Origin of the sequence: Terriglobus albidus, assembly GCF_008000815.1 — a bacterium.
Taxonomy (GTDB): Bacteria; Acidobacteriota; Terriglobia; order Terriglobales; family Acidobacteriaceae; genus Terriglobus; species Terriglobus albidus_A.
The window spans coordinates 403,432-460,457 of record NZ_CP042806.1; the positions used below are offsets into that span (position 1 = coordinate 403,432).

General features: G+C 59.3%; 53 protein-coding genes and 1 tRNA gene (2 of these 54 only partly in view). 22 read left to right on the top strand and 32 right to left on the bottom strand.

Annotated elements, in window-relative coordinates; translation table 11 throughout:
• On the top strand, positions 1-1,119 hold the 3' portion of the coding sequence (locus FTW19_RS01610) for an asparagine synthetase B family protein (protein WP_147645955.1). The gene continues 816 nt to the left of window position 1, outside the view; only the last 1,119 of its 1,935 coding nucleotides appear in the window; its start codon lies off the left edge, out of view; the stop codon is at positions 1,117-1,119.
• 640 nt (positions 1,120-1,759) lie between these two features.
• Here FTW19_RS01610 and FTW19_RS01615 read toward each other — a convergent pair.
• A tRNA-Phe gene (locus tag FTW19_RS01615) sits at positions 1,760-1,834 on the bottom strand.
• A 97-nt stretch (positions 1,835-1,931) separates the two neighbouring features.
• Between FTW19_RS01615 and FTW19_RS01620 the strand changes: the two genes are divergently transcribed.
• From FTW19_RS01620 to glgP, 3 genes are all read left to right on the top strand, one after another.
• On the top strand, positions 1,932-3,461 hold the full coding sequence (locus FTW19_RS01620; RefSeq protein WP_147645956.1) for an adenosine deaminase family protein: 1,530 nt from the start codon (positions 1,932-1,934) through the stop codon (positions 3,459-3,461).
• Positions 3,458-3,769 (top strand): hypothetical protein, encoded by a 312-nt coding sequence (locus FTW19_RS01625; protein ID WP_147645957.1) that lies wholly within the window; start codon positions 3,458-3,460, stop codon positions 3,767-3,769. The genes FTW19_RS01620 and FTW19_RS01625 overlap by 4 nt, the downstream gene beginning before the upstream one ends.
• Positions 3,770-4,020: 251 nt before the next feature.
• Positions 4,021-5,796 (top strand): alpha-glucan family phosphorylase, encoded by a 1,776-nt coding sequence (glgP, locus tag FTW19_RS01630; RefSeq protein ID WP_147645959.1) that lies wholly within the window; start codon positions 4,021-4,023, stop codon positions 5,794-5,796.
• A gap of 183 nt (positions 5,797-5,979) precedes the next feature.
• On the opposite strand, the gene FTW19_RS01635 is transcribed toward glgP, so the two are convergent.
• From FTW19_RS01635 to FTW19_RS01650, 4 genes are all read right to left on the bottom strand, one after another.
• The gene (locus FTW19_RS01635) at positions 5,980-6,993 is read right to left on the bottom strand and encodes a HEAT repeat domain-containing protein (RefSeq protein ID WP_147645961.1); all 1,014 of its coding nucleotides are present in this window, start codon (positions 6,991-6,993) and stop codon (positions 5,980-5,982) included.
• 147 nt (positions 6,994-7,140) lie between these two features.
• Entirely contained in the window at positions 7,141-8,160 is a 1,020-nt protein-coding gene (locus FTW19_RS01640; protein ID WP_147645962.1) for a HEAT repeat domain-containing protein, read from the bottom strand.
• 50 nt (positions 8,161-8,210) lie between these two features.
• Positions 8,211-9,008: a hypothetical protein gene (locus FTW19_RS01645; protein WP_147645964.1), complete on the bottom strand. Its 798-nt coding sequence runs from the start codon at positions 9,006-9,008 to the stop codon at positions 8,211-8,213.
• Entirely contained in the window at positions 9,005-9,583 is a 579-nt protein-coding gene (locus FTW19_RS01650) for an RNA polymerase sigma factor (RefSeq protein WP_147645966.1), read from the bottom strand. Before FTW19_RS01650 ends, FTW19_RS01645 begins: the two co-directional genes overlap by 4 nt.
• An 83-nt stretch (positions 9,584-9,666) precedes the next feature.
• Here FTW19_RS01650 and FTW19_RS01655 point away from each other — a divergent pair, with 83 nt between their 5' ends.
• From FTW19_RS01655 to FTW19_RS01665, 3 genes are all read left to right on the top strand, one after another.
• The gene (locus tag FTW19_RS01655) at positions 9,667-10,515 is read left to right on the top strand and encodes a DUF4262 domain-containing protein (RefSeq protein ID WP_147645967.1); all 849 of its coding nucleotides are present in this window, start codon (positions 9,667-9,669) and stop codon (positions 10,513-10,515) included.
• 77 nt (positions 10,516-10,592) lie between these two features.
• Positions 10,593-11,339 carry a DUF3142 domain-containing protein gene (locus FTW19_RS01660; RefSeq protein ID WP_187143202.1) on the top strand — a complete coding sequence of 249 codons (747 nt, stop codon included), beginning with the start codon at positions 10,593-10,595 and terminating at the stop codon, positions 11,337-11,339.
• 2 nt (positions 11,340-11,341) lie between these two features.
• On the top strand, positions 11,342-13,624 hold the full coding sequence (locus FTW19_RS01665) for a hypothetical protein (RefSeq protein WP_147645969.1): 2,283 nt from the start codon (positions 11,342-11,344) through the stop codon (positions 13,622-13,624).
• A gap of 3 nt (positions 13,625-13,627) precedes the next feature.
• On the opposite strand, the gene FTW19_RS01670 is transcribed toward FTW19_RS01665, so the two are convergent.
• Both FTW19_RS01670 and iscX read right to left on the bottom strand, forming a co-directional pair.
• Positions 13,628-14,482: a prephenate dehydrogenase gene (locus tag FTW19_RS01670; RefSeq protein WP_147645971.1), complete on the bottom strand. Its 855-nt coding sequence runs from the start codon at positions 14,480-14,482 to the stop codon at positions 13,628-13,630.
• Positions 14,483-14,698, bottom strand: coding sequence for a Fe-S cluster assembly protein IscX (iscX, locus tag FTW19_RS01675; RefSeq protein WP_147645973.1), 216 nt, complete (start codon positions 14,696-14,698; stop codon positions 14,483-14,485).
• A 200-nt stretch (positions 14,699-14,898) separates the two neighbouring features.
• Here iscX and FTW19_RS01680 point away from each other — a divergent pair, with 200 nt between their 5' ends.
• From FTW19_RS01680 to FTW19_RS01695, 4 genes are all read left to right on the top strand, one after another.
• Positions 14,899-15,402: a MerR family transcriptional regulator gene (locus FTW19_RS01680; RefSeq protein ID WP_222705520.1), complete on the top strand. Its 504-nt coding sequence runs from the start codon at positions 14,899-14,901 to the stop codon at positions 15,400-15,402.
• A gap of 6 nt (positions 15,403-15,408) precedes the next feature.
• Positions 15,409-15,876: a hypothetical protein gene (locus tag FTW19_RS01685; RefSeq protein WP_147645974.1), complete on the top strand. Its 468-nt coding sequence runs from the start codon at positions 15,409-15,411 to the stop codon at positions 15,874-15,876.
• Positions 15,877-15,986: 110 nt separating this feature from the next.
• Positions 15,987-17,567: a murein biosynthesis integral membrane protein MurJ gene (murJ, locus tag FTW19_RS01690; RefSeq protein WP_187143203.1), complete on the top strand. Its 1,581-nt coding sequence runs from the start codon at positions 15,987-15,989 to the stop codon at positions 17,565-17,567.
• A gap of 211 nt (positions 17,568-17,778) precedes the next feature.
• Positions 17,779-19,374: an EAL domain-containing protein gene (locus FTW19_RS01695; RefSeq protein ID WP_147645978.1), complete on the top strand. Its 1,596-nt coding sequence runs from the start codon at positions 17,779-17,781 to the stop codon at positions 19,372-19,374.
• A gap of 40 nt (positions 19,375-19,414) precedes the next feature.
• Here FTW19_RS01695 and FTW19_RS01700 read toward each other — a convergent pair whose 3' ends face one another.
• From FTW19_RS01700 to trpB, 9 genes are all read right to left on the bottom strand, one after another.
• Entirely contained in the window at positions 19,415-21,001 is a 1,587-nt protein-coding gene (locus tag FTW19_RS01700; RefSeq protein WP_147645979.1) for a PQQ-binding-like beta-propeller repeat protein, read from the bottom strand.
• 24 nt (positions 21,002-21,025) lie between these two features.
• Positions 21,026-22,636 (bottom strand): PQQ-binding-like beta-propeller repeat protein, encoded by a 1,611-nt coding sequence (locus FTW19_RS01705; protein WP_147645980.1) that lies wholly within the window; start codon positions 22,634-22,636, stop codon positions 21,026-21,028.
• A gap of 322 nt (positions 22,637-22,958) precedes the next feature.
• Complete coding sequence (locus FTW19_RS01710; protein WP_147645981.1) at positions 22,959-23,534, bottom strand: Spy/CpxP family protein refolding chaperone; 576 nt, start codon at positions 23,532-23,534, stop codon at positions 22,959-22,961.
• 29 nt (positions 23,535-23,563) lie between these two features.
• A complete protein-coding gene (locus FTW19_RS01715; protein WP_147645982.1) occupies positions 23,564-24,040 on the bottom strand; it encodes a hypothetical protein in 477 nt (158 codons plus the stop codon).
• Positions 24,037-24,642, bottom strand: coding sequence for an RNA polymerase sigma factor (locus FTW19_RS01720; RefSeq protein WP_147645984.1), 606 nt, complete (start codon positions 24,640-24,642; stop codon positions 24,037-24,039). Before FTW19_RS01720 ends, FTW19_RS01715 begins: the two co-directional genes overlap by 4 nt.
• A gap of 272 nt (positions 24,643-24,914) precedes the next feature.
• A complete protein-coding gene (gene aroF, locus FTW19_RS01725) occupies positions 24,915-25,931 on the bottom strand; it encodes a 3-deoxy-7-phosphoheptulonate synthase (protein WP_147645986.1) in 1,017 nt (338 codons plus the stop codon).
• A 24-nt stretch (positions 25,932-25,955) separates the two neighbouring features.
• Positions 25,956-26,219, bottom strand: a complete 264-nt coding sequence (pheA, locus tag FTW19_RS01730; RefSeq protein ID WP_147645988.1) for a chorismate mutase — start codon at positions 26,217-26,219, stop codon at positions 25,956-25,958.
• Between the two features lie 37 nt (positions 26,220-26,256).
• On the bottom strand, positions 26,257-27,018 hold the full coding sequence (gene trpA, locus FTW19_RS01735; RefSeq protein ID WP_147645990.1) for a tryptophan synthase subunit alpha: 762 nt from the start codon (positions 27,016-27,018) through the stop codon (positions 26,257-26,259).
• A complete protein-coding gene (trpB, locus tag FTW19_RS01740) occupies positions 27,018-28,238 on the bottom strand; it encodes a tryptophan synthase subunit beta (protein ID WP_147645991.1) in 1,221 nt (406 codons plus the stop codon). The genes trpA and trpB overlap by 1 nt, the downstream gene beginning before the upstream one ends.
• 330 nt (positions 28,239-28,568) lie before the next feature.
• On the opposite strand from trpB, the gene FTW19_RS01745 reads away from it, so the two are divergent.
• Together FTW19_RS01745 and FTW19_RS25665 are read left to right on the top strand one after the other, a co-directional pair.
• Positions 28,569-28,937: a hypothetical protein gene (locus FTW19_RS01745; protein WP_187143204.1), complete on the top strand. Its 369-nt coding sequence runs from the start codon at positions 28,569-28,571 to the stop codon at positions 28,935-28,937.
• A gap of 140 nt (positions 28,938-29,077) precedes the next feature.
• Complete coding sequence (locus tag FTW19_RS25665; protein ID WP_187143205.1) at positions 29,078-29,233, top strand: hypothetical protein; 156 nt, start codon at positions 29,078-29,080, stop codon at positions 29,231-29,233.
• Positions 29,234-29,389: 156 nt separating this feature from the next.
• Here FTW19_RS25665 and FTW19_RS01750 read toward each other — a convergent pair whose 3' ends face one another.
• Positions 29,390-30,976, bottom strand: coding sequence for a DHA2 family efflux MFS transporter permease subunit (locus FTW19_RS01750; RefSeq protein ID WP_147645992.1), 1,587 nt, complete (start codon positions 30,974-30,976; stop codon positions 29,390-29,392).
• A 41-nt stretch (positions 30,977-31,017) separates the two neighbouring features.
• Between FTW19_RS01750 and FTW19_RS01755 the strand changes: the two genes are divergently transcribed.
• The 3 genes from FTW19_RS01755 (at position 31,018) to FTW19_RS01765 (ending at position 33,409) form a co-directional block, all read left to right on the top strand.
• A complete protein-coding gene (locus FTW19_RS01755) occupies positions 31,018-31,476 on the top strand; it encodes a MarR family winged helix-turn-helix transcriptional regulator (RefSeq protein WP_147645994.1) in 459 nt (152 codons plus the stop codon).
• A gap of 230 nt (positions 31,477-31,706) precedes the next feature.
• Entirely contained in the window at positions 31,707-32,942 is a 1,236-nt protein-coding gene (locus FTW19_RS01760) for a threonine ammonia-lyase (protein ID WP_147645996.1), read from the top strand.
• Positions 32,943-33,139: 197 nt separating this feature from the next.
• On the top strand, positions 33,140-33,409 hold the full coding sequence (locus FTW19_RS01765) for a hypothetical protein (RefSeq protein ID WP_147645998.1): 270 nt from the start codon (positions 33,140-33,142) through the stop codon (positions 33,407-33,409).
• Between the two features lie 68 nt (positions 33,410-33,477).
• Here the strand turns inward: FTW19_RS01765 and FTW19_RS01770 are convergent, their stop codons facing one another.
• The 4 genes from FTW19_RS01770 to FTW19_RS01785 form a co-directional block, all read right to left on the bottom strand.
• Positions 33,478-34,065 (bottom strand): YceI family protein, encoded by a 588-nt coding sequence (locus FTW19_RS01770; RefSeq protein WP_147646000.1) that lies wholly within the window; start codon positions 34,063-34,065, stop codon positions 33,478-33,480.
• 105 nt (positions 34,066-34,170) lie between these two features.
• Positions 34,171-34,878 carry a pirin family protein gene (locus FTW19_RS26230; protein WP_147646002.1) on the bottom strand — a complete coding sequence of 236 codons (708 nt, stop codon included), beginning with the start codon at positions 34,876-34,878 and terminating at the stop codon, positions 34,171-34,173.
• On the bottom strand, positions 34,875-35,348 hold the full coding sequence (locus FTW19_RS01780) for a MarR family winged helix-turn-helix transcriptional regulator (protein ID WP_147646004.1): 474 nt from the start codon (positions 35,346-35,348) through the stop codon (positions 34,875-34,877). Before FTW19_RS01780 ends, FTW19_RS26230 begins: the two co-directional genes overlap by 4 nt.
• 193 nt (positions 35,349-35,541) lie before the next feature.
• Positions 35,542-38,688, bottom strand: coding sequence for a diguanylate cyclase (locus tag FTW19_RS01785; protein WP_187143206.1), 3,147 nt, complete (start codon positions 38,686-38,688; stop codon positions 35,542-35,544).
• 82 nt (positions 38,689-38,770) lie between these two features.
• Here FTW19_RS01785 and FTW19_RS01790 point away from each other — a divergent pair, with 82 nt between their 5' ends.
• Positions 38,771-39,376: a YceH family protein gene (locus tag FTW19_RS01790; protein ID WP_147646007.1), complete on the top strand. Its 606-nt coding sequence runs from the start codon at positions 38,771-38,773 to the stop codon at positions 39,374-39,376.
• A gap of 88 nt (positions 39,377-39,464) precedes the next feature.
• On the opposite strand, the gene FTW19_RS01795 is transcribed toward FTW19_RS01790, so the two are convergent.
• Entirely contained in the window at positions 39,465-40,364 is a 900-nt protein-coding gene (locus tag FTW19_RS01795) for a LysR substrate-binding domain-containing protein (RefSeq protein WP_147646008.1), read from the bottom strand.
• Between the two features lie 85 nt (positions 40,365-40,449).
• Between FTW19_RS01795 and FTW19_RS01800 the strand changes: the two genes are divergently transcribed.
• Complete coding sequence (locus tag FTW19_RS01800; RefSeq protein WP_147646010.1) at positions 40,450-40,965, top strand: GNAT family N-acetyltransferase; 516 nt, start codon at positions 40,450-40,452, stop codon at positions 40,963-40,965.
• Positions 40,966-41,419: 454 nt separating this feature from the next.
• On the opposite strand, the gene FTW19_RS01805 is transcribed toward FTW19_RS01800, so the two are convergent.
• The 4 genes from FTW19_RS01805 to FTW19_RS01820 all read right to left on the bottom strand — a co-directional run bounded on the left by FTW19_RS01805 (position 41,420) and on the right by FTW19_RS01820 (position 46,560).
• Positions 41,420-42,187, bottom strand: coding sequence for a hypothetical protein (locus tag FTW19_RS01805; RefSeq protein ID WP_147646012.1), 768 nt, complete (start codon positions 42,185-42,187; stop codon positions 41,420-41,422).
• A gap of 123 nt (positions 42,188-42,310) precedes the next feature.
• Entirely contained in the window at positions 42,311-44,557 is a 2,247-nt protein-coding gene (locus FTW19_RS01810) for a M56 family metallopeptidase (protein ID WP_147646013.1), read from the bottom strand.
• 28 nt (positions 44,558-44,585) lie between these two features.
• On the bottom strand, positions 44,586-44,969 hold the full coding sequence (locus FTW19_RS01815; protein WP_147646015.1) for a BlaI/MecI/CopY family transcriptional regulator: 384 nt from the start codon (positions 44,967-44,969) through the stop codon (positions 44,586-44,588).
• Positions 44,970-45,366: 397 nt separating this feature from the next.
• Positions 45,367-46,560, bottom strand: a complete 1,194-nt coding sequence (locus FTW19_RS01820; RefSeq protein WP_147646017.1) for a class I SAM-dependent rRNA methyltransferase — start codon at positions 46,558-46,560, stop codon at positions 45,367-45,369.
• A 41-nt stretch (positions 46,561-46,601) separates the two neighbouring features.
• On the opposite strand from FTW19_RS01820, the gene FTW19_RS01825 reads away from it, so the two are divergent.
• Complete coding sequence (locus FTW19_RS01825) at positions 46,602-48,284, top strand: NAD-dependent malic enzyme (RefSeq protein WP_147646018.1); 1,683 nt, start codon at positions 46,602-46,604, stop codon at positions 48,282-48,284.
• Between the two features lie 14 nt (positions 48,285-48,298).
• A complete protein-coding gene (locus FTW19_RS01830; RefSeq protein ID WP_348641862.1) occupies positions 48,299-49,444 on the top strand; it encodes an NAD(P)/FAD-dependent oxidoreductase in 1,146 nt (381 codons plus the stop codon).
• A 178-nt stretch (positions 49,445-49,622) separates the two neighbouring features.
• On the opposite strand, the gene FTW19_RS01835 is transcribed toward FTW19_RS01830, so the two are convergent.
• The 5 genes from FTW19_RS01835 to FTW19_RS01855 all read right to left on the bottom strand — a co-directional run bounded on the left by FTW19_RS01835 (position 49,623) and on the right by FTW19_RS01855 (position 54,213).
• Complete coding sequence (locus FTW19_RS01835; protein ID WP_147646020.1) at positions 49,623-50,360, bottom strand: hypothetical protein; 738 nt, start codon at positions 50,358-50,360, stop codon at positions 49,623-49,625.
• The gene (locus FTW19_RS01840) at positions 50,357-51,283 is read right to left on the bottom strand and encodes a hypothetical protein (protein WP_147646021.1); all 927 of its coding nucleotides are present in this window, start codon (positions 51,281-51,283) and stop codon (positions 50,357-50,359) included. Before FTW19_RS01840 ends, FTW19_RS01835 begins: the two co-directional genes overlap by 4 nt.
• Before the next feature lie 29 nt (positions 51,284-51,312).
• Entirely contained in the window at positions 51,313-51,834 is a 522-nt protein-coding gene (locus FTW19_RS01845) for a hypothetical protein (protein WP_147646023.1), read from the bottom strand.
• Between the two features lie 91 nt (positions 51,835-51,925).
• Positions 51,926-52,651, bottom strand: a complete 726-nt coding sequence (locus FTW19_RS01850; RefSeq protein ID WP_147646024.1) for a hypothetical protein — start codon at positions 52,649-52,651, stop codon at positions 51,926-51,928.
• A 2-nt stretch (positions 52,652-52,653) separates the two neighbouring features.
• Complete coding sequence (locus tag FTW19_RS01855; protein ID WP_147646026.1) at positions 52,654-54,213, bottom strand: type VI secretion system Vgr family protein; 1,560 nt, start codon at positions 54,211-54,213, stop codon at positions 52,654-52,656.
• Between the two features lie 252 nt (positions 54,214-54,465).
• Between FTW19_RS01855 and FTW19_RS01860 the strand changes: the two genes are divergently transcribed.
• Together FTW19_RS01860 and FTW19_RS01865 are read left to right on the top strand one after the other, a co-directional pair.
• The gene (locus FTW19_RS01860; RefSeq protein ID WP_147646027.1) at positions 54,466-55,614 is read left to right on the top strand and encodes an acyltransferase family protein; all 1,149 of its coding nucleotides are present in this window, start codon (positions 54,466-54,468) and stop codon (positions 55,612-55,614) included.
• 43 nt (positions 55,615-55,657) lie between these two features.
• Positions 55,658-56,377 carry a M15 family metallopeptidase gene (locus tag FTW19_RS01865; RefSeq protein ID WP_147646029.1) on the top strand — a complete coding sequence of 240 codons (720 nt, stop codon included), beginning with the start codon at positions 55,658-55,660 and terminating at the stop codon, positions 56,375-56,377.
• Positions 56,378-56,562: 185 nt separating this feature from the next.
• On the opposite strand, the gene FTW19_RS01870 is transcribed toward FTW19_RS01865, so the two are convergent.
• A protein-coding gene (locus tag FTW19_RS01870; RefSeq protein ID WP_147646031.1) for an ABC transporter permease crosses the window boundary here: on the bottom strand, positions 56,563-57,026 show its final stretch. Its footprint extends 2,161 nt past the window's final position; 464 of the gene's 2,625 nt are visible here — the last part of the coding sequence; the start codon falls outside the window, past its right edge; the stop codon is at positions 56,563-56,565.

Here is a 57,026-nt window from a genome sequence, read left to right on the forward strand (position 1 = left end):
TCCGTAGCCGCCACCGCCGCTCAGTTGCAGGCACAACGCGGAGCCAGCGTCGTTGCGTATACGTCTATCCCTCAGCGGCACTGTTCCGTAGAACCCCATAACCGCTTCTCCGACGAAAGCGAGCACGCAGCAGCGACGGCAGCACTGTACCCAAACCTTCAGCACGTTCTGATAACAAGTGAAGGCCGATCCCCCTGGCATTCGTTGGACAGTCATTTTTTGCTGTATCAACAGCCCATGCTGAATCTCTGCAACAGCGCCTGGATTGCTGCGATTCATAACGATATTGCGCAGAGGAATATCAAAGTTCTCCTCACTGGAAGTATGGGAAACTTCACGATCAGCTACAGGGGACTTGAGATGCTGCCGGCGTTGATAGCAAGCGGGCAATGGTCCGAACTTTGGCAGTTGACGCGGGCGCTCCACCGGCGTGGTATGTCGAGGAAGTTTCTGTTGGCGAGTTCCTTCGCTCCCTGGATTCCCAAGGCTCTGCTCATGGCTGCAAAGCGAAGTCCTCCACCCCCTAATCTCTTGCATCCTGACCACAACGAAAAGCGGCGGCGGTTGCCGCCTGCATCTCCGTTCACCTTTACCGCAGACCATGTCCGTTGGAGAATGTTCCTCTTGCAGCGAACCGACCTGGCTGCAATTCGCAAAGGAACGCTGGCCGCCTGGGGAGTAGACGAACGTGATCCCACAACGGATCGCCGGCTGCTGGAATTTTGCATGAGCATTCCTGCGGCTGAATGGATGCGAGACGGTTTGCCGTCTGCGGTGCTTCGGAATGGACTCGCCGATCGTTTACCGGAAAAAGTTCGCTACGAAACACGGAAAGGCATACAGGCGACAGACTGGCACATCGAAGCGGCCAAGGCTTTGCCTCAACTGCAGGAAGAAATGCGGAAGCTGGAGAAGTCCCCATCCGTAAACGGCATGATCGATATCCCGCGCCTGCGCTCCATGATGGAGGACTGGCCGAAGGATAACGACTTCGAGAAGATTAGTAGCTACCGATACACATTTCTTCGGGCGCTTTCAGTCGGTAGATTTCTCCGTGATGCGGAGAGCTGCAAGACCGCGATCAACGTGATTGCGAGCCAGGAGCCTGCGATTCCATAAAACGGGATACGTCGCTACACTCCTAAGAGCACGGCCGAAGTATCTGTATTTTCAACGGGATGGTGGCCAGGGACGGGATCGAACCGCCGACGGCTGGGCCTTGTTCATGGCCGCGTGCAAACATACGGCGCTACGCGCCTGAGAGCGCGGCCGAAACTACTGTGTTTTCATCGGGATGGTGGCCAGGGACGGGATCGAACCGCCGACGGCTGGGCCTTGTTCATGGCCGCGTGCAAACATACGGCGCTACGCGCCTGAGAGCGCGGCCGAAATTACTGTGTTTTCATCGGGATGGTGGCCAGGGACGGGATCGAACCGCCGACGGCTGGGCCTTGTTCATGGCCGCGTGCAAACATACGGCGCTACGCGCCTGAGAGCGCGGCCGAAACTACTGTGTTTTCATCGGGATGGTGGCCAGGGACGGGATCGAACCGCCGACGGCTGGGCCTTGTTCATGGCCGCGTGCAAACATACGGCGCTACGCGCCTGGGAGCGCGGCCGAAACTACTGTGTTTTCATCGGGATGGTGGCCAGGGACGGGATCGAACCGCCGACGGCTGGGCCTTGTTCATGGCCGCGTGCAAACATACAGCGCTACGCGCCTGAGAGCGCGGCCGAAACTACTGTGTTTTCATCGGGATGGTGGCCAGGGACGGGATCGAACCGCCGACGCCGGCCTTTTCAGGGCCGCGCTCTACCACTGAGCTACCTGGCCCTTCGTGGAGTGTCCTTAGTATAGCAATCCAAAGGCGGATGGGACAAACCACGGTGCGGTATGCTGGGCCTGTTTCCACGAAAGGATTTTCCCTCTGATGAGATGCACACGAGTACTCGCGGCCCTCGCATGCCTTGCGATCACCGCCGCCGCGCAGACCGCGACCCAGACCCCTGGTGAATTGAAGGCAGGCCGCGCCCTGGCCTCTGCCGTGAAACAAGGTCCCCTCTCTGCCCACGCCTTCCTGGCCAAAATGCCCAAGGGCAGCGACCTGCATGTCCACCTCGTCGGCGCCGTCTATGCCGAGACCTTTATCAAGAACGCCGTCGAAGATCACCTCTGCATCGACCTGAAGACCAAGGCCCTAGCCAAGAACCCCGGCACCTGCTCCGATGGCCAGGTTCCTGCCGAGACCGCACTCAAAGACCAGACGCTCTACGACAACCTGGTCAATGCCTTCTCCATGCGCTCGTTCGTACCTTCCGCCGGCTATAGCGGCCACGACCAGTTCTTCGCTACCTTCGGCCGCTTCGGAGGTCTCGACCGCAAACACGTTGGTGAATGGCTGGACGAGGTCGCCTCCCGCGCGGCCTCGCAGAACGAGCAATATCTCGAGATCATGCATACGCCCGACTTCAGCACCAGCGCTGCCCTGGGCTACAAGCTCGGCTGGAGCGACGACCTCGAAGACCTGCGCCAGAAGCTGCTCGACGGCGCCGTGCGCGACAACGTCAAGCGCGACATCGCGGAGATCGACAGCATCGAGGCGCGCCGCAACGAGATCGAACACTGCGGCACACCTTCCGCCACGCCCGCCTGCGGCATGACGGTGCGCTTCATCTTCCAGGTGCTGCGCGCCTTCCCTCCACAGCAGGTCTACGCGCAGACCTTGCTCGGCTTTGAGCTCGCGTCCGCAGACCGCCGTGTCGTCGGCATCAACTTCGTGCAGCCCGAAGACTCCTACATGTCGATGAGCGAGTACGACCGGCAGATGAAGTTCCTGCGGTTCCTCAAGACGAAGTACCCCAAAGTCCACCTCTCGCTGCACGCCGGAGAGCTTGCCCCCGGCATCGTCCCGCCCGACGGCCTGAAGTTCCATATCCGCGAAGCCGTCGAGGTCGCCGGAGCCGAACGCATCGGCCACGGTGTCGACGTGATGTACGAGACCGATCCCCACGCCTTGCTGAAGGAGATGGCCGCAAAGCACGTGATGGTCGAGATCAATCTCACCAGCAACGACGGCATTCTCGGCATCACCGGCAACCATCATCCCCTGGCCAACTACCGCGCAGCCAAGGTTCCGGTCTCGCTTTCGACAGACGATGAAGGCGTGTCGCGTAGCGATCTCACCACCGAGTACACACGCGCCGCCATGGAGCAGAGCCTCACCTACGCTGACCTGAAGAACATGGCGCGCACCGGGATCGAACACATATTCCTGCCCGGCGATGACCTATGGTCCGCCCCCGATGCCTGGGGCAAGCCGGTTGCCGTCTGCGCCGCACAGCCGTTGGGTGCCGACAAACCAACCGCAAAGTGCGCAGAGTTCCTGAAGTCCAGTGAGAAGGCTACGCAGCAGTGGGAGCTGGAACGTCGCTTCCGCGCCTTCGAGGCAGGTGTGCAATGAAGTTCACACTCATCGCAATCGGCGAGATGCTGCTGCTCTTCGCAGCGGCACTCGTCGGCTTCGTGATGCATCCCTTCAACGTGGAGAAGGTTCTCCACACCGAAAACGGTGTCGTGCGTGCGATGGTCTATGACTGGATCATCGCCGCCGCCATTGCCTGGTTCGTTCTTTTGGTCATCGAGTTCGGCATCCGCCGGAACCGCGACGCCTGGCTCCGGCCGACCCTTTGCTTTGTCGCCGTGGTCACACTCGGCCTGATCTCCCATCTTGGCCTAAAATCCACGGAAGTCAGCCTCTACCGCTTCTAAGCTCTGCCCTGTAAAAGACATAGCGGCAAATAAGTGCTTCTCCGGCTGTCAACCCGGCCCGGATTTCCTCGTCACACACCAAAGTAATGTGCCTTTTTTCCGCAGGAATGGCACGAAATATGCATTGCTTTCCTTGGTTCGGTGCGGTGAAGTTGTTATGTAAGGGGTCCGAACAATTCACGGGCCAAAAGCAGGACGGCACGAAGAGCCTGCAGATTCTGGGACCCCCGAAGTGCGAGGTTTTATCTGGCATGACTCTGCAGGATGTTGCCGCTGAAGCGTTGAGAAATAGTCGTGTTGCCTACTTTTCCATGGAGATCGCCCTGGAAGTAGGGTTGCCCACTTACTCGGGCGGTTTGGGTGTTCTGGCGGGGGATACGTTACGTTCCGCCGCGGACATGGGCGTTCCAATGGTTGCGGTGACCCTGGCTCACCGCAAGGGTTACTTCCGTCAGATGCTCGATAGCAGCGGACGGCAGACCGAGGCTCCGATGCCGTGGTCGCCTGAAGGTCGTCTGCCCTCAGCCGGCGCGATTGCCGCCATCACCGTCCAGAACCGTGAGCTTCTGGTTCGCGCGTGGCGTTACGACATCGTTGGTGTAACCGGACATGTGATTCCGGTACTGCTGCTCGATACCGACGTCGAGCCGAATGACTCGTGGGACCGCACCTTTACCGACACCCTTTACGGTGGAGACCACTACTATCGCCTCTGCCAGGAAGCTGTACTCGGCCTGGGTGGCATCGCTCTGCTGCACGCTCTCGGCGTTCAGCCAGAGGTCTTCCATATGAACGAGGGCCACGCGGCCCTGTTGACGACTGCTCTGCTGGAAGCGCGGCTGAACGGGCGTCCGTTGAATACGGCTACCGATGAAGATGTTGAGGCCATCAAGCAGCAGTGCGTCTTTACGACACACACGCCCGTACCCGCGGGTCACGACCGCTTTGGCTACGACCAGATGCTCGCCATCCTTGGTCAGGAGCGCACCGGCATCTACAACCGTTTCGGTGGCATCCACGACGGGTTGCTGAACATGACGTACGTTGCTCTTCGCTTCTCCCGTTACGTAAACGGTGTCGCAATGCAGCACGGTAAGGTCTCACAGCAGATGTTTCCGGATACGCCGATCCACTACATCACCAACGGCGTACATGCGGGCACCTGGGTCTCGCCGGCCATGGCTGACCTCTTCGACCGCAAGCTGGATGGTTGGCGCGCGGACAACTACGCGCTGCGCGGTATCTACGGAGTCGAGCCACAGGAGATCGCAGCCGCGCACGCCTTAAACAAGCAGCGGCTGATCGAGACCGTCAAAGAACGCACGGGTGTCATCCTGCGTGAAGATGTGTTGACCCTGGGTTTTGCCCGCCGTGCCGCCACCTACAAGCGCGCGACCCTTCTCTTCGAAGACACGCAGCGTCTGCTCCATATCGCGGAGGCAATCGGCGGCCTGCAGGTCGTCTACGCCGGCAAAGCACACCCCGCGGATGCTCCCGGCAAAGCGCTGATTCACGAAGTCATCAGCGCGGCCCAAGGCCTGAAGCAGAGCCCCATCCACGTCGTCTATCTCGAAAACTACGACATGAACCTGGGCGCACTGCTTACCGCAGGCGTGGACATCTGGCTGAATACACCGCGGCGTCCCTACGAGGCCAGCGGCACCAGCGGCATGAAGGCCACGCTGAACGGCGTACCCAATCTCAGCATTCTGGACGGATGGTGGATCGAGGGCTGCGCCGAAGGCTCGACCGGATGGGCGATCGAAGACGGCGTAAACGATGAAGAAGAAGCGGTCTCGCTCTACGAAAAGCTGGAGAAGGCTGTAGGTCCCGCCTATCTCGACAAGCAGAAGTGGGCAAAGATCATGCAGCACGCCATCGGCATCAACGGCGCGTTCTTCAACACGCAGCGTATGGTCGACCAGTACATCTGCCGGTCTTACCGCCTCGATCGCTCTACCCTGCAACCAACCGCTCTTGTTGCTCCGGTCGGCGAAGATACGCTGGTAATCCCGACCTCGGTCTAAAGCATTTTCCCTGTTGCTGGGTAGCCCGGCAACGCACACAGCGGCGTTTTCATTGGGGAAAACGCCCATAGATGCGGAAGCCCTACTCTACACCTACAGGGAAGATGCTCTAAGCGAAGAAGACGAAAAAGAGCCTGCAGCGGGATGCGAAACCGCTGCAGGCTGCGAGTGTTTCGAGGGTCCTCAGTTACTCCTGAGGAGCTTGGTCAGGTAGTCCAGCGCCTTTGGATCCTTCGACTGGCCGAGCCAGAAGATCGCCTGTTTGCGTACATCAGGATCCTTGTTGCTCTCTGCTACCTGGATCAGTTGAGCAGCTGCCTCTCCTTCCGGCAGCCGCGAGATCGCGAAGACCGCGGACCGTCGAATGCTTCGGTCGGGATCATTCTGAACAATTTGACGAAGCTCCCCGGCGGCTCGTTTGCCGGCTTTCTGGGCCATCCAGAACTGGGCCTCTTTGCGGACGTGAGGCGAAGCGTCGTTCTTTGCCATCCAGATCAATTCATCGATGGCCGCGGGATTTTCTTTACCGAGTGTTAGATCAAAGGCGAGCTTGCCACGCAGATGCTCGTCCTGCTCGGTACGCGTAAGTTGCAGCAGCGCTTTGGTGCCATCCTGTCCGCGATGCGCACCCAACCAGAAGGCGGCCTTTTCGCGTACAAACGAATCGCCAGTGGTTGCCATAGAGATTAGAGTGCTGGTCGCAGCCGGCGACTCATGCTGAGCAATGATCATCACCGAGGCATCGCGTACCTTGCGTTCCTGTGAAGCGTTGTTGGCCAGCGATACGAACTCGCGAATGCTCTCATCCTGAGAGACGCCTTCAAGCCACACAAACTTCACACCGCCCGTATCCAGCTTGCGGTTGGGAGTCGCCATCCGGAGCTTCGTGACCGCGCCCTTCTCCATGCGCAACAGAACATTCACATGGTCAAACTGCTGCCGGTCACTATCCCAGTTGCCTCCGTCCCGGGAACCTTCCAGATAGAGGGTCTCTCCATCGTTATCCGAAAAGTGTCCGAGTACGGGGATGGAATAACCCACCCACGCGATGCCATCTTTCGCCGCAGCGCTCAGCTCCGCGGGCAGACCATGAGCGGCATGCGCGTCGACCTGCACGCCTGTGACGACCGGTTGCTGTGCCGCGAGCGGTGCAACCAGCCCAAGTGAAACGACGAGGATGCGGAAGGCGATTCTCATGGCCTTTGTCTCCTGATACGAGAGTTTTCGTAAAAAGTTCTTAGGGTACGGGAAAAATCCGGAAAATCGATCCAATTCACTGGATGATGGATGGGATAACCGCCTGTATCGTCCATTTCCGGACAGACGACACAGGCAGGTTAGTGATTAGCGCAATAGCTCGAGCATGTAGTCCTGTGCGACCTTGTCGTTCATCAGAGCAAGCTGTGAGACGATCTGCCGCTTCAGGTCAAGATCCTTCTCGCCCCGGGCAAGTTCCACCAGCTTCTGTGCATCTCCGGAGATGAACATTGCGGAGACGGCAGCCCGCTTTGTCTTCGGATCGCTGGATTGGCGATACACATCTGCCAGCGTATCGTTTGCCTTCTTGCCCTGGGTGATGGCGAGCGTCTGCATCGCCTGCCGCTGCAACTCGGGATCCTGCTTTCCAAGCGCGATCTCTCGCAACAGGGTCTGGCACTCCGGCGATTTATTCTGGCCCAGAACGAACAGCGCCTGCCGCTTCACCGACTCTGGTTGATTTCCCCGAAGGAGGTCGCGAATCACCGGGATCGCTCGATTCGCATCCTGATTCATCAGCGAGTTCAGCGCGAGGATCTTCAGATCGGCATCGGGATCTCCCGTACTTCTGCGATCGCGCTTATAGACATACGCTCCCTCCCCTGCCGGAACCGGCGGCATTGGGGGAACCGGGGGAACGATCGCAATGGTGTTCTCGTCATCACTGCTGGACGATGAGGATGAAGATGAGGAGCTGGACATGGACGTGCTCGTCTTGCCGTTCTTGACCACCACACGCACATGTCCGCTGCTGATACCCAAGGCAGCACAATCCTTGTTCCACGTGGACTTCGGATACTCGCCCCGCAGTGCACTGCAAGTCGCTGCCGAATCATCGCGCCGGCCCAGCTTGTTGAGGGCATAGGCCTTCCAGTAAAACGCCGCGTCGGCCTTCGATCCCTTAGCGGCAATGACCTTGTCGAAAGACGCGATCGAGTCTTGCCAGCGCTGTTCATTCATCGCCTTGGTTCCGGCAGTGTAGTCGTCTTCCCCGGCAGGGGCGCCGGGCTCGGTGATAAGGATCGCGGGCTGTAGGGGACCAGCAGCAAGCGCAACGTGCGCGCAACCAGCGGATGCCAGACCTGCAAGTAAAATCCAGTGCTTCATAAGTACATCTCCTTTGTGACCAAAACTCGTTTTCTACTACTGCCTGCCGTCTACCTCGAAGAGCTGTGCTCATCGTTCTGGCGCAGCACACGCAGGTCCAGCAAAAGTCCGTCGGTATTCATCTCCAGCCGCAACTGCCAGGTGCTCTTTGGCGTCTCCGGCGCGTGATCCAGACCGATGAGGACACGTCCGAGGTTGTCAAGCACCACTGCCTCGGCGAGATCGCCGCGGTCCCGCGCTGTCTGCGTATAGACAGCGTTCTTCAGCAGCAGATCGTGTGCCTGGGCGCGTGTCGCCTCGTCCAGCGGGCCCTCTTCATGATTCACCGTGGTCAGCAGACGCTCGGCGGAGTCAAGATGCGCGGAGATCTGCGGATCGTCAGACGGAACGTCCGTCAACGGACCATGGCCGTTGATGGGGTGCGCCTGTTGATGCCGGCCGACAAGACTCTTCAACACATCGGTGACCGAGGCACGCTGAGTCGTAGTCTCCTGTCCTCCGGCTGGCTGCTCCGCATGGCGAATGCGCAGACCGAGCACGATCATCACCACCACTGCGGCGGTAAGAGCACCGGCGGCAGGCCACACCCAGAGGGAGAACCACCGCTTCTTCTTCGGCGCAGCCTCCAGCACAGCCAGGTTACCGCGCAACCGCTGCCAGCTCAGGTCCATATCGACCGGCGTGCGCATCGGCACCGGCTCGGCCGAGAAGACACGTAGCGTCTGTGCAACAGATTCGGCCAGCGTGGCGCACTCCTCGCACTGCTCGAGATGCTCGCCGATCGAACGGGCCTCAGAGCTTTCGCCCATCTGGTACGCAATCAGATCTTCTTCGCTGTAGTGCTTCATCGCATACCTCCTGCGACGGGTTCCAAGGCACGCCGAAGCTTGGCGACGGCGCGAAAGACAGCCTGCTTGGCTGAGTTGACGGGGACACCGAGCGCCTCGGCGATCTCCGCCATACCAACCTCTTCCATATGGCGCAGCGTGAAAGCAGTGCGCTCCATCGGGGTAAGAGATGCCATGGCGGCATGCCGCAGCGTAGCCGTCTCCATGTCCAGCAGAACGCGCTCCGGACCGGCGCGGTGGCTGGCAACCTGCACGGTGCCCTCAGCTACCTCGTCGGAGACACGCGGCGCATAGACCGAAAGGTCCCGATTTCTGCGCTCTACCAGGTTCATGGCCGTATTCATCGCTATCCTCGTCACCCAGGTTCCAAAGGCAGCATCCTGCCGGAACTCCGGAAGTTTGTTGTAGGCGCGCAGAAAACTCTCCTGCGCCGCCTCTTCCGCATCGGCTTCGTTGCCGGTAATGCGGAATGAGATCCGGAAGACGGCAGCGTAGTGGCGGTCCATCAGAACGCGGTACGCGTCCCGGTCGCCGGCAACTACCCGCCGGATCGCCTCTTTTTCTGCCTTCTCCATTTCGCCTCCTTAGACAGGGGGATGGGGGTGCGGTTAGGTACGGTTTGAAAATTTTCTATCCAACCAGCGCGTAGAGTCTTCTTATGCCGCAACCACCCTACAGCACCGAACGCCTGAGCTTCTTCCGTTCCCAGCAACTCGATGAGCACGAAAAGCGAACCATGGATCACATCGAGGAGTTTGGATGGGAGGTCGTCATCATCGACCCGGATCACGCAAGCCGGGGATGGGCTTTCACGGTCGGTTTGCATGATACCGCCGGTAAGCCGGAGTTGATTCTCATTGGACTGAATCGGAAGACATCGCAGTGGCTTCTGAATGACGCCGCGGAAAGAATGAAGGCGGGCACCGATCTGACACGGGGGAAGCACGAGGGCCTGCTGGAAGGCGTTGACGTGATCTTCCGTCCAGTCGACCGTAAGTGGCTGCGACAGGTCATGGGTTGGGCCACCTGGTACAACAACGGCGATAAGTTTCCCGTATTGCAGGCTATCTTCCCGGACAAGCAGAACCGGTTTCCCGGAGAAGAAGGTTTCGACACCCGCTACACACAACCGCTTCTCCAGCCGAATGCACCCATGACAACTGTGGAAGAAGCCTTCTGGGCAGCATCCGATCCGAAGAGCAGCCTCTTTGACTGGAAGTTTCCTGACCCTCCGCACACAATGGTCTTTCTCTCGAAGACCGTCCAGGCGGGAGAAGAAGTCGTCACCTATGTCTCCCATGATGCTTCCGATGGAGCATGGCAATTTCTCGGCGATAGCATGATGGACGGCGGTGGCCCGGTGGTCTCCTGCTTCCACCATCCCATCGACCGTGACCCATCATTGAAGGAGCTGGCTGACTTACCACTGGGCTGGTATGCGTTTCGCGATACTCCGACGGCGGCTTGGCAGCGATTCGAACACGGTCCAGAGGAAGGCGATGACTAAATCTGCACACATTCATGTGTGTGCACAGAAATCTGAGCTATAGTCCATCCACCGGCACCCTTCGATCGGTGCTTCTCATGCGACGCGCTGCGCTGCTCTTCCCCGCTCTTCTCGCACTCGCTCTGAAAGGCGACAGCCTTCCGGCACATCGTGCACCGGTTACACCCGCTCGTGCCCCGGTCATCATGCTCTGGGCATGGGAGAGGCCGGAAGACCTGCGTACCCTTTCTCCGGATATCGCCGGCGTCGCCTTCCTCGCCCAACGAGTCTTTCTCAACGATGGCGTGCATAGTATTCCCCGCCATCAGCCCATCCGCGTTCCTGAAAGCATCTATGCCGTCGCAGTCACACGGATCGAGATACGTCCGGGCTTCCGTGATACCGAAGCCATGCGCGCGCAAACCGCAGCAGCCATCGTCCAGACCGCCACACTTGCGGATATCAACGGCCTGCAGATCGACTTCGACGCCACGCCGGCGCAGCGTGCCTTCTATACCGACGTCCTGCAGCGCGTGCGCGCAGCTACGCCCGCGAGTATGTCCCTGACAATGACCGCACTCGTAAGCTGGTGCGCCGAGAGCGACGGCTGGCTGCATACGCTTCCTGTCGATCAGGCGATCCCTATGCACTTCCGCCTGGGCGTGCATATCGGCTACTTCGCGACGCGCGAACCGTTGTGTGTTGCCTCCGTGGGCCTCTCTACCGATGAGTCGCAGGAGTATCCTGCAACGCGCCCTCGGCAGGTTTATCTCTTCTCTCCCAAACCCTGGACCGAGGCTGAGCTCGGCCAGATTAACCAGAACCTCCTACCGAAAGCAGAGTAACTATGCGTCCCCGCCGCAGCCTCGTTGCCGGCCTCGCCCTCCTCACCATCACTGCCGTCCCAGGCATGCCCTGCGGCCCCTTCTTTCCGGAAGCCGTCTTTGTCATGCCGCACATGCCGGAGAACTTCCAGAAATACGTCGCCGGGCAAACGGGCATCGTCGAAAACACCTACTGGACGCGATACCTTGTCCCCGCGTATCGACAGCTCTCCGGAACACCGTTGACGGCAGAAGAGCAGAAGGCATTGATCGTTGCGAACACCCGCAAATATGAAGACGCGCCATCGCAGGAGCCTAAGCTCGAGTGGGCAAAGGCTCGTACCGCCGCGGGGATTACTACCAAGTTCGAGGACATGAACTACTCTCGCATCGCGGATGAGCGGGGATGGCAGGTCTATCGAAACTGTTATGACGATGCCTTTCACAACGCGACCAGGACTCTGCGCGCACGGCAGCAGAGTTATCCCACAGCGCATCTTGAGCTCGCCGAATGGGTGAAAGGACAGGACGCGGTTTTCTCCAACTGTGACAAGACGGGAGCCATGCCTTCCGTCCTGCCCGAATCCGCTCCCTCATGGCTGAAGCAGGATCGCGCCTACCAGATCGCGGCAGCACATTTTTACCGGATGGAGCTGGACGCCGCCCGCGACGGCTTTCGCGCAATCGGCGCCGACGCAGATTCACCATGGAAGGCGATTGCGCCTTACCTGGTAGCACGAACGCTCATCCGGCAGGCTTTGGCGGGTCCACATGATGAGGCTCTTCCGCCCGCGCACTATGCACAGGCAAAAGATCTACTAGAGCCGATTGCCCACGGAGGCGGACCTTACGCAGGCGATGCTGAGGCCCTGCTTACCTTTGTCGTGATCCACCTCGACCCAGGCAAGGCAGGCGCCATGCTGGGAGATCGCCTATCCCAAATCGACAGCCGCGTCGGGCAGGACTGGATCGATCTGAACTACATCATGCAGCTCGATCTAGAGCCGGAAGTAGAAGCAGACGCTCGCCGCAGTGACATGGTGGACTGGATCTTCACCATGCAAGAGACCGTGCATCGCGCCGACGCATACCAGCATGCCCTGGAACGCTGGCGCACGGGCCACAGCATTCCGTGGCTGGTCGCCGCGATGAGCCTCGCCGACACCTCCGCCGACAAGGACTTGTTCGCCGCAGCACAGGCTGTACTCGAAAGCTCACCGGCCTATCTCACGCTCGTACTGCATCGTCTGCGGCTTGCTCAGAATCCCAAAGAAGCCTATGGCGAGGCAGACCGAATCATCCTCCGCTTCAAAAACCGCACGTCACAGTCAGCTATCAATCATCTGCGGCAGATACAACGTACCAACGCCTCCACACTGCATGAGTTCGTGCAAACTTCCTTCACTGTGCCTGCGCTCTATCTCTACGACGATGAGGAATGGTCCCCATCCCCTGATGTCGCCGCGAAATTTCTCATGGCTGGAGAGCGAGTCAACGGCAAGAACACACCGAGATTTGACCTGCAAAGTGCACTGGTTCTCAACCAGGGGTTGCCACTTACCACGCTGGCAGAGGCAGTACTACAGGGAAGCCTGCCACGTCAGTTGCGCTTCGAGCTGGCTCAGGCGACATGGACCCGCGCCATTCTGCTGCATCAGCCTTCCGTTGCTGCAAAACTGACACCCGTCCTCGTTGCCGGCGAACCCCGATGGAAACCGTTGCTGGACGCCTACAACCATGCGAAGACTGAAGATGACCGTACCTTGGCGGGTCTGATGGCGATGATGCGCTACCCCTCCACGCGGCCTTACGTGAACATTGGTGGCGGAAGGGACGATGGTTTCGCAGGTTATAGCTACTATCGCGATAACTGGTGGTGCGAGACGAGAAGCACCAAGGGCATTAACTGGACACAATTCAGTAGTACGAAAGACCGCAGCTTTGTCGGAATTACATACGATCGACAGGAGAAAATGCTGATTCCATTTCCACCATTTCTCACCGCCTATGACGTTAAAGAAGCAAGCACGCAGCTTCACACCATGGATACGCCAGAGTCAGGAAGTGATCGTTTAGCCGAGGAGGCTATCGTTTGGGCGAAGTCTCACCCTTCTGATCCGCGTACGGAAGACTTGCTCGGTTTCACCTTCCGCATGTTGCGAAATGGATGCACAGGACGTCCGGAAGTCGTAGAAGGAAAACCTTTGCCTCCGGAGGAGGAGAATCTCGAATATCAGGTATTCCACCTACTCAATACCCGATATCCCAACTCTCCATGGACTAAACGCTATAAGACCTGGCAGTGACGCTCACCGCGGCTCACGAAATTTATTCGCCCGCTGGAACTCTTCCCTCAGCTCCGGCGTGCGCAGATGCTCCCTCAAGTGCTGCAGCCGCTGCTCCAGCGCCAGCAGCGAGTTCGCCAGCGGCGCCGTATTGGTCATGGCCACATCGCGCCACATGCTGTACGGCGAGCTTCCCAGCCGCGTCATCTCGCGCAACGCGCGTCCTCCGATGGCTCGTAGGTCCGGGTCATCACCGAAGGTATCCTCCAGCAGTGCCGACAACGCAGTCGAGACCATCTGTGGCAGATGTGAGACCCATGCCAGCAACTGATCGTGCCTTGCCGGCTCCAGGTCCATCACCTTCGTCCCAATCGCAGACATCCACTCGCGCCACGCGGTCTCCTCCGCCGTCGACTCCGCATCGACCGGCGTAAAGATCCACACGGCTCCCTGATAGAGCCCTGCCTCCGCAATCGCGGCTCCGCCGGACTCTTTGCCGGCCATGGGATGTCCGGGCAGAAAGCGCGGCCCCGCAACCCCTGGAAACAGCCTCCGGGCAACATCGGCGATCTGTACCTTCGTGCTTCCGGTATCGGTCACCAGCTGGCCCGGCTTCAGCACCGGAGCCAGAATCGTCATCCAGTCCAGGATGGCGAACACCGGCACGGCCAACAGCACCACATCGCTCCTCCGTGCAGCCTCAGTCGCGGCCTCGCGAGTGGAGACAACCTCGTCGATCGCGCCTGACTCGTGGGCGATGAGCAGCTCCGCCGCACTGAGATCGAAGCCGGTGATACGGCCGGAAAATCCCGCAGCCTTCAGCGCCAATCCCGTGGAGGCGCCGATCAACCCGGTACCGACAATGAGAAGGGAGTTCACTTACTGGGCGTCCTTGTACTCCTCATACCAGGCCATCTGGATCGCCTCCAGCAGACCTTCGGTCGACTTCATCGGATCGCCCACGAAATCGGGCAGCTCCGTGACAAACTTGTGCAGGTCCGTAAAGCGGACGGTGAGGGGGTCCAGGTCGGGAAACTTCTCCTGAAGCTGGATACCGATCTCTTCGGCGTCAGACCATTCGATTTCGCGAGGCATGCATCACTCTCCGGCGGTTAAGGCATGGCAAGAAATTGTTTACAGTTGTAAAGAATTTGTTGACATGCCCTAGTGTATCCGGCTCCCGGCTGCCAACCGGGCAACCAACCTGGCATCAACTCCCTCTACATAAAGTTTTCAACTTTTAACTTGCAACTTTTCCGGGCCTATAATCAGTCCGATACGGGGAAGACGTAGCCATGGCCCTGGGTGAAGCGCGAAAGAAGACGATGCCGGGAAAGCCGGACAAGATTCCGGACAAGCTGTACTTCCGCATCGGCGAAGTTGCGCGCCTGTGTGGCGTGCCGGCCTATGTCCTGCGCTTCTGGGAGAGCGAGTTCCCCAACCTGAAGCCCAATAAGGGCGGTACCGGCCAACGCCTCTACCGCCGCCGCGATGTGGAAATGGCGCTGCGCATCAAGCAGCTCCTCTACGATGAGGGCTATACCATCGCCGGCGCCCGGCAGGCCTTCAAGACCGAGCAGCGTCAGAAAGACGCTCCGGCGACGCTCTTCCGCGTGGAAGAGACCACAGACCGAAGCAAGATGGACAGCATCCGGCGCGAGGTTCGCTCCCTGGTGGAGATGCTCTCTCAGCCCCCGGTAGGCCCTCCAACGACGACCAAACGCCGCGCTTCCGGACGTAAAGCCTCGAAGAATCCTGAGGATTCCGAGAAACACAACACAACAGACCGTTTATTCTGAGAGACAATGCAGGAATCCCACAAGCTATCGCAAGACGAGCGCCGCGAAATTCGCCGTCAGGCCGCGGCCGCGACCAGCGTTCGGCGTGTCCGCGAAGATGAACACGGCGTTCGCTGCCTCTTCTGCCCCGGAACGTCGTTTCGCCGTTCCAAGCTGCGCACCAGCGATCTGCTGCACGTCTTTCTCCTGCGTTATCCCGTGCGCTGCCTGACCTGCAGCCAGCGACAGTTCGCCAGCATTCCCGTCGCCGGCCTCTCCGTCCCCGCCAGCGTCCGTCACTCCCGTGCTCCCGGACCGAAGGAGACCTGGAAGAGCTGGACCAATGGATCGGCGGACGATCCTGCGGCACAGAAGGCGCAGACGCCGTCGTACGCCCCTTACACCACGGTGAAGGTCTCCCAGGGACAGAGCTCCAAGAAGGGGCCTGCCGTCAAGGCGCCGAACCGCCCCGAAGAAGACGACGCTATCTGGTAGCGCCCCCCTTTTCCACCGTTTCCACTTCCCTGTTCTCCTCTTGTGGATAAAGGCGGATTCGCTTTGCCATAGGGTTCATGGGCGCTCGCAACGCCGACGGCAGGAGTTTGATGACACGCCCTAAGCTGCTCCGCTGGCTCCACTGGCTGAAACCGGGCGCCACACACTCAGCTTTCTCCGCGTCCCTGCTGCTTATGGCCGGCAGCGTGATGAGCAGCGGCGTTTTTGCTCTGATTCGGCAGAAGCTCATCGCCCATCTCTTCGGCGCCACCAATGCCACGGATGCCTATATCGGCGCCTTCGAGCTCCCGGACATGGTGTACTACTTCCTGATCGGGGGTGTCGCCTCTTCTACCTTTGTCAGCCTGCTCAGCGGTTACCGGGAACGCGGTGAAGAGGCCGAAGGCGACCGCGCCCTCTCCGTGATTCTGAATACCATGATCCTGGCACTGGGCGCAGGCATCGTTGCCGCCGAGTTCTTTGCGCCCTGGTACGTCTCGGTCAAGTTTCCGCACTTCGACGCTCCCACGGCTGCGTTGTGCGTCAACCTGACCCGCATCCTTTTGCCGGCACAGCTCTTCTTTTTTGCGGGCGGCGTCTTTGGTTCGAAGCTGATGGTGCGGAAGGTCTTTCTCTTCCAGGCACTCACACCCAGCATCTACAACCTGGGCATTATCTGTGGAGCTCTCGTGCTGCACAGCCGCATCGGCGTGCACTCTCTGGCGGTCGGCGCTGTCGCGGGCGTCTTTTGCGGCATGTTTCTGCTCAACGTCTTTGGAGCCAGGCGGGAAGGCATGCGCTGGCAGCCTGTATTCGACTTCCGCCATCCCGCGCTGCTGCAGTGGCTCAAGCTTGCGGCGCCTCTCATGATCGGCCAGTCTCTTACAACCTGGGACCAGTGGATCCGCACTTACTTCGCCTCTCAGGGAGTCGGCGACATTACTCGTCTGGCCTTTGCGAAACAGCTCTTCAACTCGCCGATGAACATCCTTGGGCCGGCCGCCGGAGCAGCTTCTCTTCCCTTCTTTGCGTCGCTCTACAGCCAGGGCAAGCTGGAAGAATTTGCCAAGGCCGTCAATCGCGCCGTGACTCGCCTGATGGCTGTCTCTTTACTGGCTGCCGGTTGGATGATCGCCCTGGCCGGCCCGCTGGTAGACGTCACCCTGCGCGGCGGACGCATGGATGAGGCCAGTGCGAGGATGACAGCGTGGTTCTTCACCATCTTCTGTCTCTCTCTTTTTTTGTGGACCACGCAGAGCCTGTACGTGCGGGCATTTTATGCTGCCGGCAATACGTTCACGCCTATGCTCTCCGGCACGATCGTCACGGCGGTCTCCATGCCCGTGTACTGGTTGCTCTTTCATCGCCTGGGCGTTGAAGGCCTGGCGTGGGCTTCGAATGCCGGCATCCTGCTGCATACCATTGCGCTGGTTGTGCTGCTTCAACACAACAAGCTCACTCCCGTCTCCGGCCTGGAGTTCGGTGAGCTCGGACGAGCCCTCTTGGCCTCTGTCATCGGCTGGGGAACCATCGCCACCGGCTTGCATGCGCTGCCGGCATTGCAGGGCCACATTCAAAATCTTTCTGCAATTGCTGGAGCCAGTGCCCTGTGGCTTGGTATCGTTCTCCTTGTCCTGAAGGCAACTGGCTCTCGCCTGCCAGGACAGATTCTCGGAAGGTTTGTGCGCTAGAACATTTTCCCTGTAGGTGCCGTGTAGGTTTTCCGCATCTATGCCCTCACGGGACACCCAGCAACAGGGAAAACGCTCTAAGCCAGTTGCAGTGGATCGATGTGCGTCCCTGCGCCGCGCACGCTCGTCCTTCCTTCAGATCCTGATGTTGATTTGCCTATAGATAGTTGATGTTGGTCTGCCGTTCCGTTTTCGATGAGAGGTCTTACGGATGAAGCCGGCGTCGAACACCAGAAAGATTGCTTTGGCGATCGTGCTTTGCTCGGTAGCGCTGCTGCTGCCGATCTGGGCATCACTGCAGTTGTCCTGGATACAAAGCGAACTCAACGAGCGGAATGACGGTTTCGAATATGTCCACGACATCCTGCGCCGCGCGGAAGAAACCGCCGATCAGGTCTCCCATGCCGTTGAACGGATCAACTCCAGCCATCTTCCACCTTGTTCCGAACAGGAACGGGACCTGATGCGCGACATCGACCTGGAGTCGGACTACACCCAGGCCATCGGCCGTATTGCCAACAACATCATCATCTGCAGCTCTCTCGACAACAATGAGCCCATCTACCTGGGAAAGCCAGATCTGGTCACAGAGAACGGCGTCGGAGAGTACTTCCACGTCCTGCTGACACGGAATAAGCAGCATCCGTTGAATGTTTTTGCGAAAGATGGCGTCGCGGTCATCACCGATCCGGACCTGCCTCTGGATGTCTCTCTGAACGATAACGACATCAGTCTCGCTCTGCTCGTTCCCTCGGCCAATGGCCAGCAGGTCCTCGCCTCCCGAGGCAACCGGATCGATCCCCACTGGGTGCGTTCGCTGCCCAAGGGTGAAGAGCGCACTTATAACAAGGATGGTTACATGGTCATGGCCGCCCGCTCTTCCCGGTATGACCTCGCCGTCCTCGTAGCCTCGCCTCAAGAACGAATCGATCGCAGGGTGCGCCATTTTGCCCTGCTGTTTGTACCGATTGGCGTGCTATGCGGCGTAAGTCTGATCTGGGCAACCATGTACCTGGCGCGGCTCCGCTCTTCCTTCGACAACCGTCTGAAGGCAGCGGTGCGCCGGCGGGAGTTCTATGTGGAGTATCAACCGGTCGTCGACCTCAAATCCAGACGCTGGACCGGAGCGGAGGCGCTTGTCCGATGGAGAACCGACAATACGACCGTGCGCCCCGATCACTTCATTCCCCTGGCCGAGGAACGCCATCTCATTCACCTGATCACCGAACAGGTCATCTCTCTCATCGCCGAAGATCTGCCACGCATCCTGAAGATTGATCCTGCCTTCAGGGTCGCTATCAACCTGTCTCCAGATGACCTGCGGACGCAGTCTACAGTCGAGATGCTGCGTTCACTCCTGGCTCTGGAAGGTGTTTGCCCCGGCAATCTGGAGGTCGAAGCTACCGAACGCGCCTTTGTCGAAGATCAGAAGATCAGCCGTGTACTGGAACAGATCCGCTCTCTCGGCATCCAGGTAGCCATTGACGATTTCGGTATCGGATATTCCAGCCTGTCGCGCATCCATTCGTTCCGCTTCGACATCCTGAAGATCGACAAAACTTTTGTGGACACCATCGGAACCGAAGGCGCCGCCAGAGGTGTGATGCTGCCCATCATCGACATCGCTCGATCGCTCGATCTGCATATCGTCGCGGAAGGAGTCGAACGGGAAGAGCAGGCGCGATTCCTGCAGGCCTACGGCATCGAGCGAGCACAGGGATGGCTCTTTTCAGCTCCGCTCTCCGCTGCAGCCCTGTCGAAAGAGCTTCGGGAACGATCGCACGAAGCTGTTGAATGCAAAGAATAAAGGGCCACCCCTCCCGGGTGGCCCTTTGCCTGAACCGCACCTACTTCTTCAGCCCGAAACAGTAGAGCTTGCCATCGTAGGTTCCGGCATAGAGCTTTCCGTTCGAGATGGTGACATCCGTGAAGTGATTGAAGCCGGTGATCGTGTCGCCGCTCGACCACAGTTCCTTGCCCGTCTCTCCGTCCAGCACATAGACCGTCGCATGGTTGGACTTCGCCGCACGAATCGTCGAGTCGAAGTTCAGACCGATGTCAGGCCAGGCCTGCTGGGTGTTATCACCGCTGCCATGGGTAATGATCAGGCCGTTGGCGATGACCGGGGGGTCGCCGCGGAACATGTCACGAGAGATCCACGCGGGTTCGAGCGAGAGCTTGCCCGCCTTGTCCGCCAGCTTGAAGGCAGCGACACCGCCCTCTTTCGCGGCAGGAGTCTGCGTGATCGGGAACTTGGTCTGTTCCGGAGCCGCAGGCCCCCAGAACGGCACCACAATCCAGCGCGTACCGGCCTTGTCTTCCCACGAAGAGACCGCGCCCCAGCTTCCCGCGTTCTGGAAGTCGGCGGCGAAGTTGCAGAACAGCTCCGTGCGATAGAGCGGGGTGTGGTGATCCGGCGTTCCACCCAGGTTCTTCGGGTCGAGCAGATAGACCTTGCACTCCTTGCCCGAAGCCGCCATCAGCTCCCGGCCCTTGTAGTGGAAGACCGTCGGCGTGTTGTTCGGATCGAGGTCGCGCTTGCGCAGCCAGTCCCAGTTGGGCGGCGTGAACCAGTCCTTCGGGTGCCAGTTGCCGTCAGCCTGCAACTCGAAGCCAACCACTGAGTTACCGATCAGCGGATTCTTCGGGTCCGTGGTCACGTCGTAGATACCGTCACCGGTCGTTGTCCACACCGTGCCGTCATCGGTAATCACTGGTCCACGGCGTCCCCACAGACCGCCGCCGCCCGCGAAACCGACAGTTTTGTGTACAGCCTTGGTCTTCAAATCGACGGAGATGATGCCGCCGCGCCCGTGATAGTCGGCGAAGATCATCTGGTCCTTGTAGAGCTGCACACCGAACTTGTTGATGACGCCGGTTGCTATCGGGCCAAAGACCACCTCGCCGGTCGCTGCATCCAGACCAACAACATTCCCTTTGCCGTCAACCATGTACAGCGTGCGCTTGCCGGAAGAGTCGGCGTCAGAGATCGCCGGAACGCCCGTGGTGCCGCCGGGCCCGAGGAAGTTCATGTGCCGCGGATCCGATGGTCCGCTACGCTGCATCCCCGGAGGTCCCTGCTGTTGCGGCGGAGCAGGCTCGAAGGTCTTGCGCCACACCTCCGCACCGGTATCGGCGTCGAAGGCGTAGATCACATCCGAGACGCCCAGAACGTAGAGCATGTTCTTGTCGCCGGAGGCAGTCTTCAGCCCGTGAATTGCGAGCGGTGTCATCAGGGCGTGCAGCGCGTGCGGCTTCACATCGGTCTGGATCGACCACAGCAGCGTAAGGTCTTTGACATTGTCCTTGGTCAGGACGGTTTCGTCCTTGGCCCAACCGGAGCGGGCGTTGTCACCACCGTCCATCGTCCAGTTCTGCGCAAGAGCGGCGCCGCAACTCAAGGCGACGGCAGCGAGTGTGATGAGCTTCTTCATACTCTTATCTCCTCAAAGAGCGCATTACCGCTCGGTCGGTACGCCAAAGGCGTACACGGTGTTGTCATGGGTCGAAACATAGGCACGGCCGTTGGCATAGCCAAGCTCGACATGCGAGAAGCTGGTAATCTGCGTTCCGCTGGACCAGAGCTGCTTGCCGGTCGCTACATCGAGCATGTACAGCGTCGCGGGCTTGGAAGCCTTTTCTACTTCAGCTACCGAATACGCCGATCCATCTTTCTTCGCCAGACGCGGGCTCTCACCCGTCGAAAGCGCCAGTAGCAGACCGTTCGAGATCACCGGACCGGCAGGTGAAATCAGGTCACGGGAGACCCACTGCTGAACAAACGTGGGCTTACCGTCTTTCTCTTCGATCTTGAAGGCGACGATCGAACCGGTCGGAGCCGGGCCGTTCGCTCCGGTCTTCGCTGCAGCCGCTCCCCGAATGGAGGCGTAGAGCCAGCGAGCATTGCCGTTGGCCTCATCTTCCCACGTCGCAAAGGTGCCATAGATGCCGTTTCCACCGAAGTCGGTATCCGGAGCAACGACAACGTCCGAAACTGCCAGCGGCGTCTTGTGATCCGATCCGCCGAGCGAGTCGCCATCCAGCAGATACAGCTTGCCGTCGCGTCCGCCGGCCACCAGAACGTCCTTACCCTTCCACTGGAAGAGCGCTGGCGTCACGCCGGGAGCAGCGATGCCCTTCTTCAACGCAGGCGCCTTCGAGGAGGGAGTGAAGTAGTCCTTCACCTCAAGCGTCTTGGGATCGAGCGCCACGACCGTGTCGTTGTACTCACCCGCAACATCGCCCTTGCCCTCGGCGATCATGCCGTAGAGCATTCCCTTGGAGCCGATCGTGACACCGCCCGGGCCTGAGAATCCGCTGCCGTTGGTCATGAATGAGGTCACTGCATACTCGGCCGGCTTCACCAGGGGCTTGTCCGGCATATCCGGAAGCACCGGCGGCGTCAGCGTCGCGGCATAAAGGCCGTTCGGTCCGGCGCAGCCATCGACGGTTGAGGCATAGATCACGTTGTTGTTGGTATTCAGGCCGCTGACCTTCGATCCGGCAGGAACAAACTGCACCGGAGCAATATACTTCGCATCGCCGTCCTGCTGACGCGCAGCCCGAAGCATGCCGTCACTTGAGACTGCCCATACGTACGGCTGAGGGCGCTGGAAACCTCCACCACCAAAGCCGCGGCGGCCCATGCTGTTGCCCGGCATCACGACCGAGGCAGTCTGACCACCCGAGCACAACGCGCTCGGTGTCCCGCTGGGCTTCACATCGAACTTCGTCTCGAAGTACTTCTCACCGAGATCCGAGTCGATGGAGTAGAGAGCATTGCTGCTGCCGCCGACAAAAAGCAGCTCCTTGAAACCGGCCCAGCCGATAAGGTTTGTCAGATCGATGGGCGTCGAAAGCGCATCCAGGCCGACAGCTGTATTCGGGAACTTGAACTTGTACAGGAGCTTCACCTGGCCCTTGGTGATGTTGTCCTTGCTCAGGTACTTGTCGTTGCGGGCCCAGCCGTCGCGCTGCGGATTACCGCCGACGCTTGGCCAGTCCGCGGCCCATAGACTGGCGCACGCCGTGACGGCGATGCATGCCGACCAAAGAAATTTCCTACGCATGTGGAAGACCTCCCCTCCAGAATCCAGAGCGTGCTGGACATTTGCTGCAGCGATAACAATACGGATGAAGCGTGAAATTGTGGCGTCGAGACGGGTTCAGTGACACAAATTTGAGACGTCTTAAGCCGATGTCGTTAGACCACATCGAAAACACCGTTGTCAACGCCTCAAACGCATGTTTCCTTACCCGCAAGCCCGCCAAACGATGCAGCGCAAGTGAGACGAAAACATAGCTCCAAAAGTCGCAGCCAGGCTCATATTTCTAGAGACAAACAGCAAGGCCCGCCTTCCATGGCGGGCCTGCGGTGAACCTGAAATGAGGTTATTCGGTAGGTGGTTGCTGGCCGCGGTGGGACTCCAGCTTATGCCACTGATCCAGCGTAAGTTCGCGGCGAATGCCTAACAACATACGGGCGTTTGCCTTTTCCAGCTCGGCCCGAGCCTGCGCGACGCGGTCAATCTGCGACAGGATGCGGTTCTCATCGGGCTGCTCTGCCGAGACCAGAGGTCCCAGGGCTTCCTCTTCCTTCCGCAGTGAGCGGTAGAGGGTGGCCAAGGTGCCGCGGTTGGCATCAACGATCGCATCCATGCGAGCACGCTGTTCCTTCTGGATCCCGATGGACTCGGAGAACTTCTTATCATCCCACCAGCGCCCTGGAGGACCTACCTGCAGCCCCCCGTGCATCGTACTTACCGTTCCGGGCGTGCTGCCGCTGTAAGGCGGGGGAGAATTACGCCTGTCAGGAAAGCCACCGCCAAAACCGCCGCCATTGCCCATCGGAGGCCGTCCGCCGCCCATGCCACCGCCGCCGGGACCTCCGGGGCCTTGCGCAAGAGCGGCCGAGCCACCAAGCAGGATGGCAAGCAGGGCCAAGGCGAGTTGGAATCGATACGTCATTTGGCAAAGAAAAAAGAATAATAAAGAGATTAGCGCTTCGTTGTCCTGGCTTTGCCGGACTCGTTGGCAAAGGCCGCCTCGTGCTGGGCAGCGGGCTGCGCAATCTCCTGGTTGATAGCGGACATCAGTTCATTGTCTGCGGCAATCTGTTCCGCCGTAGGCACCGGTGACATATGCTGCACGGCGGCTTGCTGCGGTGCATCGTTATCGCGGATCAGGAATGGCACAGCAACCGCGACCGCAAGCACCGCGGCCATAGCCATACCCGCGGCCGGGCGGAAGGAAAGTCCCAGACGTTCGAAGAAGCCGGGCTGAGGCGTCGGCATTTCGGCCACACGCTGGCGGCTCCAGTCCATGGATGCATCGCGCAGCATGCCCATCGTCTCTTCGACCCGCGCCATCTCCTGGCGGCAGTGTTCGCACGAATTCAGATGGGCTGTGGCAGTGCCGTCATCCAGTCCCAGCAGAAGATCGGTGAACTGTTCGTCTGTGAGGTGCCGGTTCATCGCGTACCTCCCAGTGTAGACGCGTTTGGACCAAGCTGCGCGCGAATGGCGGTTACAGCCCGGTGCAGGTGTGTCTTGACGGTATTGACCGGCATACCGGTTGCCTCGGCAATCTCCGCCAGGTCCATCTCTTCCAGGAACCGCATGACGAAGACCGAGCGTTGCCGCTCAGAGAGTGTCGCCAGGGCAGCATGCACCCCCTGGACGCGCTCCCGGGCGATCAGGGCGCTCTCCGGCGAGCTGGCGCGCGAGCTGATCTGGTGCGACATGTCGGTGACATCGGCGGCGGTCGCACGGAAGTTGCGCCAGAACTTGAACTTCTGGGTGCGGACATGGTCGCGCACCAGGTTGGTGGCAATCGACATCAGCCATGTCGAAACGGAGCAGTCCCCACGGAAGCTGGCCCGGTTGGCATAGGCCTTGACGAAACAGTCCTGCGTGATGGACTCAGCGAGGTCGGCGTCGTTGATGGAATAGGCAACGTAGCGGTAGACCTTAGCGCGATAGAGCCGAACGAGACCGTCAATGTCCTCAAGCTCGTGCGTGCGGGCCTCCTGCCGTGCGGCAAATGAGAGTATCGCGGTGCTGGCGGTGGCTGGCATACACCCGTTTGGACGAGATTACGCCGGGGCAGAGTACATCGACCGTCATCAAAGCGAAGACTGGAGCGCTTTCCCTGCCGGTGTAGTGAAGGGCTTCCGCATCTATGGGCGTTTTCCGCAATGAAAACGCCGCTGTACGCCCCTTCCGGAATACCCAGCGACAGGGAAAACGCCCTAAAGGGCCGCAAATGCGGCCCTTAGTTACCTTTGTACCCGATTTCCCGCTGGGGATGTCATTCAATTGCTATCCGCTGGCAATTGAATTGGCATACCTACAGTGTGCGGCCAACGATGGGTGCAAGCTGCTTGAGCTGGGCGTTCAACTTGTTAAGCTGCTCCGGGAACAGAGACTGCGCACCGTCACTCATCGCCTTGTCCGGATTCGGGTGCATCTCCATCAGCAGACCGTCGGCTCCGGCAGCCACCGACGCCAGCGCCAGGGCCGGCACCAGGTCGCGCTTGCCGACACCATGCGACGGATCACCGAAGACAGGCAGGTGGGTCAGCTTCTTCAGCACCGGAATCGCCGAGACGTCCATGGTGTTGCGAGTGTAGGTCTCGAAGGTGCGGATACCGCGCTCGCACAGCATCAGGTCGTAGTTGCCGCCCGAAAGGATGTACTCGGCAGAGAGCAACACCTCTTCGATGGTGGCGGCGATACCGCGCTTCAGCAGGCATGCCTTACGTACATGGCCAAGCTCGCGCAGCAGGTTGAAGTTCTGCATATTGCGTGCGCCGATCTGGAAGACGTCGATGTACGGCAGCATCGGCTCGATTTGAGAGATCTCCATCACCTCGGTGATCACCAGGAGGCCATTCTTGTCCGCAGCCTCGCGCATGATCTTCAACCCTTCGATGCCCATACCCTGGAAGCTGTACGGGGAGCTGCGTGGCTTGAAGGCGCCGCCACGCAGGAACTTGCAGCCGGACTCCGCCACCTGCTTCGCCGACAGGTTGATCTGCTCCTTCGATTCCACGGAGCAAGGGCCCGCCATCAGGACCACCTCTTCTCCGCCGACAACTACGCCGTTGGCGAACTTGATCTTCGTTCCCTCAGGGCGGAAGTTGCGACCGGCAAGCTTGTACGGCGAAGAGATACGGTAGGCGTCCTGAACGCCCGGCAATACAGTGAACTCAGCCACATCGAAGGCCTGGGGAGTGCCTACACCGGCGAGAATGGTCTGCGCCGCCCCGGTGGTGCGGTGGACGGCGAAACCGAGCTCCACCATGCGTTCGATGACTGACTGAATATGTTCTTCGGCTGCTGCATCCTGCATTGCGACGATCATTGCTGTCTTCCTTTTCCGATCCTGCTAGTTGTCTTTCTTCTGGAGCGCTCGCATCACGTCCACGATGCGCTCGTAAATCTTCTGAATCTCCGTATCCGGCAACGGACCGGGATTACAACCCTTCACGTGATCAAAGACCTGCTGTTCGCGGCCCGGTTCGTACACGGGCATGGCCTGCTGCGCCTTCAACCGCCCGATGGCCTCTGCTGCTTCCGCCCTCTGGCTGATAAGGCGGACAATCTGCTCGTCGAGCTCGTCAATGCGCTTGCGCCAGTCTGCTATTTCCATCGCTGATGCGTCTCCTTGTCGTTTCCTTTCATGGTATTTACCCGCGCAGTCCCCGAACAAACTCGGCCACAGCCGTCGGCGCCTCCTGCGGCGTGGACTTCTCGATGATGGCTACAATCGCCGACCCGATGACCGCCGCATCGGCGTACTCGCCTACCGCCCGCACATGCTCCGCGTTCGAGACGCCAAAACCCAGTGCAATCGGTTTGTCTGTGAACTGACGAATCCGTTGCACCAGCTTCGAGGCATCATCCGAAAGCGTGGACGAGACGCCGGTAATTCCCGTACGCGAGATGGCATAGAGGAAGCCCTCGGTGTGCTCCGCGATAGCCTTCAAACGGTCATCCGGCGAGGTGGGAGCAGCCAGAAAGACCGGCGCCAGGCCATGCTTCTTCATCGCTGCCATATAGTCGGCAGCTTCTTCGACAATCATGTCGGTCAGAAGCACGCCATCCGCGCCCGCTGCTTTCGCCTCGGCACAGAATGACTCCAGCCCCATACGGAGGACGGGATTCAGATAGCTGAACAGGATCAGTCCAGCCTGAGGACGCTCGGTACGAATCTCCTTGCAGAGAGTGAGCACGTCCGTCAGGCGAACACCGCGCCCTACCGCACGCTCCATCGCGCGCTGAATCACAGGACCATCGGCCAGCGGATCACTGAAGGGCACGCCGAGCTCCAGTACATCTGCGCCGGCATCGATCGCCGCGATGGCGATCTGCCTGGTCGTCGCCAGATCGGGGTCACCTGCAGTGAGGTAGATCACCAGGCCTGGTTTCTTCGAAAATTGAATCGGCATTATGCTCCGGCTCCCTTCAGCTCCATCTCGCGGGCCAGGATGCCCATGTCCTTGTCACCGCGGCCGCTCACATTGACGAGGATCACATCCGTCTTCGCCAGCTTCGGTGCCTGCTTGATCGCCTCCGCTATGGCATGCGCCGACTCCAACGCCGGCAAAATCCCCTCGGTCCGCGACAGCACCTTCACCGCATCCAGAGCCTCGGCATCCGTAGCCGAGGTATAGGTGGCGCGGCCCTGGTCGTGCAGCATCGCATGCTCCGGCCCTACCGACGCATAGTCCAGACCCGCCGAGACCGAGTGCGTCGTAGCGACCTGTCCCGCATCATTCTGAAGAACATAGCTGTAGGTCCCCTGCAGTACACCCGGCAGACCGCCGGAGAAGCGCGCCGCATGCTCACCCAGAGCCGTGCCGCGTCCACCGGCTTCGACACCGATCAGCCTTACATTCGGTTCGGGAATGAACTCATAGAAGGCTCCGATAGCATTCGAGCCGCCGCCGACGCAGGCGATCACCGCATTGGGCAGCTTGCCCTCGTGCTCCAGGATCTGCTGCTTCGCTTCGCGCGAGATCACGCGGTGGAAGTCGCGCACCATCGTCGGATAGGGATGCGCTCCCAGCGCCGAGCCGAGGATGTAGAAGGTCGTGCGCACATTCGTGACCCAATCGCGCATCGCCTCATTGATGGCATCCTTTAGCGTCGCCGAGCCGGAGCCGACACCGCGCACCTCCGCACCAAGAAGGCGCATACGGTAGACGTTCAGCTCCTGGCGGCGCATATCTTCTTCGCCCATGTAGATCACGCACTCCATGCCGAAGAGGGCACAGACCGTCGCCGTCGCCACGCCATGCTGTCCGGCGCCGGTCTCGGCGATGATGCGCTGCTTGCCCATACGCCTGGCCAGCAGTGCCTGACCGAGAGCGTTGTTGATCTTGTGCGCGCCGGTGTGCAGCAGGTCTTCGCGCTTGAGGTAGATCTTTGCTCCACCCAGGCTCTCCGACAGGCGTTTCGCGAAGTAGAGCGGTGTCGGGCGGCCGACATAGTCCTTCAGCAGCGCCGCGAGCTCGCCTTGAAAGGCCTGGTCTTCGCGGACAGCGGCGTAGGCGCGTTCCAGCTCCTGCAGGGCGGCCATCAGCGTCTCTGGCACGTAACGGCCGCCATAAGCGCCGAAGCGGCCATTGCCGAGGGTACGGACGGGGTCGATGATGCTGTGTTCCATCGGTGAGGTCCTTTTCTGGTGCAAACAAAACAAAAGCCGCGACCCTTAGGGTTCGCGGCTTCGGTTGGAATCTCGTCGTGTGCTGCTGATACTACTGGTCGTTCGACGCTAGTCCGCCGGAGCCGCTACTGTGTACCAGTAGCGGAACGTAAAGCTGAAAAACTGGCGGTTGGACGTCATTGCACTTTTGACCATACACGGATTCCGTCCCTTCAGGCAACCAATTGGCCGAAATGCCGGATTTTTCTTTTTCCCCGCTGGCAAACACTTCCCTCCCCTGCCTCTCTAACACTCGATGCATGCGCCCATTAGGCGCAGAAGGAGGACGTCATGATGCAAAAGAACGTCACGAACTTCAGCAGATTCAGCTCCGCTCTCATTCTGGCGGGATTGCTCTCGACGCCATTTACAGCAGTCTCCCAGGACTCCAGCCGAGATCGCACCTACGAGGAGCAGCAGGCTCACGACCGCGCCAAGGCCGCGCAGGATGCCAAGGATAAACGGCACCACACCACCGCCAAAATCGTAGGTGGTTCAGCAGCCGGCGGCGCTGTGCTGGGCGGCGTGATGGGTGGCGGTAAGGGCGCAGTACTCGGAGCCGGAGCCGGAGCCGGCGGTGGATACATCGCCGACAAGATCCGGAAGAAGAAAGGCACAGAGAAACGAGAGAAGGAGTACAAGCAAACCGACCCAAGGTAATCACCTTGATGCCGTCGGTAACAGCACCAGAATTCGCTTGAAACGCACCGTCTTTTGTGGCGTACTTGCTCACCTGAGGTGAGGGTTTTTGAACCCGTCGCCGCGCGTGGTGCATCTAGATATGCAGAAAGATGGTGATTATGCTGCGAAAGACTATTCTCGCTGCTGTAGTTGCCTTCCTTGCTCTGGGCGTGGCCCATGCCCGCACCTCTGCAATGAAGGTTCGTGATCATACTCCGCGTGTTAAAGATCGGACGCCGCACGTCCGCGGCACTCAAGCCGGCCGCCGCGCGTAAAGTTCTTACTCCTGAGACGAAATGAAAGGACGCCCCTCGCGGCGTCCTTTCTCGTTACCCAATCCTTCACAGAAGGTGGCAAGTTACTTTCCCCGCTCATGCCGTACTTCTTCAACTTTTAATTTTCAACTTTCTAACGAGCGCCGACGGCGCTCCCTAGTGTCCCATCGCCTCTGGCGAAGGCTTCTGCTTCTTCGGTGGCAGCCGCATCATCAGCGGCAACGGCGACAGCATCAGAATCACCACCGCCAGTACGTAGAAGGCGTTCTTGTAGCTCAGCATCTGCGCCTGACGCAGCATCTCCTGGTACGCACGCCCCATCGCCATCTGCGTCGCCTGCGCTGAGCTCGTTCCGTGATCCCGGAGGATGGCGGCGACCCTGCTGATGTAGTTCTCATAGGCCGGGGAACCAGGCACGGTATTCATGGCAAGCTGCACCTGATGCGTCTGCGCGGTGCGTGCCAGGAACGTCGTCAGCAGCGCTGTACCCGCACTTCCACCCAGGTTGCGGGCGAAGTTCGAGAGCGACGAGATCTGGTTCATCTTCGCCGGCGGCACGCCCACATAGTTCAGCGTGGAAATGGGAATGAATATGAATGGCAGACCGATCACCTGCAACATGCGCCACAACGTCACGGTTCCGTATGCCGCATTCAGGTCCAGACGGGTGAGGTTGTAAATCCCCGCAGCTGTCGCCACATAGCCCATAATGACGAGCGCACGTGGATCGATCTTGCCGAGCGATCTGCCCGCAACTGCCATGCCGATCATCATGACGAAGCCCGCGGGTGACAGCACCATGCCGGCACGCTCTGCCGTGTAGCCCAATAGCACCTGCAGGTATTGCGGAATCAGCACAGTCGATCCGAAGAGCACCATACCCAGCACAAGCTGCAGAAAGACGGCGGTACCGAAGTTGCGGTTCTTCAAGAGCTTCAGATCGACAATCGGGTCAGGGTGCCGCCACTCCCACCAGGCAAAGAACAGCAGCAACGCGGCCGCAGTGATTCCCGCGGCACGGATCATGGGGTCGGAGAACCAGTCCTTCTCCTGCCCCTTATCGAGCGTGAACTCCAGCAAGCCAACGCCCACTGCCACCAGTCCGAGCCCCATGAAGTCCACCGGTTGGCGATGTGCCTCTTCCGCGCGCGCCTTCAGATACGGTGGGTCTTCCACCATCTGGTTTGAAAGCCAGAGCGAGAGTAGACCGACCGGAATGTTGATGAAGAAGATCCAGTGCCAGTTGTAGTTGTCGGTAATCCATCCGCCGAGCGTGGGACCGATTGCCGGAGCGACCACCACGGCCATGCCATACACCGCGAAGGCCTGCCCGCGTTTCTCTACCGGAAAAGTATCGGCCAGAATCGCCTGCTCCGATGGCGCCAGGCCACCGCCGCCAAGCCCCTGCAGCACGCGCGCCAGAATCAGGATCGGCATTGACGGCGCGATACCGCAAAGGAATGAGCATGCCGTGAACAGAATCACGCAGGTCATGTAGAAACGCTTGCGTCCGAAGCGGTTGGAGAGCCAGCCCGAGATAGGCAGGATGATGGCCGAAGCGACCAGGTAGCTGGTCAGCACCCATGTCGCCTCTTCCTGGCTGGCGCCGAGTGAACCGGCGATATGTGGCAGAGCGACGTTTGCAATGGAGGTATCGAGCACCTCCATGAAGGTGGCCAGCGTGACCGTAAGAGCAATAGCCCACGGATTGTGCCGGGGCTTCCAGTTGTGGTCGTACGACATGATCGAATATCAGCTAGCTGCGATAGAATATCAGCTAGCTGATGATTGAAAACGACAGGAACGCGGAAAAAACCTCCCGGAAACAATCGGAGGCTCGCCGGACCCTCAAGCTGCTGAAGCGGCTGACACTTGGTTTCCGCGCGCGGCTGGACGAAGATCTGCGGCCGTTGGGCATCACGCTGGCACAGCTCCGCGTGCTGCACGCTATCAAATCAGAAGCCACAGCCAGCGGCGCCCAGGTGGCGCGGGAATGCAGCATCACTCCCCAAACCGCACATGGCCTGATTCTGCGCGCAGAGAAGAACGGCTGGATCGTCCGTCAGCAGGACGCAACCAATGAACGCCGGCGCATCGCCAGCCTCACGGCAACCGGCGAAAAGCTGCTCCAGGATACCGACGTGGTTGTACAGAAGATCGAGATGGACCTGTGGGAGGGCGTAAAACGCTCAGACCTGAAAGCCATGAACGACCTGCTGGAGATGGCCGCAGACCGGCTGTAGGTTTCTTATGAACAAAGGCTGGGTGCCCCACATACGCGAAGCTTATGTGGGTGTATCGAGCGTTAGCTCGATCCGCCTTTATTCATAGAACCGATAATCCGGAAGCAGGAAGAACTGGAAGCAATTCGAGCTCCGCTCGAATGTCCCACATAAGCTACGCGTATGTGGGGCACCCGTCCTTATCTGAGAGTCGAGTTCACGAGACTCCCCCTCATTTACCCTAATGTCATATGGCGACCGAGACAGCGACCCCGAGCGTTTCCCTTGCGGATGTGCAAGCCGCCCGCGAACGGATGCGCGGCAGTGTCTACGAATCTCCCTGCTCCCGTTCGGAGAGGCTGTCCAAGACCACCGGACTTGAGATCTATCTCAAGCTCGAAAACCTGCAGATGACCGGCAGCTTCAAAGAGCGCGGTGCCCTGAACAAGATCGCCACCCTCACCGCGGAGCAGGCCAGCCGCGGCGTGATCGCCGCAAGCGCAGGCAATCACGCCCAGGGCGTCGCCTATCACGCCACCAAGCGCGGCATTCCCGCCACCATCGTCATGCCGGTGCAGACGCCGCTGGTCAAAGTCACCGCCACTCGCAACTTCGGCGCCGAGGTGGTCCTGCACGGAGCCAACTATGACGAGGCCTACGCCGAAGCCCGGCGGCTCTGTGATCTGAAGGGCATGACCTTCGTACATCCCTTTGACGATCCCGTCGTCATCGCCGGCCAGGGCGTCATCGGCCTGGAGATTCTGGAGCAGGTCCCTGGCCTGGAAGCAGTCGTCATCCCGATCGGCGGTGGCGGACTAACCGGCGGCATCGCCGTTGCGCTGAAAGAGACCAACCCGAAGATTCAGGTCGTCGGCGTGCAGACAGCCCGTCTGGCCAGCATGAAGGCCGCTGTAGAAGCAGGCCATCACGTCACCCTCGACGCCGCCACCACCATCGCCGACGGCATCGCCGTACGGCGCGCCGGTGACGTCACCCTTCCGATCGCGGAGCACTACGTCGACCGCATCGTGACCGTTGAAGAAGATGAGATCGCGTCCGCCATCCTTGTCCTGCTCGAACGGGAAAAGACACTCGCCGAAGGCGCGGGCGCGACTGCCCTGGCCGCCGTCATGCAGCATAAGACCGGTCTGCCGCCCGGCACCCGGACAGCGGTCCTGGTCAGCGGCGGCAATATCGACGTCACCCTGCTCTCGCGCATCATCGAACGCGGTCTGGTCAAAGACGGCCGTCTGATCCGCCTGCGTATCCATCTACTGGACAAGCCGGGCGCGCTCGCCGAGCTCACCGAGCTGATCGCCACCCACCGCATCAACATCGTGGATACCCTCTACAACCGGGCCTACTACGATGTGAACCTCGGCGACACCGCCATCGATATCACTATGGAAGCCCGTGGCCCGGAGCATGTGGCGGAACTGCTGGCAGCCTTGACGGAGCGGGGCTTCCGCCACCAGCGCGTCCAGTAACCTGACCGGCAAACCATCGTGACTATTGCCGGTCCCAAAACCCCGCAGTAAACTTTTTGTTCAACGTTACATACATTCGTTGATACTGTGGTGCTCCAGAGAGAGGCGCCCTGGTATGCACGTTTTTAAACGTGCATACTTCTCTTTGCCTCACTGTCTGCGTCACAAGGCATCCTACGCTTCTGGAGAAAAGCACGATGGCTCCAAACCTGCAATATGCAACCGAAGAAGAGCTCAGCACTGGACCTACACCCCAGCGGCTTGCAATTGAATGCGGCATTGTCGCCGCCCTGTGTTTTCTGGCCCTGAAGTTTGGCGGCTTCCATAGGGGAGGCAATCCCCTGGGCGAAGTCGTAGAGATCAACTTAGTCTCAGCCCTTGTCATCTCTACCGTAGTCACTCTGCTCTTTCTGGCCGCACGCGTGTGGCGCATTCAGGGCAAGCGGGAGAGTTCTTCAGACGAATAGGTGGAACGTCACTTCAACAGAAAAGGCCTCCCTGGCGGGAGGCCCTTCTGTTTCGTTACCGATTACGCTTACTCTTTGTCGGCCTCAACATCGATGGTGATCTTCACCAGATCGCTGACCACGGCATCCGGGAACTTGCCACCGAAGTTGAAGTCAGAGCGCTTGATGCTGCCGGTCGCCGAGAAGCCGGTCACCAGCTTGCCCTGCTGATTCTTCTGGGGAGGCGTCGGTCCATCGACCGTCAGCGTCACCGGCTTGGTTACACCGTTCAGCGTAAGGTCACCGGTCACCAGATAGCTGTCGCCGGAGCGCTTCACCTCTGTCGACTTGAAGGTCAGCGTGGGGTACTTTTCGACGTCGAAGAAGTCGGCTGACTTCAGGTGATCGTTGCGCTTCTGAACACGTGTATCCAGACCCTTGGTCTCAACCACTGCGGCGACGGTCGACTTGGTGGGGTCTTTCTCATCCCAGTTCACCGTACCGTTCACAGCGCCGAGCGAGCCACGCACGTTGGACACGGAGAGGTGCTTGACCTGGAAGCCTGCCTCCGAGTGGTTCGGGTCGATCTTCCATGTCGAAGTCTGAGCAAATGCCTGCGATCCAACCAGAAGCAGGCCTCCAAGAAGGGATGCAACGAACGTACGAGTCACTTTCATTTATGTCTCCAAAATCCTGGTTGGGGAGCGCCCCAGGCGCCCGGGTTGAGGTTGATGGTGGCAGGAAGCGCGCGGGCTGCGACGGCCCGCGCGACCGTATCCGGCTCAGGCTACGAGTTCAAAAACCAGCACCTCGCTGCTGCCTGTGCTTCCCGACTGCAAATGAATCTTTGTTTCCTGCCGCAGAGCAGCGGCATCGCCTGCTTGAAGGGACGTTCCGTTAACCTGAACGTCACCCTTCACCACATGTACCCACGCCGAGCGTCCTTCTGCAAGCGGATAATCAAGTTCCTTACCCGGCTCCAGCTCCGCTACGGCTACCGCGGCGTCCTGGTTGATCATCGCTGCGCCGGCCACCGGCGTCGAAGAGGCAAGTACGCGGAAACGGTTCTTTTTCTCCGCCGGATCGAAGGCCAGTTGCTCATAGCTGGGCTTCTCGCCGCGGGTACGCGGCTCAATCCAGACCTGGAACAGGTGCACCGGTTCTGCGTTCGATCCATTGAACTCGCTGTGTACGACACCCGACCCTGCAGACATACGCTGGATCTCATTCGGCCCCAGCTCTTCTGTATGGCCCATGCTGTCCTTGTGCGCCAGCTTGCCGGAGATGACGTAGGTCAGAATCTCCATATCGCGGTGCGGGTGCGAGCCGAAGCCACGGCCGGGAGCGACCACATCCTCATTGATCACCCGCAGCGGACCGAAGCCCATGTGGCGGGTGTCATAGTAGTTGGCGAACGAAAACGTGTGGTACGTATCCAGCCAGCCATGATTGGCGTGGCCACGCTCTTTGCTCTTGCGTACGGTAATCATGCTCTCTCCTGCCGCTGGGACTTCGTCTTGTTGGTGGCGGCGGCGGTCTGGCCCAGCTTCTTCAGGCCGTCATGCAGCGCCCGGCGGTCAGCGGCCGAAAGCGGCCGCATCATCTCCTCCAGGTCGCGGCTGTGCGCCGAGAAAGTGCAGCGGATGAGCTTCTCTCCTTCGTCCGTCAACTCGACGACACGAACCCGCCGATCCGTCGCATGAAACCCGCGGCGGACCAGGTTGCGGCGCTCCAGACGGTCAATTGCAGCCGTTGTGGAGGCGTTCGCAAGTCTTGCCTTTTCAGCAATCTGCGTCATCGAGAGAGGGCCTTTGTGCAGCAGCATCTCCAACACAATGAAGTCACTCAACCCCAGGCCCGTGCCGACAATGGATTCTTCGGCAAAGGTCCGGACAGCGTCGTAGGCCTTCATCATCACCAGCCAGAGGCGGGTTGCCGAGAGTGCTTTCTGCTCGCTCATGCCTGTCCTGCTCCTTTCTACTACATCAGATGTTTCGATATCGAAATAGATTCAGCGAGAGCGTTCCCACCAGCTTTGTTGGCTGAGCAAAGCGTAGTGGAGAAATCCACTTTTCTACCCAGGGCCTACGTTCCCGGGGAACGATGGGCAAAAGCAGATTTCTCCGCTTCGCTGCGAAATGACAAAAGAGTACCTACGCCGTCTGTCCAGAGGAAGTCTGAACGCAGTTCTTCCCCGATCGCTTAGCCCGGTAGAGTCCCTGATCCGCACGAGAGATCAGAGCCTCCAACGACTCCTCTTCGCCCATTGAGGTCGCCAGGCCGATGCTGGTCGTCGTGTGAAAGACGATTCCGGCGTATTCGATCGGGGCCGACTCCACCATCTGGCGAAGCCGCTCTGCCATTTGCAGCGCCTGGCTTTCGTCGGTCTCCGGCAGTAGAAGGATGAACTCCTCGCCTCCGTAACGGCTCAGGATGTCTGAGGTACGAATGGAGGAGGCAAACATGGTGGCGATGGCTCGCAATGTCGCGTCACCGGCACTATGCCCCATGGTGTCGTTGGTCTGCTTGAAGTTGTCGAGGTCGGCCAGCAGCAGGCTGTAGCTGCGGCCTGACCTGTGGGAGCGCGAGACCTCCAGCGAAGCACGCTCAAAGAAGCCGCGACGGTTCAGTGTTCCGGTCAGCTCGTCATGCAGAGCAATCCTCGCCAGTCGCTCATTGACGCGGATCAGCTCCTGGCGGCTCGACTCCAGCTCACTGGTTCGCGTCGCAATCACGGCCTCCAACTCCCGCTGACGGCGCGCCATGTAAGCAAGCCGGATGCGGACCAGCAGCAACACGACACCAATCGTTAGCAGGATCAGCAGGATCTGAAACCACAAGGTCTCGGTCACACCATTGCGGATGTGGATGGGAAAGCTGATCTCCTGCGATGGTCCTGCGCCATTGCGGCTGACAGCACGGATATGGAAGACATACTGGCCGCCAGGAAGGTTGGTGTAGGTCGCGGAACGGCGGCTGATGCTCGGCACGCTCCAGCCATCGTCGAAGCCTTCCAGTTGATAGGAGTAAAGCGTGTCGTCGGGAGAGGTGTAGTCCAGCAGGGCGAAGTTCACCTCAAAACCGCGATGGGACGGAAAGCTCAGTTGTCCTGCTCCTGCCTGGCGTGCCAACAGCACCGGCGACTGTGCCACTCCCTGCACTGTCACCTCGGTCGCCACGAGTGGTGCTGCAAAGGTCCATGGGTGGAGCTTCTGCGGCCGGACGATGACCACCGAGGAGTTCCCCGGAAAGAGGATGGTTCCGTCGTCCAGCATGCCGGAGCTGAACAGATTCTGCGCCGTCGACTGCAATCCATCTGGAACTCCGTACCGCCGCACGGCAAAGCTCTTTGGATCGACCGCCGCCAGCCCCCGGGGCGTATTGATCCACATCGTTCCGTCGAGCCCTCTCCTGATCACCAGGATGATGTCATCCGGCAGATTGTTACGGTCGTGGTCGATCGTGCGGAATCGCGCCGTCCCATCCGGCTTGAGCTCATCCAGCACCTGAACGCCGGAGCCAATGGAACCGATCCAGAGGCGGCCCTGAGTATCCTCCGCAATCGGCTGGATATTATCCGTCGCAATCGAAGCTGGATCGTTCTTGTCATGGCGTACATGACGGAAGCTTTCAGCTGCAGGATCAAAGAGATCCAGCCCCAGCCGGGTCGTTACCCAAAGACGTCCATGCGAGTCCCTGAGCATGTCGCGGACATAATCGTCCGAGATGCTGGAGGCATTGTTCTGATCGTGGGCAAAGACCTTCAGTTGGCCGGTGCGCCGGTTGTAGCGCGCCAGACCGTTGTAGCTTCCCGCCCACAGGTCATCGCCATCCACCAGGACCGCATTCACGATCTGCTTGCGAAGAAAGACATCGTCGACAGGGCGGTAAGTCCGCGTCGCAACATCGATCAGGTACAGGCCAATACCACCAGCGACCACCGTCTTCTCATCCACCGGCTTGATCGCCAACACTTCGCGGTGGGAGATCTGATCTCCGCTTATTCCCGGCGCAGGCTGTATCCGATGGATGCTTCCATCCCGATCAATCTCTGCAAACCCGCCCTGGTCGAAGCCAACCCATACCCGGCCGTACCCGGCGCCGACGCTACGCACCTCCGAACCAAAGAGACGGTCCGGCCTCAGCGGGGAGCTGCGGATGTTGAAGATGCCGCGCCCATTCACGGTGATGGAGGAGAGACCGCTGTCGGTCCCCAGCCATACCACACCGGAGCGATCGCGCAGCATGCCGCGAATGAAGTCATTGCTTAGGGGCGCGGATGCCGTTGGGTCCTTAGCCCAGTGCAACGTCTGCCCCGTCGCCGTATCGACCGAGAACAAACCCGCGCCATAGGTCGCAAACCACAGCAGGCCAGGCTGCATTTCCAGAAAGACACGCACCGTGTGAGGCCCAACCGACGATCCCTCGCCCGCGAGCCCGGGATATCCATGGATCGTCCCGGACGCTCGATCGACAGTCCCTACCCCGGTCGTGTCTGTCCCTACCCAGATTCCCCCGGCATGGTCCTGGAAGATCGACCACACAGCAGGTCTCTGTCCCAGCTTGTCGTCGCCGGCGATAAATGCATAGTCCCCGGCACCCTTCCCCAACAGATAGAGCCCTGTACCGGATCCTACCCAGAGGTTGCGATCCTTATCCTGCAGCAACGCAAAGATTCCGCCGGACGGCACTCTGCCGGTAACAGGCTTACCCGTTAGTCCGCCGTAGAGATCGAACTCACCGGTATTGTCGTGATAATGTGCGAATCCGTTCTGTGTACCAATCCAGACACCGCCCTCTCCATCAGGCGCCATGCAGAAGACACGCGCCTTCCGTAGCACGGATGGCGTCTTCGCCGGAATGACAAAACTGTCTGTCGCCGGCTGATAGATAGAAAGACCGGCGCTTCCCGTGCCGACATACAGGCCGCCATCGGCACGAGGCAACAGCACCCGCACATTGTTATCCGGCAGAGAACCCGGATCATGGGCGTCGTGAGTGTAGTTATAGATCTGGTAACCATCGAACCGGGAGAGCCCGCCGAAGCTGGCGATCCAGACATAGCCTGCAGTGTCCTGCGCGAAGCCATAGACAGAGTCATGGGGCAGACCCTGCTTCATGGTCATCACATCGAAGTTCATCTCGGAGATAGCCTGAAGCTTATCCCCATCCAATCCGGCAGCCGAACCAGTCTGTGCGCCGGCTCTCGCTCCACAATTAAAAATCCCGGCCAGCGCAAGAAACCATAGCGCCGGACGGAGAATCCACCACTCCGCTTTCACCCACGACCGCCGCGTCACGACTCTTCGTCCAAAGGGAAAAATATCATGCCCCGAGGTATCTTCCCCAGGCTTTTTGTCACAGCGGACTATGCTGATGCATATGGAACTCTCTGCCATGGAAGCGCGCGTGCTCGGTGGGTTGATCGAGAAAGAGATCAACACCCCGGAGTACTATCCCCTGTCTCTGAATGCATTGATCGCCGCATGTAACCAGAAGTCATCGCGCGAACCCGTCATGGAGCTCAGTGAAGAAGAGGTGCGTTCCTCCCTCCGCCATCTGGAAGACATCGGTTACACCTCCACTGTGCACGACAGCCGCGTGCTTAAGTTTGAACACCGCGTACGCACGGTGCTGAACCTGCGCCGTGACGAGACCGCTGTTTTGTGTCTACTGCTGCTGCGCGGACCCCAGACTCCGGGAGAACTACGTACACGCGCCGACCGCATGTACACCTTCGATGATCTGGCGGCCGTGCAAAGCACGCTGACACGCATGCTGGAACGAGAGACACCTCTCGTTGTCCTGCTGCCCCGCCAGGCGGGAGCAAGGGAAGCCCGTTACGCACATCTGTTGTGTGGGATGCCGGAGACCAGTGAAGTGGCTGCTCCTGTCAAAGCATCTTCACCCAGCCGCCTGGAAGAGCTGGAAGCCCGCATCGCCGCCCTCGAAGCCCGCGTCACCGAACTTGAGACGAAACAGGGTTAACTTTTTTGTCACCCCGCAGGGATCTGCTTTTCGAGTTCTTGATGGAGACCCTGGCATTCCACTCACCCATGGCGTACGTCTTCAACTTTCAACTTTTAACTCTTCCAACTCCGCTCCTCAGAATCTCCGCAAAACCCTTAACAATCGCTCGATGTTCGCCCTCGCGATACGCCAGTTCCAGGTCGCTGCGCACCTTGACTCCCCGCAGGCGTACACACACCACATCGTTCAGCGCAATCTTCTCGACACACGCAGGCGCCACCGTGACCCCAAGGCCTGCACCCACCAGACGCAGCAGCGTCAGCCACTGTGGCGCCTCCTGCACAATCTGTGGCCGGAAGCCGTGCTCTTCGAAGATGGACATCGGCTTCTCAAACGCCCGCGTTCCCGCAGTCGGAGCATGAAAGACAAACGGCTCGTCGCGCAGCGCAGCGGCCGAGATGCTATTGCTGGCGGCGAGTGGATGCCGCTTTGGAAGCACGGCAACATAGGGCTCGCTGAGCAACGGCTCCACATGCAGGCCGTTGGCAGGACCGCCATCGCGCAGAATGCCCACATCGATCTCTCCGCTCGTGAGAGACCGCATCACCAATGCCGTGTAGCTCTCAAAAAGCTGAAGCTGCACCTTGGGAAACCGGCGGCGATACGTACCGAAGGTACGAGGCACGACCGTCAGCATGGCCGAGCTGATAAAACCCACACGCAGTAAGCCCTGCTCACCGCGTCCGATGCTGCGGGCCTCCTGCATATCATCCTGCACATTGCTCAGGGTACGGCGTGCGCGTTCCAGAAAAGCCTCGCCGGCGGCAGTCAGGCGAACTGCCCGTGACGTTCGCAGAAAGAGCTGACAGCCAAGGATCTCCTCAAGCTTGCGGATCTGCTGTGAGAGCGGAGGCTGGGCGAGATGCAGGCGGCGTGCGGCGCGTCCGAAGTGGAGTTCGTCCGCGACGGCGACGAAGTAGCGCAGATGACGCAGCTCGATATCCATATCTTTAACATCCTAATGTGGATAAACAGGATATTGGACATATCGCACGTGGGGCGAAAGACTCAGACGTACTGGAGGTGACCCCATGCAGGGCGCTTTGCTGCTGGCCGATCTCCCCGTCGAAAGCGGGCGAGTAACCATCCGTACCTTCCAACCTGGAGACGAAGATGCCTTCCGCTCTCTGAACGAGAACTGGATCAGCAAACACTTCAAAATGGAAGAGCACGACTACGAGACGCTGGACGATCCACACACGCACATCCTGAAACCAGGCGGACAGATTCTATGCGTGGAAGAGGATGGAGCTGTCTTTGGGTGCGTCGCTCTGGTACCCATGAAGGAAGCGCGCAGCTTCGAGCTGGCGAAGATGGCCATCGATGACTCCTGGCAGGGACGCGGCATGGGCCGCAGACTGCTGACCGCGACCGTGGGTTATGCGCGCGATGTTCTGAAGGCGAAGAAGCTCTTTCTCGAGAGCAACGCGAAGCTGAAGAACGCTGTACACCTCTATGAGGCTGTCGGCTTCCGTCATCTTCCACCGGAGCGAGTGAAGACATCACCCTATGCGCGCGCAGATGTGCACATGGAGCTGGTCTTCTAAATTAAATTTCGCAGCATTACGCCAAGGTGACCGGCATCCCGGTGAACTCGTTCGCCGGGGTTACGGGTAGGGAGAACGACTGCTCCTCTACCCAACCTTCCTGAGGGGCTTCAGCGCAAAGCTGAAGCCCTATTTTTGGTTCTTCGCGCCGGGTATGGCGACCGAGCAGTGTAAGCGCTGAAGGCGCGCTCTATACCAGCCTGGGGCAACGCCCCAGGTATGCTGCCCATAGAAAGCAAAAGGGCTGAAGGCCCGCTCTATAATTCCGCAGTGAAGGTGAAGGATACACCGTGGTGTCTGAATCTAATGTTCATGACATGGATCATGAAGAGCTTTGCCATCCGAAACGTTGAAGAAGCAGGTCCTTCACTCCGTTCAGGATGACAACATTTATGGCTAAAGCCCAATCTCTTTGGATCTGTTTAACCGTGGCCTGAAGGCCACGGCTCCCACCCTACTCATCCAACTTGAAGGTCTTGATCTTCACCAGCTTGGCAACCGTCAGATCTTTCAACCCTCTCGCCTTCATCTTCTCGATAAACGCCTTATCGATATGAAAGACACACATCTCGATCAATTCCCTGTCACTTGGATTCAGCCCCATCGACTTGATCTCGCGGATGCGCTCCGGCGTGACGCCAACAGCCTTCATCTCCGTAAGCTTGTTGGCCCGGAGCTCAGGATATCCCTCGGCCGCGATGGCGCGGATGTATTCGGGATCGACGTGCAGAGCCCGCAGCCCCATCAGGTGGTTCGCTGTAAGGTTGGTAACACCGGTAGCCTGTATCTGCTTGATCCACGCGATAGAGACGTCCAGCATCGCAAAACCCTCCAGGCGCTTGTCGGGAATCTCTCCCTCCAGACCAAGGGAACGCACCTGGCGCGCGTAGTCCATGTTAGGGGTAAAGGTGTAGCGGCCCGCGAGCATGCCGTCATGCACGACACCGTTGCACCGCATCTCTCCCGCGTCTGCATGCAGACGAGCATCCACCGGCGTTCCCTCCCGGGTCAGCAAGTCACGTGTGATGCCCCAACGCTCCCAGCCCATGTTGGAGTTCGAGGTGCCGCAACCGCCATCACCCTCACAGTCTGTGCGGTTGATGAGAAGCGAGACCTGTTCAGGATGCTTCTCCGAAGCCGAAAGCATGCACACACCGGTCCGTGTTTGGGCGTGCGCCGCCGTTAGCCCCAGAACAAGGAGCGTGAGTGTAAGCGTCTTCATGATGTCTCCTTAGCGCATTTTTCCTGTTACCGGGTATCCCGTAAGTGGCGTGCAGCGGCGTTTTCATTGCGGAAAACGCCCATAGATACACAAGCCCTGCACTACACCCACAGGAAAAATGCTTTAGTCTTCGAGCAGGCCGCTGATCTTCAGCTTCACCAGCTTGTCCAGAGAGGTGTTGTTGAAGCCATGCGACTTGGCCTTTGCGATAAAAGCTTCATCGATGTGGAAGTTTGCGGCCTCGCGGATCGTTTTCATATCCGCGTTGGGGAAGGTTTGCTTCACCCAGCGCGTGTACTCCGGCGTCACGCCCTGGGCCTTGAGCGAGACCAGCTGGTGAGCATCCAGGTCGGTGAAACCTGCAGCCGCCATGCTCTTCGCATACTCCGGAGTCACGCCGACGGACTTGATGCTGACAAGGTCATGCAGGTTCTGTACCGGGATCCCCGAGCTCTTCAATCCTGCCGCGTACTCCGGCGTAATACCCATGGACTTCAATGCGACCAGATCATGCACAGTCGGCGAACCGTAGCCCATGCCGGCGATCTGCTTGGCATAGTCACCGGTGATGCCCAGACTCTTCTCTGAGATGACGTCGTGCAGCGACGCAGGTGCGATGCCGGAGTTCTTCAGCTCTGCGACATATTCCGGTGAAACTCCCATCGACTTCAGTGCAACTAGATCATGCAGATTCGGTGTGCCGATTCCGATCTGCGCGATAGACTTCGCGTACTCGGGAGTGACGCCGACAGACTTCATACCGACCAGATCGTGCAGCGTGGGCTTGCCGTAACCGGACTCGGCCACTGACTTGGCATACTCCGGCGTCACGCCGACGGATTTCAGGCTGACCAGGTCATGCAGCGAGGGCGTGCCGTAGCCTGCCTCCGCCATCTTCTTCGCGTACTCCGGCGTGACACCGACGGAGCGCATCGAGATGATCTGGTCGAGGTCCTTATCCAGGTCCAGCGGATAGCCGGCATCCTTCATCTGCTGCAGATAGGCTGCACCGCCTTTGGCGGCGTCCTGGAACATTTTCATGCGTGCGACGGAGACGACGGGAGCGACATTCGCGGCGACAGCGACATTGACTGCCGGAGCCACTGCAGCCTGTATCGAAGAGTTAACATCCGGAGCAATGTTGGCCAACGGTTCGGGTTCCGGATTTGCCATCGGCGCCGCTGGCCGGTCAGGTTCCGGCTGCGCAAGCGGTGCGGGATGCTGTTGCTCAACAGCGGTGGGAGCCAGGGCTGGCGCAGCCTGCGGAGCTGCGATGCTCTCAGCCATGATGGGAGCCGGAATCGGCACGATCTTTGCCTGCTGCTTCAGTCCCTGCGCCATCTTCGGCGCCAGCATCAGGCCCACCACTACCGCTCCGGCCACTGCGGCCTGTACACCACTCTTCATTCCTGCCTCCATCTGTCGACCCTCTCCCAAAATCTGTTTCACCCTGCCCAGCAGCGGCGTGTGTCCGTTATTGAGCGCCACAGCCAGCCGCAGCCGCTCGGTACGTTGTTCTTCCAGGCGCAGCAAGGCCTGCGCATACACCACCGGATCGGCACAGGTCTGCGCCGCCACAGCGTCGCAGCACACCTCACGCAGATCACGCGCCCGGCGGCTGATCCACCACACCGCCGGATGGAAGAAGAGCAGGCTCTCGATGGCTGTCTGCAGCAGGTTTGCCGCATAGTCCCACCGGCGGATATGCGCCAGCTCATGCGCCAACACCGACTCCAGCTCCTCCGGCTCAAGCTGAGCCAGAATGCTCGCCGGCAGAATCACGGCTGTGCGCCACACTCCCATTGCCAGCGGCGACAACACCTCGTCGGAGAAGCGCAGGGCGACGTTGCGGCCCGTGCGAAGCTGCCGATTGATGCGCTGGAAGATAATCTCTAGCTCCGCCGGAACCAGCCCCGTGGCGCGTCGCCGTACCAGCTCCAACTGCCACCATCCACCGGCGGCACGAAGGGCGAGCAGCAAGACACCACCGATCCAGATACCGTCGATCCAGGGAAGAATGCGGTCAGCGTTCCAGGCGATCCATAGCTCGCTTTCCTGGACGACCGGTGCGGCGACCGGAATCTCTTTCACGATTGCTTCGTGGAATGCTCCAAGCTGCGATGCCGCCACAGTCTGCCCGTCGTGCGAGATATGCACCACCAGCCGTGACTGGTCGACATAGGTTGCGATGGCGGCCAACGGCATCAGCAGCGTAGCAACAAGTGCAATCAGATAACGCGTATTTGCTCCGGCCTTATGCGTCAGGCGGTCGGCAATGCTGTAGAACATCGCAATCGCCGTTCCCTGCCAGCAGAAGTGCAGCAGAGTCCAGCCCAGCGCCACCATGGTTCCGTTGTCGATCAATCTCATCAGTCGCCCCTTCCGCCGTTGCTCTGACTTACTTTTTGCGGCGCTTTAGAAGTTTGCGAATCTCGTCCAGCTCTTCTTCACTGGCCTGTTCCATCTCCAGTGCGTGCAGTGCGAGCTGTGCCGCGCTTCCGGCGAAGAAGCGTTCGCTCAGCTCCCGCATAAAACGGCGCTGCGCATCCTCACGCTTGATCGCTGCGCGGTAGACGTGAGCGCGCTCGCTCTCGTCGCGCGTGACCAGACCCTTCTCGGTCATGATCTGCATCAACTTCAGCACGCCAGTGTAGACCACGGGACGCTGCGCATTCACGTCCTCGAAGATCTCGCGAACCGTGGCCTGACCACGATTCCAGAGAATCGTCAGCAATTCAAGCTCGCCTTCGGTCGGTTTGGGTGTCTCCCTGTTCTTCATCATGGGAGGAACGTTATACGAATTCATTCGTATGTGTCAACGAAAAAGTTCGTACGAAGATTTTTGCACGATAAATGGTGCAGCCTAAAAGACGCCCATACACCGGGTGCCCCGGGTCCCTAAAGGGACCTGGGCATTCGCGCGGAGCTCGAACCAAGGTGGGAGCCGTGGGCTTTCAGCCCACGGGTTATCGAGTATGGGAAAGTTGGGCTTTTAGCCCTGGGTTCTCTTCAATTGGATAGAAAGAGCCCAGGGCTAAAGCCCATCGTTTAAAGCTCTTAATCAGCGGGCTGAAGCCCGCTGCTCCCACCCAAATACAACCTAGAGATAGAGCCGTCAAAGTTAGGCGCATCAAGCAGATTTCTCCGCTTCGCTGCGGAATGACAAACAAAAGAAACGACTAATCGACGCGCGTAATCAAGCACTTCAAATAACGCGTCTCCGGCAGCGTCAACACCTCCGGATGATCCGGAGCCGCGGCCCGCGTCTCCAGCAGCCGCACCCTGCGCTTCGCGTCCGCAGAAGCCGCCGCGACCGTAGCCACAAAATCCTCTAGGTGCACATGGTGCGAGCACGAACACGTCACCAGCACACCACCGGGCTTCAACATCCTCAGTGCCCGCAGGTTCAGCTCCTTGTAACCACGCATCGCACCCTCGGCCGCACGGCGCGTCTTCGCAAAGGCCGGCGGATCGAGCACGATGGTGTCAAAGCGTTCATTCGCAGCATCGTACTCACGCAGCAGCGCGAAGGCGTCACCCTCGATCCACTCGACGGGCTTCTTTACCTGCGACGCATTCAGTTCCAGATTGCGGTCAGCAACCTCCAGCGCTGCACGGCTCTGGTCCACCGCCGTCACTTCGTCGCACACCCGCGCCAGATGTAGGGCAAAGCCTCCCTGATAGGTACAGACATCCAGCGCACGTCCGCGTGCGTAGCTTGCCGCTGCAGCATAATTCAGACGTTGATCGAGAAACGCTCCCGTCTTCTGCCCTGCATTGGCGTCGTAATGAAACTTCAATCCATTCAGATCAAAAACGGTCGCCAGCTTTGCCTCGCCGCGATTGAAGATCGCCTCAGCCGGAGCCGGCGCGAGCTGCTCCAGCTCACGCACACGCGGATCAGGCCGCTCGACAATCGTTGCAATGCTCTCGATCTCACGCACCACTTCCACGACGGCATCGCGAACGGCCGCCTGCGCTGTTCCCTGTGTTAATAGCTGCAGCACGGCGAGATCGTTGTAACGATCGAGCACAATCCCGGGAAGCTCATCCGCCTCACTGAAGATCAACCGGCATGCAGCCTGACTCTCACGACGCGAGACCGATGCACGCACACGCTCACGCACCAATGTCAGGTACCCGGCGCGATCCAATGCTGGATCAGTAGAGACCATGCGCAGCGCAATCTGCGAGGCCGCACTGTAGATGGCCGCGCCGAGTGGAATGCCGCGATTATCGGCCACGGCGACCACGGCGCCGGGCGCGATGCCCTCGGGAAGAGACTGCACATCCGAGCTGTAGACCCACACGTGGCCGTCGCGAATGCGATCGGCGGCGCGGCGGGAGATGGCGATAAACGACTGCTGCTTCACCCCTTAATCGTCGCACAGGAATAAAATCGACCCCAGCACCTATGGCGCAGGACAAAACGATCTATACCTCCCTCACCGGCTTTGGTCTGCTGAACAGCCCGGCATTGAACAAGGGCACCGCATTTACCGAAGCCGAGCGCGACGAGTTCTTTCTTCACGGCCTTCTGCCGCCTCAAATCGGGACCCTCGACCAGCAGGTAGAGCGCCGCATCAAGGCCTTTCGTGCTTTGAACAGCAGTCTCGAGAAGTACGTCTTCATGCGCGACCTGCAGGACCACAGCGAGACCATCTTCTACGCCCTGGTCTCCCGCTATATCGAGGAGATGCTTCCTATCGTCTATACACCCACCGTAGGCGAGGGCTGCCAGCGCTTCTCGGAGCACTATCACACCCCGCGCGGCGTCTATCTCAGCTATCCCAACAAACACCGCATCGCGCAGATCCTCTCTCACCCTCGCTACGACCACATCCGCTGTATCGTCGTCTCCGATGGTGAACGCATCCTTGGTCTGGGAGACCAGGGCGCGGGCGGCATGGGCATCCCCATCGGCAAGCTGGCGCTTTACACAGCGCTCGCCGGTATCCACCCCATGTGGTGTTTGCCTGTCTTTCTCGACGTGGGCACCGACAACCAGGACCGCCTGGATAACCCGCTCTATATCGGCTGGAAGAACCGCCGTATCCGGGGAAAAGAGTACGACGAATTCGTCGAAGAGTTCGTCCGTGCCGTACGCCGCCGTTGGCCGCACGTTCTGCTGCAGTGGGAGGACTTTGCCGGAAACAACGCAAGCCGCCTGCTTGAACGCTACCGTACGAAGGTCTGCAGCTTCAACGACGATATCCAGGGCACGGCGGCCGTCTCCACCGCCACCATCCTTGCAAGCTCCTCGCTCACCGGCATTCCGCTACGCGATCAGCGTGTCGCCATCTTCGGCTTTGGCTCTGCGGGCACCGGTATTGCCCAACTGCTGGCAAAGGCCATGCAGGACCAGGGCCTCTCTCAAGCCGAGGCGCGCAGCCGCTTCTTCCCTGTCGATATCGGCGGCCTCGTCCTGCAGGACACACCCAATCTGCGCGACGACCAGAAGGCCTTCGCACAATCGCGCTCTGTTCTCGCCAACTGGCAACTCAACGATTCCGGCTTTATCAGCCTTGAGGATGTCGTCCGCAATGCGAAGCCCACGGTGTTGATCGGTGTCTCAGGCCAGTTTGGCGCCTTCAACGAGACCATCGTGCGTGAGATGGCGAGACACGTTGCGCGGCCCGCGATCTTCCCGCTCTCGAACCCGACCTCACGCGCCGAAGCTACGCCGCTCGACCTGCTGCACTGGACTGAGGGACGCGCCATCATCGGCACCGGCAGCCCCTGGGGCACGGTGGAATACAACGGAGCTCCTTATCGCGTGGCGCAGACCAACAACTCCTACATCTTCCCCGGTCTCGCGCTGGGCATCATCATGTCGCGCGCCAAGCAGGTTAGCGACGGCATGATCATGGCCTCCGCAAAGGCTTTGGCCGCGGTAACGCCCTCCTGCAGCGATCAGAGTGCATGCCTGCTGCCGGAGATGAGCCGCATCCGCGAAGTCTCGACCACCATCGCACTCGCTGTCGGCATGCAGGCTCAACAGGAAGGCCTCGCAGCCGTGAAAGGCGATACCTTCGAAAAGGCTCTGCGCGAGCATGTCTGGGAACCAGTCTATGTGCCTTACCGGAGGCGCAAATAGCCGCGTGGGATGCCATCGTCGTCGGCGCCGGAGCTGCCGGGATGATGGCTGCGATCGAAGCCGGCAAACGCGGCCGTCGTGTGCTTGTGCTCGACCATTCGCAGCGTATCGGACGCAAGATTCTGATCTCCGGCGGCGGACGCTGCAACTTCACCAATATTGGCGCACGCGCCGAGAACTATCTCTCGGCGAACCCGCACTTCGCCAAATCTGTCCTTGCGCGTTATACACCGCGTGACTTCATCGCTCTCGTCGAGAAGCACCGCATCGCGTATCACGAGAAGACGCTGGGGCAGCTCTTCTGCGATGGCTCCGCACAGCAGATCGTCACCCTGCTCGAACGTGAGGCTGCGGAGGCCGGAGTCACCATACAGGCCGATACCGCCGTGCAGGAGGTACAGCACGGCGATTCCTTTACGTTGCGCACCAACCGCGGAGACTTCCACGCTTCCGCATTGGTTATCGCTACCGGCGGTCTCTCCATTCCCAAGATCGGCGCAACCGGCTTCGGCTATGACATCGCCCGCCAGTTCGGTCTGCGTGTGCGCGACCTCCGCCCCGGCCTGGTGCCGCTGGTCTTCAACCCGGACGATACCAAGCGTTGGTGCGATCTCACCGGGCTCTCCACAGAAGTGGTTGCCTACGCCGGCAAACGCAGCTTCCGCGAGAAGCTATTGATCACACATCGCGGTATCAGCGGACCGGCTGTCCTGCAGATCAGTTCATACTGGCAGCCCGGCAGCGCGCTGCGCTTCGACATTGCCCCAGGCAAGAAGGTACTTGAAGCGTTGCAGGCCTCGCCAAGCGGACGTGAGACAACCGCGCTGCGTCAGGCACTTTATGCTGCTCTTCCACAGCGCTTCGCTGACCGGTGGATAACAACGCATCCCCAGCAGAAGTGGAGCAACGCCGCGCTGGAAGCAAGTGAGCAGGCGCTGCATCAGTGGGAGATTATTCCCGCCGGTACTGAAGGCTACGAGAAGGCCGAAGTCACAGCGGGCGGTGTCGATACCGATGACCTCGATGCAAAGACCATGCAGGCACGCAACGTGCCCGGCCTCTTCTTCATAGGCGAGGTTGTCGATGTCACTGGCTGGCTCGGCGGCTATAACTTCCAGTGGGCCTGGGCCTCGGGCGCTGCCGCGGGACGTGCCTTGTAGATGGCAATCGTTCGAATAACCCATGTTCTGGGTGCCCCAGGTCCCTTAAGGGACCTGGGTATTCGAGCGGAGCTCGAACCGTTTTCATCTACCTGGACTAAGAAGCAGATTTCTCCGCTGCGCTGCGAAATGACAAACAAAAAGACTGTTTCGGTATCACCGGCGACGTTAATCGTCCTCAGCGCATTGCAACCTTCATAGAGCTGTCAATCATCTCCCGCGCCTTTTCAAACGATGTCCGCACGACAAGAAAGATAGATTCATCGTCAGGATCTTCCCGCAGATAGAGATCGACTCCAGCAAGACAGGCATCGCGCTCGTTCTTCGACAACCGGATCAGTGTCTCCGCATCCAGCAGAGGAACATAGAACGGATAACTGCGATAGACATCGTCATCGATCTTTCCCTTCAGCCATGTCGAAATCTGCCGCGCCTCTCGCTCGGCCCATCCTTCCGAAGCAACAATCTCCAGCAGAGCTCCAGAGCCTGCCATCTGCTCTTCTACATCCTGGCGAGCATCTTCATCTTTGGCAAGAATCCGCCGCACCTCATGCGAGAGCGTCGGAAACTTCTGGCCCGGCAGACGGTGCGTGAAATCCCGCTTCGTCATCGAACGCGGCGGCTCCCTGTCGGGCCACACTCCCATGGCGAGGCTGGGTATCCACTTCGAACTGTTGCGGCTCAGCAAGGTCGCGCCCCCTGGGCGAGACAACTGTGTCATCTGAATCAGGATCTCCCGGCGCAGAAGCTTGTTCTGCTGCCGTTCCATCCAGCGCTGACAGCCAGAGAGAACCTCGATCAGGTCTGCACGCTCCTCCTCCGAAAGCGGAAACCTGCATTCGATGCGAAGAGCTGATAGCTCCTCAGGGCCCCGGTCAACGATAGGAAGCTGTTCGATCTCCCATTGTGGTTTCATTGCGGCTGTTTCCTTTCGAGGTCAAACACCGGATGAGGTTCGCCGTCCTGACGCATCTTCTCCAGGATCTCTGTCAGCACCTCATCCAGACTGTCTTTGCAGGCGAACAGAATCCCCCGGTCATCCGGGCTCTCCGCAATAAATACATCGAAGACCTCAAACCATTGAGCGAGGTCATCGGGTGTGGCCGCCAGGAAGTCGCTTGCTTTCCAGTATGGAATGATGAAGGTCAGGCCGTCGAAGGAGGCTTCGTCTTCGAGACCTTTGCCGAATACCTGTTTGCTCTTCTCCCGAAAGGCGTCTCCCATCAGAAAGGTCGCCTGCCATAACGTGTCGGTGTCGAAGTGCTTGAAGGCGGGCATCTCCCGAACAGCTGGATAATCCGGAATCGGCGGAGGTGTAGTCGCGGGATCGGGAGGAAGATAGATCATCGTATATCCGCCGTTCCCCAGGAACAGTTCGCGCTTCCATTGCTCGTCCCGGTGCAGAAACCAGAACATGTAATCGGCGACGTGTTCATTGAAATCGAACTTCGCTTTGCCCTTGATAACCGCATCGAGGTCTTCTTCGGTAGGAATCGGCGGTAGCTTGCCGTTCGGCTTTCGTCCAAGCCCCATCAACGGTATCAGCTTCATCTGGTGCCGATGCAGCGTCTCCTTCAGGTGGCCTTGAGGCGCTGTGAGCTTCATCTGCAGAAAGCTCTCCTGCCTCAGCTTGCCGTCCTTTGCGAGTACGGCGTGAAGCTCGTCGAAGAACCGGTGCAGCCACTGAAGTTCTCTGCCGTAGACCGGTGTGTTACTGACCGGCAGCCAGTAGAGAGAACAGACGCTAACGTCGTGCGACTTTCTGATTGGCAGCATCCCCTGCTCGGGAATGGGGTTGAGGCGGCTACGAGGCTCTTTCTTCGTCGTCTCTGGATTCATCGAAGATCACTGCTTCCCCAAAACTGAAACTACTGTTGTTTTGCCTGCTTCTGTGCCTTGATGGTTTGCTCGATAAAGGCTTTTCCGGCATCTTCCGCACTTACACCGCGGTTCGGTTTCGGTGCCTGCATACCGGTCGGCTGCGCGCTGCCTTTGACCTGCAAAAGGAATTGATTCGCCGCATTGGCCGCTTGAAAGTGGCCGTTGCGCGACGTCCATCCGCTGCCCGTAGGAATACGATCCCCCGATGTCAGCGCGATATACAGCATGTGGCTTCGGCCATCGTCCTGTGCGACTTCAGCATGATCGACGGCTGTAAGTGGATAGACGGTCTTCGTCGTCCGGAAGAATGCGTGATCCTCGATGACCAGGTTGTGGTCCGCTTTGGAGAACATCAGAGTGGAGGTCTGTGTGACCGTGTAGATACACAGCACGAACGGAATGAAACCGGCAAGGAACAAGATCGATACCGGTTTCAAACCAGTCTGCTTGATCAGAATTGCAAAGATAATAGCCAGCGGAAATCCGATAACGGCCAGAGGGATTGCCACAAGATACTCCGGCGGAAAGTGCAGGATAAGATCGCCGTTCCTCGCGTGCAAAATCTGGATCGCTGATGACCAGGAAAAACCCATGTACTCCTCAATCGAAGGGGGTGATTGGCGTGGGGGCGGGCAGCGCGTTCGGCTTGAACGGAGTTCCGAAGCGAAGCATCGCAATCAAAGCACCCGTCACCATCAGCTTTGCCGAAGTCAAACGGATCGCGGTCTTGATCGCTGCGATCTTCGTATCGATTGCCTTCGCGTCCATCCGGAAGACAGAGATGTCGCCCTTCCACATGCTGAGATCGAACTTGGCGCCGTTGATCGTGGTAGCTGTAGTGCAGACGTCCAACTTGGCAATGTCATACAGCGTGACCCGCAGATCATAGCGATGGAAACAGTCTTTGAACGACTGAAGCCATGACTCGGGATGCGTCTCGACCAGGTCTCCCTGGTAGTTGCGCGTCGTTACCCCGGTAAAGTGCTCGGTTCGCGTGTTGCCGTTCAACTGCATATGAGGACCGAAGTGGCTCACATTTGTGGATTGAACCACCGTTGATGTGAGATTTCCATTCAGCGTGTAGATGTGATCGACAGTGATGGTCTCATTCAGCGTGCCAGTGAGCACACTCGTCATATCTCCGGTCTGGTAATAGTTCAGATTGCCTCTGATCTCACGCAGGACATTTCCCGTGACCTCATCCCACTCCTGAAATGCCGGAGAGCCGCTGAATGGGATCCTTGCTCCCATCGTCGGCAGCTTCGCATCGTTCGCTCCATAGGTTCTCGTGCCAACCTTGATCGATGTATCCATGACAGGCGCCATGACTAGTTGGTCTCCTTGGTAAAGAACTTGCTGCGGATGTGGACCTGGCCATTCGGCGCGCTCAGGCAGATATCTCCATCTTCGGAGTGCACCAGGATCGTGGACCGCCCGTGTTCATCGGTGTTTTCCAGCATGGCAATACGCAGCTTATTCGGCGTGGCCATGACCAGAGACTCTTTGCCCTGCTTATCGATGAACTGGATACGGTTTCCGCTCTTGGTCATCAGGCGCTTGATGTCGTTGTTCGGAATCTCGCCACCGAAGAACGCATCGCGCGGCTGTTCATGGACACCGTTCCATAGAGCTCCAATTACAACCGGACGCTCCGGATCGCCATCTTCAAACGCCACGGCAACCTCATCTCCAACCTCGGGCATGAACATGAACCCGCGGCCAGGGCCGGCGTGAGGACTGGTCGTTCGTGCCCAGTGCGTCGAGCCGTTTTCCTGCCAGAAGAACTGGACTTTGACCCGTCCCATCTTCTTCGGATCGTTGTGATCGACCACACGGGCCGGAACGATTCCGTTCCAGGTGCGGGCGACCGGAGCATGCTGATTGCGATACTCCTTCCACGGCGTGCAGACAAAGCTGTTCGTATAGCCCTGGGGAGTCCAGTTATGCTCCACACGCACCAGGCCGTAGGTGCCCTTTGCATCCAGAGTGCCGCTGATCGTCACCGTATTACCGGCTAACAGCGTCTGATTACGCGACTGTCCGCGCCCAGTAATGGCGCTGCCGATCGAGCGCTCGCTCTCCGCCTGCAATTGATCGTTGTAATGATCCAGCGTAACGGCGCGAGCCCGCTGAGGCTCAAAGCCCGGCGGCAGTTTCTGCGATGCCGACTGCACTGCGCTGGTAAGCCGTTGAGCTCCATCATAGAACTGCGGCGCCTTCGACACATTGTTGAAGGTATTCGACTGCATGACGTGGTGGTCATAGTGCGAGCCGCAAAAGCTTGCCGGCGAGAGTGTGCCCTGCAAGCTGAAGCCGGTCAGTCCACCCTCTTCTCTCCAGTTAACCGAAGAGCCGCTCCGGAAGCTGTTGAAGATCTCGACGCCACTCTCGTTCGGGCGAAGCCACGCTCCGTAGTCATCGACGATACGGTTCAGGAACGAGAAGTCGGTCTCGCCATACTGCACATAGTTCAGCGGCGAACCATCGCCCGCGTTGACGCTTACTGCAACGCCATCGCGGCCGCCGATGGTACCGGCAATCGATGAGAGCGTCTGCGCCGGAAAGTACTGCTTGCGCTCCGTCACGTCGAGCTTATAGCTGGTGCTTACCGCCATCAGGTAAGCCGTATAGCTTCCCCAGATCTCGTACACCAGGCGAACATCATAGAAAAAACCCGAAAAGTGGACGTGTTTCGTGCCGTCCTCATCGGTGGTTGTGATTTTTACCGTCTTCCCAAGCAGATCTTCTACAGGGAGACGGTTGTCTTCGGTCTGACGGCAGGCAATGGTGCACCACCAGTGCTGGTTCAACTCCTGCACCACATCGACTGACGTGAGGATAGAGTCCTGCAGCAGGCCGTCACTAATCTCAACGGAGGGTAAAGCCATGGGGGAGCTCCTCGGTTGTGTTCGTTAGCCAGTTAGATGCCGAGTTCGGGGGAACTCGTTCGATTTCGATCAGTCTATTTCACATCTCCAGTCTCAATCCACGAACCCCGCCGCGATTTGCGATTAAATAATGATGAAGTCCCGTCGAGGGCTTCTCGAATTCATCGCAAAATAATTGCCTTGCCTGCCGAGGAGTACTCGTGCTTGTTCTAGCCGAGTCCGGGTTGCGTATGTAAACATGGACGCGCCGAAATGAACACAACTTTAACCGCAACCTCCACAGCCACGATTGCGCCCGCGAAGAGTCACTACGTCGTCCTGGACGGCCTGCGCGGCGTCGCGTCCCTGATGGTCGTCATCTTTCACACCTTTGAGGCATACGCCGACGGGAACCCGATCAAGCAGATCATCAACCATGGCTACCTGGCGGTTGACTTCTTCTTCCTGCTTTCCGGCTTCGTCATCGCCTATGCCTATGACGACCGCTGGAGCCGCATGGGCCAGTGGGAGTTCTATAAGCGGCGCCTGATCCGGCTTCAGCCAATGGTCGTAATGGGCAGCCTGATTGGCGCGGCACTCTTCTACCTCCAGGGCGGCAGCATGTTTCCGCTGGTGAACTCAACCCCGGTATCGAAGATGCTGCTGGTCATGCTGCTGGGCTGCACGCTGCTCCCATTGCCGGTCTCCCTGGATATTCGCGGCTGGAGCGAGATGCATCCGCTCGACGGTCCGGCATGGTCCCTGTTCTTCGAATACGTTGCAAATATTGCATATGCGATCGGCCTTCGCAAGCTTTCGAATCGAGTTCTCGCGATACTGGTATTGCTTGCAGGAATCTTTCTTGGGCAGGTCGCGATCTTCGGGCCACGCGGTGATCTGATCGGCGGCTGGTCGCTGAACGCCGCACAGCTTCACATTGGCTTCGCACGTCTATTGTTCCCGTTCCTTGCAGGCATGCTGTTGATGCGTGTGGGAAAACGCATTCATACGCGCGCGCCCTTCGGCATCTGCACGCTGCTTCTGGTAGCAGGACTTGCCCTACCGCGATTTGGTGGAGCACAACACCTCTGGGTCAACGGGATCTATGACCTTCTGTGTGTCATCATTCTGTTCCCCATCATCGTTGCGATTGGCGCGGGAGAGAAGCGCGTGGACGGTCCCTCCATCCGCATCGCCCGTTTCTTCGGAGACCTCTCTTACCCGCTCTACATCACACACTATCCGCTGATCTACATCTACACCGCATGGGTGGTGCAGGAGAAAGTACCACCCGCTCGCGGTGCTGTGTGGGGCGTAGTCCTTGTGATTGCAGCCGTGTCTATCGCGTATGCCTGTTTGAAGCTCTACGACGAACCGGTCCGCCGCTGGCTCAGTCGTCGCTTCCTGGCAAAGACTTCCTGAACCGGCATTGCTCTCGCGCTCATGCCATGACACCATCTGGATCATGAAACAATCTCTTTGGCTGACTGCCAGTTGCATGCTCGCGTTGACCTCGGCGCTGGCTCAATCACCGGTCTTCAAGATCACGCCTCTGCGCCCGGTCGAAGAGCTCCGCAAAGAGGCATTGGCCGTCCAGCCTCCCCACGAGGAAGGCGCTTTTCTGCAGCCGGCGCTCACCGAGTTGGTAAAGTTCGATCCAACGATCAAGCTCGACATCCGCTACGCCACAGCGAACAACTTCCTGGGTACACCGGTTTATACGCAGGCACGCGCCTTTCTAGAGCGCCCAGCGGCAGAGGCCCTGGTACGTGCAAGTCAGGAGCTGCGGCCACTAGGCTACGGCCTCATCATCCACGATGCCTACCGCCCCTGGTACATCACCCGTATCTTCTGGGACGCCACGCCGGATAACCTGAAGATCTTTGTCGCCGATCCCAAAGCCGGCTCAAAACATAACCGGGGCTGCGCCGTCGATCTCTCGCTCTACGACCTCAAAACCGGGACAGAGGTCGTCATGCCCAGCGGCTACGACGAGATGACCGAACGCGCCTATGCCAACTACAACGGCGGAACCGAGGAAGAGCGTAGCCGGCGGAGTATTCTGCGCCATGCGATGGAGAAGCAGGGATTTCAGATCAATCCAACGGAATGGTGGCACTTCGACTATAAGGACTGGAAGCAATATCCGATCTTGAATAGCCCCTTCGAAACCCTGAGCAATTAGCGTTCTGCCTCTAAGGTTCGTGCCACAGATGATGAAGTGCATTTGCCATCCGAAACGTTGAAAAAGCAGGTCCTTCACTACGTTCAGGATGACAACATTAGCGCTGAAGGCCCGCTCTATAGATTTCAGTCAAAGTCGAACATGTCACCACACCCTACGAATATCGCAATACCTTAAGTCGCCCTTTACTCCGCTCGCAACGCCTCGACGGGACTCACGCGTGTAGCACTCCATCCCGGCGCCAGGGCTGCTGTAAGCGCTGTCAGCAGGAGCAGCATGGACACTACGACCAGGCTCACAAGGTCTGTTGGTCGCACGCCGACGAGCATGCTCTCCACCAGCCGTGCCGACACTGCACTCAGCACACCGCCCAGCAGAATTCCGATACATGCCATGCGTGATGCGTGCTTCAACACCGACCATAAGATCGTTCGGCGTTCTGCACCGAATGCCATCCTCACGCCAAACTCGAACCTCCGTTGCGCGACAGAGTATGCCACAGTGCCATAGACACCCAACATCGCCAGAAGCAGTCCCACTCCCGCAAAGGTGCTGAGCAGCACTGCCCGAAAGGTCTCCGTCGCCATCGATTTATCCAGCATGGAGTCCATCGTCGTGTAACGCCGCGCAATCAGCGGATTCGCCTGCG

Excerpts from the sequence above, each read along its gene's own strand:
- FTW19_RS01620 (WP_147645956.1), top strand. The coding sequence starts at position 1,932 with ATGAGATGCACACGAGTACTCGCGGCCCTCGCATGCCTTGCGATCACC.
- FTW19_RS01625 (WP_147645957.1), top strand. The coding sequence starts at position 3,458 with ATGAAGTTCACACTCATCGCAATCGGCGAGATGCTGCTGCTCTTCGCA.
- glgP (WP_147645959.1), top strand. The coding sequence starts at position 4,021 with ATGACTCTGCAGGATGTTGCCGCTGAAGCGTTGAGAAATAGTCGTGTT.
- FTW19_RS01635 (WP_147645961.1), bottom strand. The coding sequence starts at position 6,993 with ATGAGAATCGCCTTCCGCATCCTCGTCGTTTCACTTGGGCTGGTTGCA.
- FTW19_RS01640 (WP_147645962.1), bottom strand. The coding sequence starts at position 8,160 with ATGAAGCACTGGATTTTACTTGCAGGTCTGGCATCCGCTGGTTGCGCG.
- FTW19_RS01645 (WP_147645964.1), bottom strand. The coding sequence starts at position 9,008 with ATGAAGCACTACAGCGAAGAAGATCTGATTGCGTACCAGATGGGCGAA.
- FTW19_RS01650 (WP_147645966.1), bottom strand. The coding sequence starts at position 9,583 with ATGGAGAAGGCAGAAAAAGAGGCGATCCGGCGGGTAGTTGCCGGCGAC.
- FTW19_RS01655 (WP_147645967.1), top strand. The coding sequence starts at position 9,667 with ATGCCGCAACCACCCTACAGCACCGAACGCCTGAGCTTCTTCCGTTCC.
- FTW19_RS01660 (WP_187143202.1), top strand. The coding sequence starts at position 10,593 with ATGCGACGCGCTGCGCTGCTCTTCCCCGCTCTTCTCGCACTCGCTCTG.
- FTW19_RS01665 (WP_147645969.1), top strand. The coding sequence starts at position 11,342 with ATGCGTCCCCGCCGCAGCCTCGTTGCCGGCCTCGCCCTCCTCACCATC.
- iscX (WP_147645973.1), bottom strand. The coding sequence starts at position 14,698 with ATGCCTCGCGAAATCGAATGGTCTGACGCCGAAGAGATCGGTATCCAG.
- FTW19_RS01680 (WP_222705520.1), top strand. The coding sequence starts at position 14,899 with ATGGCCCTGGGTGAAGCGCGAAAGAAGACGATGCCGGGAAAGCCGGAC.
- FTW19_RS01685 (WP_147645974.1), top strand. The coding sequence starts at position 15,409 with ATGCAGGAATCCCACAAGCTATCGCAAGACGAGCGCCGCGAAATTCGC.
- murJ (WP_187143203.1), top strand. The coding sequence starts at position 15,987 with ATGACACGCCCTAAGCTGCTCCGCTGGCTCCACTGGCTGAAACCGGGC.
- FTW19_RS01695 (WP_147645978.1), top strand. The coding sequence starts at position 17,779 with ATGAAGCCGGCGTCGAACACCAGAAAGATTGCTTTGGCGATCGTGCTT.
- FTW19_RS01700 (WP_147645979.1), bottom strand. The coding sequence starts at position 21,001 with ATGAAGAAGCTCATCACACTCGCTGCCGTCGCCTTGAGTTGCGGCGCC.
- FTW19_RS01705 (WP_147645980.1), bottom strand. The coding sequence starts at position 22,636 with ATGCGTAGGAAATTTCTTTGGTCGGCATGCATCGCCGTCACGGCGTGC.
- FTW19_RS01710 (WP_147645981.1), bottom strand. The coding sequence starts at position 23,534 with ATGACGTATCGATTCCAACTCGCCTTGGCCCTGCTTGCCATCCTGCTT.
- FTW19_RS01715 (WP_147645982.1), bottom strand. The coding sequence starts at position 24,040 with ATGAACCGGCACCTCACAGACGAACAGTTCACCGATCTTCTGCTGGGA.
- FTW19_RS01720 (WP_147645984.1), bottom strand. The coding sequence starts at position 24,642 with ATGCCAGCCACCGCCAGCACCGCGATACTCTCATTTGCCGCACGGCAG.
- aroF (WP_147645986.1), bottom strand. The coding sequence starts at position 25,931 with ATGATCGTCGCAATGCAGGATGCAGCAGCCGAAGAACATATTCAGTCA.
- pheA (WP_147645988.1), bottom strand. The coding sequence starts at position 26,219 with ATGGAAATAGCAGACTGGCGCAAGCGCATTGACGAGCTCGACGAGCAG.
- trpA (WP_147645990.1), bottom strand. The coding sequence starts at position 27,018 with ATGCCGATTCAATTTTCGAAGAAACCAGGCCTGGTGATCTACCTCACT.
- trpB (WP_147645991.1), bottom strand. The coding sequence starts at position 28,238 with ATGGAACACAGCATCATCGACCCCGTCCGTACCCTCGGCAATGGCCGC.
- FTW19_RS01745 (WP_187143204.1), top strand. The coding sequence starts at position 28,569 with ATGATGCAAAAGAACGTCACGAACTTCAGCAGATTCAGCTCCGCTCTC.
- FTW19_RS25665 (WP_187143205.1), top strand. The coding sequence starts at position 29,078 with ATGCTGCGAAAGACTATTCTCGCTGCTGTAGTTGCCTTCCTTGCTCTG.
- FTW19_RS01750 (WP_147645992.1), bottom strand. The coding sequence starts at position 30,976 with ATGTCGTACGACCACAACTGGAAGCCCCGGCACAATCCGTGGGCTATT.
- FTW19_RS01755 (WP_147645994.1), top strand. The coding sequence starts at position 31,018 with ATGATTGAAAACGACAGGAACGCGGAAAAAACCTCCCGGAAACAATCG.
- FTW19_RS01760 (WP_147645996.1), top strand. The coding sequence starts at position 31,707 with ATGGCGACCGAGACAGCGACCCCGAGCGTTTCCCTTGCGGATGTGCAA.
- FTW19_RS01765 (WP_147645998.1), top strand. The coding sequence starts at position 33,140 with ATGGCTCCAAACCTGCAATATGCAACCGAAGAAGAGCTCAGCACTGGA.
- FTW19_RS01770 (WP_147646000.1), bottom strand. The coding sequence starts at position 34,065 with ATGAAAGTGACTCGTACGTTCGTTGCATCCCTTCTTGGAGGCCTGCTT.
- FTW19_RS26230 (WP_147646002.1), bottom strand. The coding sequence starts at position 34,878 with ATGATTACCGTACGCAAGAGCAAAGAGCGTGGCCACGCCAATCATGGC.
- FTW19_RS01780 (WP_147646004.1), bottom strand. The coding sequence starts at position 35,348 with ATGAGCGAGCAGAAAGCACTCTCGGCAACCCGCCTCTGGCTGGTGATG.
- FTW19_RS01790 (WP_147646007.1), top strand. The coding sequence starts at position 38,771 with ATGGAACTCTCTGCCATGGAAGCGCGCGTGCTCGGTGGGTTGATCGAG.
- FTW19_RS01795 (WP_147646008.1), bottom strand. The coding sequence starts at position 40,364 with ATGGATATCGAGCTGCGTCATCTGCGCTACTTCGTCGCCGTCGCGGAC.
- FTW19_RS01800 (WP_147646010.1), top strand. The coding sequence starts at position 40,450 with ATGCAGGGCGCTTTGCTGCTGGCCGATCTCCCCGTCGAAAGCGGGCGA.
- FTW19_RS01805 (WP_147646012.1), bottom strand. The coding sequence starts at position 42,187 with ATGAAGACGCTTACACTCACGCTCCTTGTTCTGGGGCTAACGGCGGCG.
- FTW19_RS01810 (WP_147646013.1), bottom strand. The coding sequence starts at position 44,557 with ATGAGATTGATCGACAACGGAACCATGGTGGCGCTGGGCTGGACTCTG.
- FTW19_RS01815 (WP_147646015.1), bottom strand. The coding sequence starts at position 44,969 with ATGATGAAGAACAGGGAGACACCCAAACCGACCGAAGGCGAGCTTGAA.
- FTW19_RS01825 (WP_147646018.1), top strand. The coding sequence starts at position 46,602 with ATGGCGCAGGACAAAACGATCTATACCTCCCTCACCGGCTTTGGTCTG.
- FTW19_RS01835 (WP_147646020.1), bottom strand. The coding sequence starts at position 50,360 with ATGAAACCACAATGGGAGATCGAACAGCTTCCTATCGTTGACCGGGGC.
- FTW19_RS01840 (WP_147646021.1), bottom strand. The coding sequence starts at position 51,283 with ATGAATCCAGAGACGACGAAGAAAGAGCCTCGTAGCCGCCTCAACCCC.
- FTW19_RS01850 (WP_147646024.1), bottom strand. The coding sequence starts at position 52,651 with ATGGCGCCTGTCATGGATACATCGATCAAGGTTGGCACGAGAACCTAT.
- FTW19_RS01855 (WP_147646026.1), bottom strand. The coding sequence starts at position 54,213 with ATGGCTTTACCCTCCGTTGAGATTAGTGACGGCCTGCTGCAGGACTCT.
- FTW19_RS01860 (WP_147646027.1), top strand. The coding sequence starts at position 54,466 with ATGAACACAACTTTAACCGCAACCTCCACAGCCACGATTGCGCCCGCG.
- FTW19_RS01865 (WP_147646029.1), top strand. The coding sequence starts at position 55,658 with ATGAAACAATCTCTTTGGCTGACTGCCAGTTGCATGCTCGCGTTGACC.